The organism is Okeania sp. SIO2B3 (assembly GCF_010672525.1).
Classification (GTDB): Bacteria; Cyanobacteriota; Cyanobacteriia; order Cyanobacteriales; family Microcoleaceae; genus Okeania.
This window is the reverse complement of record NZ_JAAHGH010000029.1, coordinates 1-57671: the sequence shown is the minus strand read 5'-3', so window position 1 is coordinate 57671 and position 57671 is coordinate 1. Positions and strand designations below refer to the sequence as shown.

Genomic DNA, 57671 nt, shown 5'->3' with positions numbered 1-57671 from the left:
CGACAAATTAAATAAGTGGCGACAAGACTAATAATTGTTACTTCATAAAATATTAATTGTGCTTGGTCTGAGCCTGCTAAAATACCGAAAAATTTTTCTGTGTCTGTTTTTAAACCGTTTGTACCGTTGATTAATTTTTGTTGACCGTTGAAAAAGTTAAAAAATACCAGTAAAGCTGCTTGAGTAAGGATAGAAAAGTAGACTCCTTTAATTCGATTTTTAAATACTAGATAACCGAGAATTGCTGCCACAATAGCAGGGATAATTATAATTGCTAAAATTGTGAGAGGAAAAGAGTGAAAAGGCTGCCAAAATAGGGGAAGTTTTTCGACACCATAAAGAGTGAAAAATTCTGGTAATTCTCCTTCTGGCAATTGTAGTTTGAGGTACATTGCTAAAGCATAACCTCCTAATGCAAAAAATATGCCATGACCTAAACTTAATAAGCCAGTATAACCCCAGATTAAATCTATACCTAAAGCCACAATTGCTAGAGAGAGAAAACGCCCTAATAATTTTAGTCTAAATCCTGGTAAAGTTAATGGCATTATGATGGCAAAGATTAAAATTATTGTTGTTATTATGCCGATTTGAGTTAATAATTTCTGATGTTTATTTTGGATCATATTCATAATTAGGGAGTAGGGAGTAGGGAGTAGGGAATGGGAAATAGTAATATGGGTAGCAGAATTTATGAGATGAATATTTAATGCTAAAATTTAGAATGTGAAAGGTATTTAACAACCGGTTGTAATCCACGATTTTAGATGTTTTAGTTGAGTAGAATAGGGAATAAGCAAAAAAAATCACCCTGTTAGTTGTACCACATTAGTCTGGAACCTGCTGTATTATTTGTTCAATTTTTGGAGGAAAAATTATTCCTAAACAAGCACAACTCTTACAATGTTATATCCTAATTTTGTTGGGGAAAAAGATTTTATTTACCAATTAACTCGATCAGATTAGATAAGGGTATTCATTAATTGATAATTGATAATGGATAATTGATAATTACCTCGGGTTTTAACCGCTACGGAATTGAATATAAGGAAATATTATTTCTTCTCTTGGTCGATTGGATATGGTTAGGAAACCCATCCATCCCACCGAACGGGTGCGCTCCGCTTTTTCCTAGGTCATGCTGCGCAAACATGTCGGCGACAGCCGTTAACGTAGTTATGCGAAGCAAAACGACCGCTGTCTTGGTTGATTGGATATGGCGAGGAGACCTCGCCATCCCTCAACCGCTTTTTTCCCCTTAAAAGGGGAGGCTTTAAACCAAAATTATTTAATTATTAATTATTAATTATTAATAATTCGGTGAGAATACATTTATGTTAATTGAGGAAGATATTGAGATTCAAATTAAACCTAATGGTGAATGGAGCCAATGAATAAAAAAACCTGATTTTAAAACTATGACTTCTCAAGAGTTAAAAAGTTATGTTTTATCTCATCGAGATGATGATGAGGCTTTTTATGTTTATGTTTATCAAGTAAATGAAAGGAAAGATAGAGTAGTTTATCTGCCTTTAAAATCATTAGAATATTTGGATAAATTTCCTGAGTTTATTGAACAAATGCGTCAGTATTCCAGGAAGAATTTTTGGAAAAATACTTGATTTTTTTGTTTTGGTTTTGTAAGCATTCAACCATCAGCTATCAGCTATAGCAATCAGGAATCAGTTGTGAGAATTGAAGTATTCCTTAAAAGTAAAGAATATAGCAATTATTATATTCAGATGATACGTTTTTTTCTTCTTCTCTTTTGCCTGTTGCCTGTTGCCTGTTGCCTAAAAGTTTCCAATATTTCACAACTCAAATCATATTGCTATATTGCTTTTAGTTTTAGATAAAAGCTTGACTAATTGAGGCAGAATTTATACTTAACTATAAAATCTGGCTAAAACAGTCTATATTCATTAAAACCCCAACTTTTTATTCTTTCTCAATTTCAAAGGTTGCTTTTACCTTCCCCAAAATTAATAGCTGAATTGCGCAGTTCCGACCTAGGAAGCTAGCTAATAGCTGACGGCTAAATGCTTAAATTTTTGACTTTTGACTTTATAGTTCCATATTTTTAACTTTTGATTTTTAACTTTATAGCTCCATATTTTTGACTTTTTACTTTTGACTTTTGACTTTATAATTCTACTCCTCGACCTTTTTGCGGAAATAGACCTGCTGGTTTAACTTGTAAAAAGACAATAATTAAAGCAAATACTGTTACTTTTGCCATGCTGGTAGTTGCCAAGAAATTGAATAAGTCAGTCAAAAATTTTAGACTTTCTGTATTTCCCAAAATTAAAGCTATAGTTCCTGAACCAATCAAATAATTTGTAATGCCAATTCCCATAGCAGCAATAACAGTACCAAATAAATTACCTACCCCACCAACTACCACCACCATAAAAGCATCTACTATATAATTTTGCCCTGTATTCGGACCGACTGAACCTAATAATGTAATTGCACAACCAGCAATTCCAGCTAACCCCGAACCTAAAGAGAATGTAATAGCATCAACCAGGTCTGTTGAGATACCCAAACAAGCACTCATACTTCTATTTTGGGTAACAGCTTTAATTCTTAAACCCCAATTTGATTTATTCAAAAATAAGTAAATACCTAGCAAACTTATAGCAGTTAATATAATGATAAAAATCCGAGAATATGGTAATTGAAACTCACCAATAGGTAATCCACCTTGTAACCAAACAGGGGCAGTAACATCAACATTTCTAGAACTAAACCAAGGTTTCGTTAAGGTAGGACTTGTCAATAAAAATCCCGAGGTAGTGGCGATCGCTAAAGACAGAAAACAAATAATTGCTATTGCTAAATTTTTAATTTTTTCCCAATCAGAGCGACGTTTTTTGAGGAAGTAAACACTGCCAAAATAAAACAGACAAAAAACTGTTATTCCGATAATTAATACTCCATTTACACTGCGGACAAATTGACGCAAAATCAGACTAACTCCCCAAGTTGCTAATAGAGTTTCTAAAGGTCTGCCATAGAGAAAACGTATCACCCCTTTTTCTAAAATTAAACCAGCGATCGCTACAACTATAAAGGCAATAGGAATGGCGAAAAAAATATAAATATTAGAAATAGGTTCACCCATGCCATTACAAATATTTTGAACTACGAAAGTAGTATAAGCACCTAACATCATTAATTCACCATGAGCTAAGTTAATTACTCCCATTAATCCAAAAATAATAGCTAATCCTAGAGCGACAATTAATAAAACTGAACCAATACTTATACCGTTAAATATGGCGATTAATAATTCTTGCATTTTAATTAAGGTAAGGAAGAGGGAAGAGGGAAGAGGGAAGAAGGAAGAAGGAAGAAGGGAAATAATGACAAGAGATTAGTCAGTTATTAGATAAAATGGAGTCACCTCTAGGCAGAAATTTCCAGCTTTTCTTTTTTTTCGTTCTTTTTAATAATTACTCCAGAATTAGGAATAATAAATCAAGGGAAATAATGATAAGAGACAGGGGTGCATCTCATATTTACAAAAATACTTTTTTCCTATTCCCTGTTCCCTATTCCCTCAGAGCGATAAATTTTTGGCTTTCTTCAAAACTGAGATGCACCCAGAGACAGGTAAGTTTTCGGATGAGACACAACTACTTCTAGGCAAAAATTTCTAGTTTTTCTTTTTTTCCGTTCTTTTTGATAATTACTCCAGAATTAGGAAGAAAAATATTCGGGAAATAATGATAGAGACAGGTCAGTTATCAAATAAAACGGAGCCACCTCTAGGCAGAAATTCCAGCCTTTATTTTTTTCCGTTCTGATAATTACTCCAGAATTAGGAAACTGAAATGACCATCTGAAAAAGCGCTGTAATTAGTGAGCTATTTAAACCAACTAATTACAGCACACAAAATCAGAAATTTTATAGAAACATTAAACCTACATATTTATCTACCACTCGTACAAAATTCTACTCTAATTTATGACGTAAGCATTCCACTATTAGCTGTCAGCTATCAGCAACAAGACTCTCTCATATAGGACAGTGTTTAAATTAACAACTAACTTTATTAAAGACAAGGGAGCCAACTTTTTTAGTAAGACAATTAATAAAGCTTTTATCCTAAATTAAAAAGTAAGCATTCAGGTATCAGCATTCAGCATTTCCTACAGAATGCTGCGCAAACAGATGCATGAACATATTCAAGAAATTATTAAGGTTAGCTGAAGACATTTTTTTTATAAGTTTTAATTCTCCTTGGAGACTAATTCCTCTTTTGAGCTGATCATGAGCTAATAATTCATAGCTGATAACTGATAGCTGACGGCTGAATACTTACATTAAAAGTAATAGCTGATAACTGATAACTGATAACTGTTAACTGACTTTATATTTACCACCTTTATTAGGGTCACTCCAGTCACAAGCAAACCCCTTAGTTGCTGGAACAAATTGATTCCAAGGTATAGGTTTAATAGCTCCTTCAGTAGACCAAACTATATTAAATAAACCATCATCACGAACTTGACCTATTCTCACAGTCTTAGAAATATGATGATTAGCATTCATAGTAACTAAACCTTCTGGAGCATCAAAAGTTTGTCCGATAGCCGCCATTCTTACCGCTTCTAAATCATCAGCAGAACCAGCTTTTTCCACTGCTTGTTTCCAAAGATAAACCATAATATAAGCAGCTTCCATCGGGTCATTTGTTACTCGATCTGCACCATATTTTGCCTTAAAATCTGCCACCCATTTTTTATTAGCTTCTGTCTCAACAGTTTGGAAATAATTCCAAGCAGCATAATGACCTACAAGAAACTCTTTACCAATTTGTCTAACTTCCTCTTCAGCAATACTCACCGACATGACCGGATATTCTTCCGGAGTAATACCAGCACCTTTCAACTGTTTAAAAAAGGCAACATTACTATCGCCATTCAGACTATTAAAAATAACTCCACCATTAGGTAAAGCCTGTTTAATCTTAGTAATAATTGGAGTAACTTCTGTATTTCCTAAAGGTAAATAATCTTCACCAACAGTAGTACCACCCTTAGCCTTTAACTGCTCCTTAATAATCGTATTTGCAGTGCGAGGAAAAACATAATCAGAACCAACCAGGAAAAATTCCTTTCCCTTATTTTCTAACAACCAATCTACAGCAGGTTCAATTTGTTGATTAGGAGTAGCACCCGTATAAAAAATATTTTTCGAGCATTCTTGACCCTCATATTGCACCGGATACCAAAGCATATGATTCTTAGATTCAAAAACAGGCAAAACAGACTTCCGAGAAGCAGAAGTCCAACAACCAAAAACAGTAACTACCTGGTCTTGCTCAATAAGTTTATTTGCCTTCTCGGCAAAAGTAGGCCAGTCAGAAGCACCATCCTCTACAATTGCTTCTATTTGCTTACCTAATACACCACCAGCAGCATTTATTTCCTCAATAGCTAACTTTTCCGCTTCAACTACCGTAGTTTCGCTAATTGCCATTGTGCCACTGAGGGAATGGAGAATACCCACTTTAATTGTGTCAGTCTCAGATGTAGTGTTATTAGCACCACCACAAGCTTTGAGAAAAATACTCGTACCTAGAGCAGCCGAACTATAAATTAAAAATTTCCTGCGTTCTAATCCTTTACCCATGAAAAAAGCACTCTACTATGATTAATGTCAAACTTAACTTTACTACAATTAAACATCTGGAGAAAAAGATATAGAGTTTTTTTCAGAGTAGGCAACAAGTAATACCATTTCTCACGCAAGAATGCTATGTATCATTGGGTGGGGAAGTGTGGGAGGTGGGGGGGAGGGTTGAAAGTAGGAAAAATCTATACTAACCGACTAATAATTGTCAAAAAAAGACTTTAAATCTTGGTAAATATTTGACTGTTGAAGTAGAACTGAAGCATAGCATTACTTTCGGGAATTGGTATAACAGGGAAGATATTTTTAGGAAAAAGGTAGAAAAAATTTTAGTGACTTTGACTTATAATTCTATGCAGTGGTTTAAATAAAATTACTTATTTTGTGGAATAGATGCCAATTATGGAGATGTGGCGTTCTCTTAAGGATTTCATTGCGAGGTAAGGCGATCTCCATTTTCTAGGAGAGGATAGAAATTGTCTTTTTTTCTCTAGGTAAGATTATTATCATTTTTGCCTCCTAGTAATTATTGCTAGTATTTAGTTTATAAGCATTCAGTTTTTCCTGTAGAATGCTACACAAATAGCTTTTTAAAAAATCAAAAAATACTAAGGTTAGTTGATAACAATTTTATGAAAATTTTTATAACTTTTAGCTCTTTCCGGATATTAATTTCTCCTTCCAAGATAATGAGTTAATAACTCATATTTTTTTTGATAGTATTAATTTTACTTGCAGTTTGAGGACTTTTCGATTATGAACAAAAACAAATTGATAATTATCTGCTTATCAATAATTATATTAGTTTCAGTAGGGCTGAATTTCCTATTTTTTAACAGAAGTAGAAAATTTTATTTACAATTAAACTCCCTACAATTAAATCCACTTGCCATAAAATTTTATCCTGTTGATACTAATCCAAAAAAGACTAAAAATCCCAATCAAAAAAATGTAGTTTTTTTTTGAGATTCTCGTGCCCGTGGTTGGAATTCACCCAAAGATTTTGATAACTTTAATTTTATAAATAGGGGAATTTATGGGCAAACTACAGCGCAAGTTTTAGGAAGATTGAATCAACATATTAAACCTTTATCTGCGGATATTATAATAGTTCAAGTAGGTGTAAATGATTTATACAGAATTCCAATATTTCCTGAGAATAAAGAGACAATTATTTCTGAGTGTAAATCGAATATAAAAGAAATTGTCAGGCAATCTCGTCAGCTTGGTGCTGTTGTTATTCTGACAACTATTTTTCCTATTGCTGAAGTGCCACTTGAGAGAAAACTTTTTTGGTCGCCAGATATAGTAGTTACAGGAATTAAGGAAGTAAATGATTTTATTTATTCTTTGGAAAAAAAGGATGTGATAATTTTCGATACAAAAGAGATTTTGGCGAATGAACAAGGGAAAGTTAGGGAAGAATATAGTAGAGATTTCCTTCATCTTAATCGCGCAGGATATAAGGCGTTGAATGAAAAATTAATACCTATTTTAAAAAGGTTATAAATTTGGTTGAATTTGAATATAGCAATTTTCGTACTAATAAGGTGTAAAATTCATTTGTTTTAGGCAACATAAAATCAGAACAAAACAGTACCTTACCAATGGATAATTGATAATTCATCAATTATGTTTAAAGCCTCTCTTAATAATTAATAATTAATAATTGATAATTGCGGAAAGCTTTCCTTTCCTGCGGAATGCTACGCAAACGGAACATGAAAAACAAAGTTATGCGCCAGCAAAACAAAAATAATTATCCATTATCCATTATTCATTATCAATTAATGAACTTTTATGGTTAATAGCAAATGTAGTAGCTAGTATTATTTTGATATAGTAATTCTAAATGATTTGTGAGAATTTTTCTAATAGTTAAGATTGAGAAAAATCTTGAAAATTCTGACTCCTGACTCGTAACTACCACAAAAATATTACAATTGAAATAGGATGGCTATAGTTATCAGGAATTAATAGCCTACTATCTGAAAATAAATATTTTTATTTAGATAAAAATTATAGGTAAATACGGTAAAAATAAGACTAAAACTTATCTTTAAATGTATTAAGATACAGACTCATATACTTTTTTTATTACTTTATTACCGAATAATTAATAATTAATAATTAAATAAGTCGCGCCTTGAAGCCTCCCCTTTTAAGGGGAAAAAAAAGAAAATATTCCTTATATTCAATTCCGTAACGGTTTTAACCAGAGGTAATTATCAATTATCCATTATCCATTATCCATTATCAATTAATGAATTCTTCCTTATTCTTTACTAAAAAGACTAGGCATTATCCCTTTTAGTCTCATTATTTGGTCTGTAAGGTTCTTCTCGTAATATATGACTAACTAATAGTTTTAGATAGAATAAAGGAAGAAACCATTCAAGTCCTACAGGTGTTTCTAACAGATAAATCGACAATACAATGGCTATACTATACAGAGTCAGTGCAACAGGACGTTGAAGATATAGTGGTATTATCAGAATTACTGTAGAAGCCACAACCAGATAGCCACCCACCGTAAAGATCCAGATAAAATCGAAGTCCATGTACAAGCAAGCGATCGTAGTAATTTGGACAAAATGAAGCAAAATGAAAGACATATGTTCTGTGAAACCTTGACCAGCACGGTGATACCAACGCTTCCCACTTGATGTTGAGTTAGTGATTATCCCGCCCATGATATCAAACCCAATGACAAAACAAATCAAGTATTGTGTTACTGACCATCCAAATTCACCTAAATACCCATAATATGCAGCAACAAAACCTGCAAATATCGGTACAACTGACTGTAGAATCATCTCTAGACGAGTAGCTCCGGGGCCACAAAATTTGTCAAAACCACCTTTAATACCCAAGCGTGGTTCAGGAAAGTTCCAATCTATTTTCATAGTATTTCCAAGTTAAATATACTAAGTAATAATTTAAAAATAACACTTTAAATTCCCTTTTCAAGTTATTCCTTTTTCTTCAATTATCCCTTCTGCTTCTAGAGCGATCGCCTGAAATTTTTCCAACATTTTTTGATTAGCTGACTGCCATAAACTTAGTTGATTTACTTCTAATAATTTTTCTGCCATATCCCGTAATGCCCAAGGATTTTCTGACTTGACTTTCTCATAAAATCATCAACTATTTGTGGGTACAAAGTACTTCTCAATTCTCAATTATTCCTTCTAAATTCTGAATTATAAATTCTCAATTATTCCTTCTGGTTCTAGAGCGATCGCCTGAAATTTTTCCAACATTTTTTGATTAGCTGACTGGCATAAAATTCGTTGATTTACCTCTAATAATCTTTCTGCCATATCCTGTAATACCCAAGGATTTTTTGAATCAAAAGGTTGGGTAAAAATGACAAAATTTGACTTGACTTTCTCATAAAATTTTTCACTATTTCTGGGTACAAATTACTTCTAAATTCTGAATTATAAATTCTCAATTATTCCTTCTGGTTCTAGAGCGATCGCCTGAAATTTATCTAAGATTTTTTGATTAGCTGACTACCACAAAATTTGACTTGACAAAATCTGACTTGACTTTCTCATAAAATTTTTCACTATTTCTGGGTACAAATTACTTCTAAATTCTGAATTATAAATTCTCAATTATTCCTTCTACATTCAGAATTTATAATTCAGAATTTTAAATTATTCCTTCTAAATTCTGAATTATAAATTCTCAATTATTCCTTCTGGTTCTAGAGCGATCGCCTGAAATTTTTCCAACATTTTTTGATTAACTGACTGCCATAAACCTCGTTGATTTACCTCTAATAATCTTTCTGTCATATCCCGTAATCCCCAAGAATTTTTTGAATCAAAAGGTTGGGTAAAAATGACAAAATATGACTTGACTTTCTCATAAAATCATCAACTATTTGTGGGTACAAATTACTTCTCTATTCTCAATTCTGAATTCTCAATTCAGAATTCTAAATTCTCAATTATTCCTTCAGCTTCAAGAGCGATCGCCTTAAATTTTTCCAACATTTTTTGATTAACTGACTGCCATAAACCTCGTTGATTTACCTCTAATAATCTTTCTGCCATATCCCGTAATCCCCAAGAATTTTTTGAATCAAAAGGTTGGGTAAAAATGACAAAATATGACTTGACTTTCTCATAAAATCATCAACTATTTGTGGATACAAATTACTTCTCTATTCTCAATTCAGAATTCTCAATTCAGAATTCTAAATTCTCAATTATTCCTTCTGCTTCTAGAGCGATCACCCGTAACTTATCTAAGGTTTTTTTATTAGCTGAATCCCATAAACCTCGTTGATTTGCTTCTAATAATCTTTCTGCCATATCTCGCAATGCCCAAGGATTTTTTGCTTGTATAAATGATTGTACATTTTCATCAAAAAGATAAGTTTCTGCTACTCCTTGATACATCAAATCTTCTACACATTTTGCTGTAGCATCGTAGGCAAATAAATAATCTATTGTGGCTGCCATTTCAAAAGCTCCTTTATAACCATGACGCATTACTCCAGCTATCCATTTAGGATTAACTACTCTGGAACGATAAACCCTAGCAATTTGTTCTTTTAATTGTCGAATTTTAGGGTTTTCTGGCATGGAATTATCTCCAAAATAAGTATCAGGATTTTTGCCAGTTAAAGCACGAACTGCTACAGTCATTCCCCCTTGAAATTGATAATAATCATCAGAGTCTAATAAATCGTGTTCTCTATTGTCTTGATTATGCAAAACTATTTGCATTTGTTGGAGACGTTGGGAAAATGCTTCGGGAGAATTTATCGCCCTTGCTTCCTGGTTATAACTATTATTAATTCCTGTATAAGCATAGCTACTCCAATTAATATAAGCTCTGGCTAAATCTTGGTCATCTTGCCAATTTTGAGATTCGATTAAACCCTGTAAACCAGCACCATAAGCTCCTGGTTTAGAACCAAATATTCTATATTGAGAACGTGCTTTTGCCTGAATTTCAGTTAATCCTAATTCTTGCCAATATTTGACTTCTTTTTTGACTTGAGCAGCTAAAGGATTTTCTGTTGGAGACTCATCTAAATTAGCCACAGCAATAACAGCTTGGTCGAATAAATCGATAATATTAGGAAAAGCATCTCTAAAGAAACCAGAAATTCTTAAAGTTACATCTACACGAGGTCTTCCTAATATTGAAATTGGTAAAATTTCAAAGTCAATAACTCTTCGAGAAGGTCTATCCCAGACTGGTTTTACACCTAATAAAGCAAGTGCTTCAGCAATATCATCTCCACCAGTTCGCATCGTAGAAGTTCCCCATACTGATAACCCTAAAGTTTGAGGATATTCACCATTTTCTTGAGTGTATCTTTCAATTAAATTTTCTGCTGCTAATTGCCCTATTCTCCAAGCAGTTTCTGTAGGAATAGCGCGAATATCTACAGAGTAAAAATTCCGACCTGTGGGTAAAACGTCTGGTCTACCTCTTGTCGGAGCGCCAGAGGAACCACTAGGGATATATTTGCCATCTAATCCTATTAATAAGTTGATAATTTCTTGATTAGTTTTTTGCAGAGAAGGTAGAAGATTTTGGCGAATCCATTCTAATTCTTTGTTTGTCTGTGAGAAGGGAGAGTTAATCAGATTTTGGTTAATTAAATTTTCGACTAAATTAGCTACTTTTTGTTCGATTAACTCAACAGCATCACCCAGGGTGCGACAAGATTTTCCATCTATAAATAAGTTCTGATTAATAATTGTAGAAAAATCGTCGGTGAGAGGATCAAAGTCTAAGTTTAAATCTTCAGCTAAAGCACGAGTTAAACCCAAACGAGTAGTACTAGGATGACGAGCGATCGCTACAATCAAATCTCGTAATTGTTGACCTTGAGGACATTGTCCAAATATATGTAAACCATCGCGAATTTGTGCTTCTTTTAATTCGCAGAGATAACCATCTACATTAGTAATTAATTTGGCAAATCTAGCATTTTCATCATTTTCAAATTTCTCTCCTCTTTTTAAATGGGGCGAGGATGTCAATAAATCTTTTTCTGTACTGGAGAAGTCGAAAGTTACACCTTCTATTTCTGTGACAAATTGCCCCCTATTTTTCTCAGAAGACGATAGGAAATCTAAGTCTTTTTCGGAACTGGAGGAGTTGGGAAACAAACTTTCTATTTCTGTGACAAATTGCTCCCTATTTTTCTCAGAAGACGATAGGAAATCTAAGTCTTTTTCGGAACTGGAGGAGTTGGGAAACAAACTTTCTATTTCTATGACAAATTTCTCCCTATTTTTCTCAGAATACCAGAGAAAGTTTGAGTCTTTTTCGGAACTGGAGGAGTTGGGAAACAAACTTTCTATTTCTGTGACAAATTGCTCCCTATTTTTCTCAGAATACCAGAGAAAGTTTGAGTCTTTTTCGGAACTGGAGGAGTCGGAAGTGACATCTTCTATTTCTGTGACAAATTTCTCCCTATTTTTCTCAGAATACCAGAGAAAATTTGAGTCTTTTTCGGAACTGGAGGAGTTGGGAAACAAACTTTCTATTTCTATGACAAATTTCTCCTGATTTTGCTCAGAATACCAGAGGAAGTTTGAGTCTTTTTCGGAACTGGAGGAGTCGGAAGTGACATCTTCTATTTCTGTGACAAATTTCTCCCTATTTTTCTCAGAATACCAGAGAAAGTTTGAGTCTTTTTCGGAACTGGAGGAGTTGGGAAACAAACTTTCTATTTCTATGACAAATTTCTCCTGATTTTGCTCAGAATACCAGAGGAAGTTTGAGTCTTTTTCGGAACTGGAGGAGTTGGGAAACAAACTTTCTATTTCTATGACAAATTTCTCCTGATTTTGCTCAGAATACCAGAGGAAGTTTGAGTCTTTTTCAGAACTAGAGAAGTCGAAAGTGACACCTTCTGTTTCTGTAGAAAATTTCTCCTGATTTTGCTCAGAAGGCGAGAGGAAGTCTGAGTCTTTTTCAGAACTAGAGAAGTCGAAAGTGACACCTTCTGTTTCTGTAGAAAATTTCTGCTCATTTTGCTCAGAAGGCGAGAGGAAGTCTGAGTCTTTTTCGGAACTAGAGAAGTTGGAAGTTACATCTTCTATTTCTGTAGAAAATTTCTGCTCATTTTGCTCAGAAGGCGAGAGGAAGTCTGAGTCTTTTTCGGAACTAGAGAAGTTGGAAGTTACATCTTCTATTTCTGTAGAAAATTTCTGCTCATTTTGCTCAGAAGGCGAGAGGAAGTCTGAGTCTTTTTCGGAACTAGAGAAGTTGGAAGTTACATCTTCTATTTCTGAAAAATTAGTAGAATTAATCCGTACATCCGTGGCAAAATTTGTGCTTTCTGAGTCTTTTCCTAAAAATGATAAATCTTTATCTAAACCTTCTTTTTCTATGAGATTAATTATCCGCTCTCGAATTACAGATAACCGAGATGGGTCTAAATTTTGTGCTTCATAATATTCATCAATTAAAGTTTCTAACTGTTGTAAAGCTCCATAAATTTCAGCACGAGTCATAGGTGGAGTTAAATGATCGATAATGACAGCTTGCGACCTCCGTTTAGCTTGAGAACCTTCCCCTGGATCGTTAACAATAAATGGATAAAAATGTGGCAAAGCTCCAAGAGCTATTTCTGGAAAACATTCTTGAGATAAACCGACACTTTTACCGGGCAACCATTCTAAATTTCCATGTTTTCCCACATGAATAATTGCATCTATTTGAAATTTTTCTCTCAACCAATAATAGAAAGCTAAATAATTAGGTGTAGGTTCTAAATCTGGAGCATGATAATTTAAACTGGGGTCAATATCGTAACCCCGCGAAGGTTGAATACCTACAAAAATATTTCCTAACTGAATGCCTGGAATGGGAAAATTATCAGTTTCTTTATCTTTCTCAAGCTCTGAAAAATCACTAGAAACATATTGGGAAAAAGATGAAGAAATTATCGTAGAATCAATCCGTACATCTTTGGCAAAATTCGTGTCTGTAACTGTGGGAAAATTTCCATCATTATCTTTCTCAAATTCTGCAAAATTACTATAAACATCTTTAGGAAAAGATGAGGAATTTTTTGTATAATTAATCCCTACATCCGTGGCAAAATCTGTGTCTATATCTTTCTGAATTTCAGAAAGATTGCCAGAAATATCTTGGGAAAAAGATGGTGAAATTTTTGTGGAATTAATCCGTACATCCGAGGCAAAATCTGTGTCATTGCTTCTTCCCCATCTCTGAATAATTTTTTCTCGTACAACTTCTGGCAAACTAGCAAAATATGTTTCAAATTCTGCTAAGGATAAAGACTGGAAAATAGGACGTAATTCACGACTTTCTAAATCATTTGTTACTCCAGAAGTAAGACGTTTAATTAATTCATCACCTGTTTCAGGAAGATTTTCCAAATAATAACCAGCTTGTTGTAAAGCTTGAAGAATTTCTACACAACTAGCAGGGGTATCTAACCCTACTCCATTAGCAAGACGACCGTCACGATTAGGATAATTTGCTAATATTAATGCGATGCGACGTTGAGATGCTGGAGTTTGTCGTAACTTAATCCAATTAGCAGCCAATTCTGACACAAATTCAATCCTATCTTGAACCGGAAAATAACTTACTACATCTGTTTCTAGACCGGAATTCCAAGTTTGAACTGCCTTAAAAGAAATTGCCCGACTAATAATATTTCCATCTACTTCTGGTAGTGCAATATTCATTGCCACATCCCGTGGCGAAAGACCTTGATATTGACTTTCCCACTGCTCAAAATTTCCACCACTAAAAATTACTTGTAAAACTGGAATATCTAAATTTTTCCCATTTCTTAACAAGGGAGGAAAAGACAAATTTTCTAATTCTGAATCTTGATTATCTTTTTCTTTTGGGTTTAATACCCCGCCGTCTATACGGTGTTGACAATTGGTTGGGGTTTGAGTCCCCATCCACTTTTTCCTTCTTCCTTCTTCAGTCACAACAGAAACAGCAAAACTTGTTGTGTTTAACAATAATTGAATTGCTTCAGCATTTTCAGGTTGAAAATATTCCAATATTTCTCCCTGTACTTCTACATCTCTAGGAGAAGAAACAAAGACTGGTACGGGTTCTAAATTTTTTTCTATTAAAGCTTGGCAAAGACCATCTATAGGAGCAACATTTCCAGACAAATAATGAGCGCGATAGAATAATATTCCGACTTTTGCTTTTGTGGTTTGCTCTTCTTTTTGCCAAGGATAAATTCCGACTCGCGGCACTGGTATAGGTAAGGCAAAATCATAATCTTTTCCCAGACAAATATTAGCGATAAACTTGAGACCATTAACAAAATTATCTACCCCACCTTCTATTAAATATTGCCAGAATTGATTAACTAGAGAAATTGAAACATTAGAATGACTAATTAAATCTGGATCTGGACGGTCATCTCCAGGAATTACTATTAGTTTTGCCCCTTCTTTTTCTATCACTTCTAGCAAGACTTCCAAACCATAAGACCAATAGGAGCGCCCCCCTAAAAGTCGAACAATAATTACTTTTGCCTTGGATAAAATATCATCAGCATAAGTATCAATAGTTAACTGTTGTTGTAAGTGAAGTAAATTAGCAACTCGCAGTTGTGGAAAATCAAAAGGTAACTTATTAACTGCTGCTGCTAAAGTTTGAATATCCGTATCTGCTGCTGTTAAAAATATTATTGGTGCGGGAGTTTGTTCGATAAAAATTACCCCTTCTGCTTGAGGGTTCCAACCACCAGGAGTAGCTGCTATTCGGTGCATATATTTGTCTTGTTTAAAAAACCTAATAATTTTACCATAAACTTGATTTTTTATACCAAGGAAGAAAGAAGAAAAATTTAGTTATCTAGGAGAGAAGGAGTAAATATTGAAAAAAAGGGAAAAATAATAGAGATAGCTGTCTACAATGAATTAGAACATCTCTTTTTAAGCATGTGCGATCGAGATACACTTTTTATAGCTTAATAAGTAAGCATTCAGCCGTCAGCTATCAGCTATCAGTTATTCATTCATTGCCTTGAGAGCAGGAATTAGTATTAAAAATTTCAAGGATAATTATAAAGTTTTGAAAAAAACTGACCTTGACATTAGCAGTGTATATACATTATCTATGAAACAGCTAAAAGCTGACCGCTAATAGCTGAATACTTACTTCATATAGGAAAAAAACTATAAAGCATGGAACAATTAGGATGGCTTTTAATATTACAGAACTACCAGAAAAAATCCTTAAGTTAACTGTATTGAGCTATAGATTCATCTACCTTCCTTGTTCCTTACTTAAAAAAATATTAACTAAACTGTATTGTTTTATAGCATTTTTTTTTCAAAGCTGTATTATCTATTAATACTTAGACTAAATGATCCGCACTTTAACTCCCGGAATTTTTGTGGCTAACGCTGTAGATTAAATGTAATAGCAATTAAATGATTTTTTAAATTAGAGATGGAAATGATACAAGTAAATTTGACAAATTGGAGAATATTTTCGATAGTATTATCAATATTTGTGGGAGTTGTGAGTGCTATGAGCGGTTATCTATTTACTAAATCTCAAATATCTCAAACTCCATCTATAACTATGGAAGTTCAAAAAAGTAATTCTCTAATATATTTAACAGGTACAGTTATTGAAAAACCTTGGAGTAAAACCACTGAATCTTGGATAGCAGGAGATAGTAATTATTATGTCTTAGATGTGGGAGATTTAGAAATAGAAAAACGTTCTGCTGAAGAAAGTATAATTATGCGTGCTTCAGAGGCGATCGCTTTTGAAAGTTTTGCCGAATATGTCGGGAAAAAAGTTGAAGCAAAAGGAGAATATGTTGATAGTAAAACATATCAACCGAAGAGTGCTTATGAGTCTTATCCAATGGGAATGGATGGCAGACCTTTACCTAGAGGTGCAGGATTTAAAGTTTATGAAATTAGGGTATTAAATTAATAGATATTAGTTGTTTGTCGCAATGAAAAAATTTGCCACCTCTAGTTTCTTTCCTCACCCAAGTCAGAAAAATTTCCTACCTTTTCCCTTCTACTATTTACTGGAGAGGGAAAAATTTGTCACTTCTAGTCTCTTTCCTCCCCCTAGTCAGAAAAATTTCTAACTTTTCCCTTCTACTATTTACTGGAGAGGGAAAAATTTACCACTTCTAGTCTCTTCCCTCCCCCTAGTCAGAAAAATTTCTTACCTTTTCCCTCTACTATTTATCTGAGAGGAAAAAATTTGCTTGCTGGAGTTCTGTGTCTAGGATAAAGTTAGAGAAAATTTCTATCTTTTCGGCTCTAGTGTTTACCTGATAGGGAAAAATTTACCACTTCTAGTCTCTTTCCTCCCCCTAGTCAGAAAAATTTCTAACTTTTCCCTTCTACTATTTACTGGAGAGGGAAAAATTTACCACTTCTAGTCTCTTCCCTCCCCCTAGTCAGAAAAATTTCCTACCTTTCCCCTCTACTATTTATCTGAGAGGAAAAAATTTGTTTGCTTGAGTTCTGTGTCTAGGAGAAAGTTTGAAAGAGAAAAATTTATGACCTCCATGGTTTTCCTTATTTATTTGAACTAGAGATATGTGGTCTTGAAATCTTTCCCTGAAATATTTTTTCCAAAGCTTCATTTCTGATATTTTCTGACTCCTTTCCCCACTTCCATAAACTTTCATAGAAAAAGAATGATACTCCGGCAAAATTTCTCTTCCGCAGAGCTTCTACTTGTTCTTCAATTGTCGTTATAGGAGTTGAATTATTTTTCAAACCAGTCAAAATTCCAATGGCAAAAGGAATATGATTTTTAGCTAATTCGACTTCTGTTCGTTCTAATTCTTTAGTAAAACGTTTAATGTCTGGACGATAAACCTGTAAAACAATTTCATCAATCCATTTTTCTCTTTCCCAAGTAAACCAGTCTTGCAAATAAGCAGGTAAAGCAAAATGGAAAGGATTAGGAGATACAGAAATAATACAGTCTGGTTTTATCGCTTTTATTTCTTCAGAAACCCGCTCCATAAAGTTATTAATTTTATCTGCTCGCCAACGAACCCAAAAAGTTTCTTGATGATTTTCAGAAGGGGATAAACCAGGAAGTTCTTTTTCATATAATTTAACTGTAAAATCGTCATAACCAAATTCTGCTGGTAAGCCAAAATGATCGTCAAATTGAATCCCATCTATATCGTATTTAGTAACAATTTCTATAATTAAATCTAAGATAAATTGTTGTACTTCTGGATGAAAAGGATTAAGCCAAACTCGGGGATATTCACCTTCCATTTTAATAGTAGTTCCATCCAGTCGTTTAGTTAACCAATTAGGATGTAATTTTGCTAATTCTGAATCTGCTGGTGCCATGAAACCAAATTCAAACCAAGGAATAATTGTTAAACCTTTTTCATGTGCTTCAGTAATAATTTCTTGTAAAACGTCTCGCCCTTGTAAACCAGGAGTTGGGTCTAATGATTTACCAAATACTTGTTGTGCTACTTGACTAGGATATAGAGTATAACCGCCTTGCCAAACGGTGGGATATAGTGTGTTGAAGTTGAGTTTTGCTAAACGGTTTATTGCTGATTTTGTGGCTGTACTGGAAAATAAAACATCACTATCAATATTAGTTATCCAAACGCCACGAATTTCTGTTTTTTGTGTGGTTTTGCTAATTTGATTAGAGGCTAATATTAATGTAATTGTGGTAAAAATTGCAATTAGTATTAGGGCGATGGTTCGGTAAATTGATTTTGATTTAACCATGAGATTTTGAGAGATATTAAATTTGTTGATGTTTGAGCGTTGGCGAAGCCTAGCTTTAGCTACATCGCTTGCTGTTAATCGGATAGATTAAAAGTTTTAAACTATCATTATATAGATTGAGATAATGGTTATTCAAATCTGAATTTATAGTAGTTTAATTTATTGGTAATCGTTGTGATTATAGCATTGTTTAAAATCATCTTCTTTTTCAGGCGAACGCCCAGGCTAAAGCGCTTGATAATCATCGAAATCTAGCCATCAACTTCAAAAAACTTTTGAAGTAAATTTACCCATGACGATATCTTTTTTTTGGTATTATTTCTAGATTTTGTCCCCAGTTCAGCATTACACTTAAACGACTTTTTACCGTACTATCACTGTATTTATTTTTTAGAAGATGTCGCATAACTTGTATAGGTTTTTCACCTCTAACTGCTGCTTTCCATACTCGATTGTAAGGAGTTTTCTCTAACGTACCTTTAATTTTATTTTTAAGCTCTTCGATAGAGTCAAAATTTAATTTATTAGTTTGACTATTTACTAAAGATATAGCAGTTAAGTCATTTTTGGCTTGCTGCAATTTTTTACCTTCTTTATTTTGAGGTATTTGTTTATCCTCTAACAAATATTCAGCTAATTTTTCTATATATTCCCAATTGACTTTAGGTAGGAAAATTTCTCTTTGAGAGGTATTGTTTTTTCTATCAGTAAACATCTCCTCAATATTAGCTAAATGTTCTGCGATTTCCTCACTACTATATCTGGCTGTGGGTAAAATAAATCTCTTGCTTTTTTTGTCTTCTATCAAAATCATAAAATCTGTTAACCATGCTTTCAGATTTTTTGCATGAGAAGACCAAGTATCTTGTCCAGCTTCTCTAAAAATAAGTTTATCTTTTAAGTATTTTGGTAAATTTGAATATGAAAAATCACCTTCTTGTTTAACTTTATCTAACAACTCTTTAATAAGAGCATTATTTTTTAACTTATGTTGCACATACTGACCTAATTCACCACGCTGATAAATATCGATAATACTATGATAAATTACTAATTCATCACCATCTTGTTCCAGCAAACCTATATGTTTTAAATCGTATTTAAGATGATTAACGGTGTGATTATTACCTTGAGGTTTTTGTTTTAAGTAGAAGTCTTTAATTTGCTCATTTGAAAAACGTAATTCGCTATACTGAGCCTTATGACTTTGAATTAAATTATAGAAAAAATCAAGAACTCCTTTTGGGTGAAGACGGTATGTAAATGCTTCATAAATTTTTGGTAGCTTTCCGCCTAGATACTCTTTGAAGACATCATTATATGTATCGTATGTATCTCCAGACAATCTTAATATTTTACTTTTTGTTAATTTATAAAGAATATTTGGTAGTAATGGATCTTCGTCATATTCTTTATGAAGCTCAGAAGCAGTTGCAGGTAGTTTAGGTGCTATTCTGAAAAGAAAACCTTTTTCTAATTGATTCAATTCTTCTAGTTCTTCATCAAAAAGCTCTTTTAAACCTAGACCAGTATCAAATAAGTCTCCTTGGATTTGTTGATGTTTTTTATAATAGGAAATTAAATGAGTTATAGTTCGCTTAATTAACCAAGGAAAGCCACTAGAAAATTCATATATAAATGACTTCACCTCATTGTTAATTTTTTTGATTGATGTTTCATTAATTTTATTTATTAGTTCTTTTGCCTCTACTACAGAAAAGTCATGCAGCGGATAAATTTTAGAAAGTTGGTTGATTTTATCAAGAGATATTTTATTATCATGGTAAGTTAGTAAGTCATCTTTCCGTCCTATCACAATAAAAAGCTTTGGTTTGAAATCATTAAAAATAGAAATTAAACTTTCATAGCTATTAAATAATTCATCATTATTAAACATTGATTCAAACTGATCGACCATAAAAATCCCACGTTGATTTTTCTTGAGTCTATTTCTTAACTCTTGTAGTTGTTTTTCAATCCCTTTGTGGTCAGATGCTTGCCATTTTGATTTTGTAAATCTTTGAACCAAATAATAAAGGTCAAAAGTATTTTTTACATCTCTTGCATCATGTAACTCTGTCAAATATCCTTCCTTTTTAAAACACCTATTTAGATTTGCGAGCAAAGAACTTTTTCCTACACCAGAACGACTTTTGACTTGCAAAGTGTTTTGTGGTTCTTCCCCTAAACTAATATGCTTTTTTATCTTTTCAATTAATTCATGTCTACCAATAAAATATTCTGGAGCTGCAGGAGCTTTATAGTCAAACCAACCTTTACCTACTTCTAAACCCTGCTTTATTATCCGATTAATAGTAGAATGATGGAATGACTTCTCTCCTATAATTGGTTCTAAACCTTGTAATTCTTGAACTTTTTGTTTAACTAAGTCAAGATAATTTTTATCGTTAAGCCAACTACTATCATCTCGAAAAATAGCAAATGATGATGGAGTAGCAGATTCAGATGATCCTATTATATATACAAAAAATATACCATGATCTGTAGTGAGCAGATGATAAGATAAAGGATTTAAACTCCTAGACTGAATCTGCTTTTTCAAGGATTCTGGATTTGGTAATTTTAATTCTTGGCTAATTTTTTCAAGTAATTCTTCCCCAGAAAATACTTCGACATTTATTTCTTGTTTTACTAACTTTTCTTGATAAAAATTTTCAGCGTCTGGTGTCAGTGTTTCTGTAGAAATAAAAAGACCAAGACGACTTTTATTTTCTAGCCACAAAGGGATAAACTTTCCACAAAAAGCATTAAACTTTTCAGCTTCTATTCTTTTACTAAATGCTTTTGCTTCACCAATTACTTCATGTCTACTTACTCGATGAATTCCTTCTAAATCATATTCTAGTCCCTCTTTTTTTATTCTAGTTTTAATATCGTAACCAGTAGCTTCTAAATATTTAGCAAGAAGGTCTTCAAAGAGCTTGCCTTTGTAATAATTCGCATTCTTATCAGTTTGTGCTGAGTGAAAAAAAAGAAATCCCATTTTGATGCCTAAAAATTTTAGAGTGATATAGTAAATTAACTATTAAATGTCGAGTTCTTTCAAGATAAAAAAATGATTGAGCAAAAATGACTTACTTTCACATAGCCTTAGTTATGCTTCTGAACCATTGCCAAGATCATAAACTATAGCTAAACCCTATATATAAATATTCAGTTAATACAATTAAGATATCAAAATTAATTTCGTTTGTCAGGAGTGAAATAGGTAATACTTAAAAGTTATCTGCTATTTCCTCATAAATTTGACATAATCTAATTATCCCTATATTCACAGAGCTAAACTCCATGAGTAAAAATTCTAACTTTCCAATTCCTCAATTTTCTTATATTTGTGGCATTCTCACAATTATAACTCTATTAGTATGGCTTCTCAGAGGCTTCAAAATTCTGGCATTTTTACCAGGAGGAGTGATTTTATTTCTAATTTTCTTATCCATAACAACTGGTGTGATTAGCCTTTTACAACGACCACATTAATTCAGGCTTTTTTAGCCGTTTTTTATAATACTTTTTCCTCCTTCTATAACTTACCTAATAATTAAGTTTTAAAGCCTTTCCTTGGCTGCGCCACGAGCTGTCGCTCTACAAGGAGAAACAAGAAAAAAATTTCCTTTGAGTCAATCCTCTTCTTTCCAAGGAGAGGTAATTGTTAATTATTAATTATTAATTGTTGAACGTTCCTGTAGCAGATGTGGAGCATTATCAAACAGGATTGGGTCGCGCAACCCCGCCTTTTAAGACGAGATGTTTTTGGAGGGTTGCTCAAATCCCCGTTACAAAAACAACTTCTAACTTCTGACTTCTGAATTCTGACTTCTGACTTCATTATCCCGTGCCATTGCTTCCCCTACTGTTACATTTAATTGTGCCCCAATTAATACCACCAATGAACTAATATATAACCACAACAATAAAATAATAAAAGTACCAATAGTTCCATAAGTTCGGTTATAGTTGAAAAAACCAAAATGAAAAACGTATAAACGAAATAAATTAGAAGCTCCTGCCCACATTAATGCTGATATAATTGCACCAGGCATAATAGGTGTACTTTTCCGTCTACGACTCGGACCAAAACGATAAACAAAAGCAAAAGCTGTAGAAACTATTCCTAAAGTAATCGGCCATCTTAATTGACCCCAAGTTTCTAATAATTGTGACTTCAACACACAATTATCAACTGGTTCTTGAAATAAACAACTAGCAACCTGGTCTGGCGGACAATTTGGTAGAGTTTCTAATAAGCAACTTTGCCGAGCAATCATATCTACAATTAAGTCACTAACTAATACTAATCCAGAAGCAATAATTAATAGTATGAGAGTACCAATAGTTAGTCCTAAAGAAACTAACTTTGCTTTCCAAAAAGGTCGTTTTTTCTCAACAGGAACTTGATGAATTTCATCGAGAGCTGCCATCCCAGAACTCAGTACGCTAGAAAATATCCATATTGATCCAATAAAACTGAAAGAAAATATTTCTCTGTTGGGGGTTTTCAGAATTTCATCAACAGCACTGCTAATTAAAAATCTTACTTGATTAGGTACTATATCTGTTAGTAAACTACCCATTTGTAATAGAGGCGATCGCAAAGATTCAAATAATCCAATTGCTGAAATTATTGTTAATAATCCCGGAAATAAAGCGAGCATAGCATTATAGGCCATCTCGGCTGATAAGCCTGATAATCTGCTTTTGCCAGCACAAATACATACTTGTTTAATAGTATTAAAATTTAGATGGAGGATGAACTGAAAAAAGCGAATAATTCGCTTCAGTATATGCTTGACGATTGCTTTTAATATCGTCAAGATCATGCCATAACCACGTTTAGCAATTGGAGTTAATAAGTTTAAAAATCGTTGTCTATTGGAGTGGTTTAAAACCTCTCGCAATGTGACAGAATTAAAGTGACGTAAAAAATGGAGAAAGCTCATAGGGCTTTTAGGCCAAAAAGATTATCTGAGTTACTTGTAGTAGAGAATAATTTGTCAAATAACAAAAACTTAAAAACAACAATTAGAATTTTATAAATTTCGGAAAATGCACTCAAATAAATTACTTGATTTAGGGCGAAAATCAAAATTAAATAGTAATCTATTATAGAAAAAATTTTGCTAAAAGAAATAAACATAAAAGTCGTACAGAGACAAAATTTTTCCAATCCAAACATCAAAAATCTATAACATTTTTATATAGATATTTTTAGCAACTATTGACTTAATTGGTATCAGCTACTCCTTTAATGTAATGTAAAAGTAAAAAATATGTTCCTAGATTTATCTCTAGGAGTTTAAAATTAATATATTTTACTTAAGAATGATAATTTTAGCTTCTCCCGGGAGAAGTCCCATGCCGTTTGCGTTTGCGTAGCATCCCGTAGGGAAGCATGACCTAGGTAAAGGTAACGGGGAGGGTGGGATGAATCCCGGCCTTAAGTAAGTGGTTATATATTTCAATCCCTAAAGTAGGTGTAATTAAGGTCAGAACCCACAGACCAATACCTGATGGAGGTAAAATCAAACAAGTTTCACTAATCAACAAAGCTGATGGTTGGTGGATAAATTTAAGCTTAGGGGATAAGTCAATCCCTGAGTTGAAAACTGACAAGATTCAACCTACATGGGAAAACTCAATAGGTTTAGATGCTGTCCTAGATAAAGATATTTATCTAGCCACATCAGAAGGGAAAAAATTACCTTCTCTCAAACCTTTAAGAACAAATAAAAAACAACTAACTAAAGTATCCCAACGCAAGAACAAACGTAAACATGGTAGTAAAAACAGACTAAAACTAGCAAAACGCGAAAGTAAAGTTCATCAAAAAATAGCTAGAAGTCGTAAAGATTTTCAGTATAAAAAAGCTCACAAATTAACTCGGACAGGTAAAAAGATATTTTTCATAGAAAAGTTAAATCTAGCAGGATTAACTGGTATAAATAAAGCCAAACAAGATGAAAATGGAAAGTATTTACCTAATGGTCAATCGTCCAAGTCTGGATTAAATAAATCCTGGCTAGATGCTGCAACTTATCAATTTCTTGAAGTGCTGGGTCATGTAGCCGCAAAAGCAAACGTCAGTGTTGTTGAAGTTAAACCAAATTATACATCTCAATTGCTTTGTTATAGAGATTAAATAGTGTTTACAGATTGCAGTATCAGAGAATATTTTGATGAAGAATTACAGTTGAAAATTGATAGAGACATAAATGCTGCCATCAATTTGAAACGAGTCGGGCTGGACTTGTTCCCGACCATAAACCGCCGTCAAAACAGAGTGGTTATAGCTAAATCTAAAACCGCTTCTGTTTCCCAGGAAGTTCTGACCGTCTTTAAAAGGCATCAGAAGCCTACACAGAAAGCAGATGCGTCGGTGTAGGTAAGTCACATGAACACTCTATAATCTAAAGTATGATATGACTCAGGATATAACCCCATGGTTAAATGAAATTAAAGCTCTTCAAGAGAAAATAGTAAAACTTCAAACAGAATTAAATGTCGCCCAGGATAGTGCCTCTAAGTGGCGTCAACTCTACAATACTGAAGCTCAACAACGACGAACAGAAACTCAACTGGCTCAAGAAACTATTCAGACTTTAAAAGCCCAGGCTCAGAAATTACAAGGTTTTCCATCTGTTGAAGAGAGTATAGATGAAAGTGCAACAACTATTGAACAGCAAATCGAAAATTTACAAACTTTGGCTGAATTTAAGGCCCAAATAATTAAAGTAGTCCAAGAACGCGACCGTGCTTTTGCACAAGTCCAAAAATTAACTGAAGCCCTAGAACAAGAGCAAGTCAATCATACAAATACTCGTACCAGTTTAACAAATGCTTTGGCAGATGCAGTAGATATTCTGGCCAAAGCAAAAGCAAACAAACAACAAAAATCGGAAATTACTCCTGATATTCAGTCAAAAACAGAAGCCAATATTCAAGCTCAAAATCAAATCCCACTAGAGGAAAGCTTCTCCCCCAATGCTGCTAAGTTACCGCCCAACTAAATGTCGCGAGGGGTTTGCCGTTATCATCTCCGATTTAAGAGCTATCCATTACCCACATATTTATTAACATAAAACTTGACAAAACAGAGAAGTTATGAACTTACCATAAAATGGATATTTCGTAAGAGTAAATGTATTTAAAATGTATTTAATTAGAGGCTTTTTCGTAATTTTGCTTTCTTTGTCCCCCCTATCTCCCCATCTCCCCGTCAGAAAAGAGTTTCAAGACTTATGGGTAAAGCATAGGATTTAATGGTAGGGGAGGGCGCGACCTGCCAAAAAACTCATCTCTACATTCAAAAATTAATAATTAGGGCTTGCTGATTAAATATGAAAGCATTGACTGATATTAGTTTTAGCCTTTTTAGGTATTGAAAAAGTGCGAGGTTTTAGGTGGTAATGGTTCAAAAATTCAGGATTTTGGTTAAGAGTTGGGGAGAACAATCTTGGGACAAAACGCCCGCTCCTACCTCCTGCAAATTCCCATTTATCCTATCCCCCTCCTCGGAGGGGGAGGGGCGAGGGGTGGGTTGTCTCCTGTCTCCTACCTTCACCCATAAGACTAGTGAAGCGCAAACCCTAATTAATAATTACCTCTTCTTTTCAAGGATAAGATTGACGCGGTAGGAAAAATTTTTTCTTCTCCAGGACTTACGCATTTTTCCGACAAAAACGCTATATGTACCATAGTGCTATAGTTTTTACCTACTGTATGTAGTGCCTTTGCCTAAGTCCTATTCTCTTGGTCGATGATCGGCCAGCTCCGAGACCTCGCCATCCCATCCTAACGGAATGCTCCGCAAACGACCGCTTTTTTCTCCTTATATAAGGAGAGACTTCAAACCTTAATTATTCGGTAAAGTAACAAGAATGGCTGCTATAATTAATGTCCAAACAGTAGCGGTAATACACGCCTGATTGCAGAACCGAGACAACTCAAGATATGGGCTTCAACTGGTGAAGTCAAGCGTAATTTCCGATTTGTCGGTAAAATCACAGAAGGTAGCTAGGTGAGTACAGAACTGGACAGTACAAAACTGCGATGGGTCTCATCGTTGCTCCCTGTGGACGCGCGCGAGGATGCTCAACTTTGGAAGCAGGAAGCCCTTTTCCGTGAGGTAGGGAAGCCCTCGTTATAGCCCTAGCTTAAAGAGGGAGAAAGTCACTGAAAAGCCATTGCCCCGCTTACCCAGTAGTAAAGATTAGAGAGAAAATCTTAAAAGTGGAACCAAAAATATTTTCCTTTTTCCTACCTTTAAAACCCCATAACTTCAGCTACTGCCTCTATATTCGGCTCTATTCCCTGCCGAAACTGATTATTGCTATGTTTAATCGCCACATCTGGGTCTTTGAGACCATGACCAGTAAGTACACAAACTACTTTTGCTCCTCTGGGAACTTGGTCTTTGACTTTCAATAAACCCGCAACAGAAGCAGCACTCGCCGGCTCGCAAAAAATTCCTTCATTGGACGCCAATAAACGATAAGCCTCTAATATTTCTTCATCGGTAACCGCCGTAAAACTTCCTTGACTAGCTTGTTGAGCTGCTACAGCTTTTTCCCAGCTAGCAGGATTGCCAATTCTAATGGCGCTGGCCACTGTTTCCGGTTGGACTACAGGATGACCTTGAACAATGGGTGCTGCCCCTGCGGCCTGAAAACCCATCATTTGCGGAAGGCGATCGCATTTTCCGATTTGATGGTATTGACAAAATCCCATCCAATATGCTGTGATATTCCCGGCATTCCCCACAGGAATACATAACCAATCTGGGGCATCCCCCAAAGTGTCCACTACCTCAAAAGCTCCCGTTTTTTGGCCTTCTAGACGATAGGGATTAACTGAGTTAACTAAAGTGACAGGATATTTAGCGGCCACATCTCGGACAATTTCTAAGGCTTGGTCAAAATTTCCCTTGATGGCTAAGACTTCTGCGCCATACAACAAGGCTTGGGCTAATTTTCCTAGGGCTACATAACCATCTGGGATTATGACAAATGCTCGCATCCCACCTCTTCTAGCATAAGCAGCAGCGGCAGCTGAGGTATTGCCTGTGCTAGCACAGATTACTGCTTTTGCCCCTTCCTCTTTGGCTTTGGATATGGCTAAAGTCATGCCCCTATCTTTGAAACTACCTGTGGGATTAAGGCCATCATATTTGACAAAGACTTCTACTTGGCTGCCTATTTGATGGGCGATCGCTGGCACAGGTATGAGAGGAGTATTACCTTCATGCAATGTGATTACAGGAGTTTCTTCTGTCACTGGTAGATAGGATCTATATGCTTCAATCAAACCAGGCCAGCCTTGTAATTTTGACTGAGAAAAGGGCCGTGTTAAGGTCATTTTTAAGTTTTTAATTTTTTACTGTAAAGTTTGAGTTTTTTTTACCTTAGGCCAAAGCTATAAATAACTTTTTGGTCAATTTTTAGTAAGGTTGACACTCCACTGGATAAATCCGCGTGGATTCGTGATTAGGAGTTTTTTATCGGGATAAATCCGCGATTTTCACATTGCTCGTAACGGCCACATTGCCACTACCGTACCATAGTATGCATACAGCGGCAGCTCACAAGGCGATGCCAATCGCCACTACCCTCTCCGGTCATTCGACCATTGAGACTACTTTTAAAGTTGTTGGTTGATTCACTCGCTTTGAGGTATAACCTGCTGACTAACGGCTGGAAACATAGTGCTGGCTAGCACCGGGTTACCTTTTCTGTTAACCACCCTTTAACTGAAGCGTCCATTAGCTATCGGGCTTTCACCATGCTTCAAAGGTTATTGTGTCTTTATAGTTCATAAAAATATAGTCACATAAGACATATCTTTAAATTTTGCAGGCTTTACCCTGACGCTCGTGTTAGCCTAGCTCCTTCGTTTGCCCAGCATGACCTAGGAAAGGAGGCACTACAACACCATCCCAGTTGCTTTAAGTCGGGAGACCCGCCCTACGCACTGGCTTCTCTATCCCATGGCCAAAATAATTTGGGACTACTTTATTCTTTTCCTCTTTTTTGATGATCTCCCTGATTCAATTTCTGCTTGGTCATAATACAGAGGCTTGGACGTAGGTTCTTATGTATCTAGAGGTAGCGTGTCAGTCCAGGAATTTCACCCTATTGAACTCAGATCGTTGACTTTTGAGGCTATTTAATCTTTTATTATCACAGACATTGTTAGATTATGTCAATATTCGCCCTAATTTCTGGAGACAAAAGACTATATTTAACTACATAAGACTATATTTGTGTTGAATTTTTATCAAAATCATAAGGGTCGCGCAACCCCGCCGGGAAGTGGCGAAATATTTTTGGAGCGAAGTTCAAATCCCCTACTTCCCCTCCACGGTCGGGGCCAGCAGGTGGGTTAACTTCTGACTTCTGACTTCGTTAAGATACCTTAAGTTATAGCATATTTTGACTACGCTTTATTACCTGTCGCGTTGTTTCCATCGAGCCGTTCAAACTGGCACTTTTCCCACTTACCGAATTTTTACAATGAAAACTTAATCAAATCTATGGTTAAGAAAGATACTAAACCTTACTAATCTTATTGTATTATCCAAGTGTTTAGTGTTGGATATCGTACTCCAACTTTTAATGCCGGAAGTTAAATAGTTTAATTTGTTGTAATTTATCTTAATATTCCGGTTACAATAGAAAAATTAAGTGAAGTAAGTATAAATGGCTAGTAAGTTACTGATGTCTAACAGCATATCCACTTTGTCCAGTGCATCTGTTTCTGTAGATACTTCTAAAAGGGTAAATGTTTCAGGGGTATCAAGCAATCAAAACTACACTCAAGAAAAAATGAAATCTTTGTATCAAACAGATCAACAAGTTAAGTTGCTCCATCTTGAGGCAGAAGTAGAAACTTTATTGTTGGAATTGCGGACTATAAAAGAACGAAACTTAGAAAATTAGTCTCAGAGGTTGAAAAATAATTCAATCAATAAAAATCGTGAATAAATAAATGATTGCTAAACTTAACGAATAAAAAATCAAATAGTAGCAGTAACCAAATCAATTAATTTACTTTGATAATGACAAGACTGTGATATAACAAAAAAGGTTTTGCTACATTGCTTTTGTGTACAAAATTGACTAAGATTCACTAAGTGCTAGTATGTCTTAAAAATTGTTGTCAACTACTTTTTGTAGTCAAAACTGCCAGCAAAATATTTGCGCTGGCGTTTTTTTTCGGAATCATAAATCTACTACATAACCACAAAAAAAATACGGAGAACTCAAATAATTTATGACAGTATCAATTGCAGAATCTACTAATGGAAATTCTGAGATTAGAAATGAGCAACTACAACTAAAAGATATTGTAAAATCCCTGCCTCGTGAAGTTTTTCTCAAAGATAAATGGAAAACATGGACAATGGTAGCGGTCAATATTTTTATGGTCGTATTAGGTTACTGGGGACTAACAATTACACCTTGGTTTTTATTGCCCCTACTTTGGGTTTTCACTGGCACAGCATTGACTGGGTTTTTTGTTATTGGCCATGACTGCGGTCATCGTTCTTTTGCTAACCGTCGGTGGGTCAATGACCTAGTCGGTCACTTAGCCTTTTTACCCTTAATTTATCCGTTTCATGGCTGGCGAATAGGCCATAATTATCACCACAAACATACGAATAAAATGGGTGAAGATAATGCTTGGCAACCTTGGTATCCAGAAGATTATGGAAATGCAGGTAGCTTCATGCAGTCAGTGTATCAGTTTATGCGTGGCAAATTTTGGTGGTTAGGATCTGTTGCTCACTGGGCAGTTGTGAATTTTGATTGGAGAAAATTTGAGGGTAAGGATAGTGAAGATGTCAAATTTTCTACATTAGTAGTTTTTGGGTTTAGCGCGATCGCCTTTCCTGTGCTTATCGCTACAGTTGGTCTGTGGGGTCTGGTCAAGTTTTGGTTAATGCCTTGGTTGGTTTACCATTTCTGGATGAGTACATTTACTATTGTTCACCATACAGTACCAGAAATTCCTTTTACTCCTATAGAAGAGTGGGATGAAGCGGAGGCTCAATTATTTGGTACAGTACATTGTGATTATCCCCGGTGGGTAGAGTTTCTTTGCCATGATATTAATGTGCATATTCCCCATCATATATCAACAGGAATTCCTTCATATAATCTGAGGCAAGCACATAAATTTTTGAAGGATAAATGGGGAGATAAACTTTATGAAACTAAGTTTTCTTGGTCTTTAATGAAAGATATAACAGAGAAGTGTCATCTCTATGATAAGACTAAGTTTTACCTAACTTTTAAAGAGTATGATGCTCAGAAAGTTTCCCAGTAATTTTAGTTAGAAAAAATCACAAAGGAAGGCTGATAATTAAATGGTGATCGGCTATACTTTTTTCATTGATAAACTTTGATATTTATAGAATCCGGTATTTTGACCGGATTTTTTTGTCGGTTGTATTTGATTTTGTAAAATGAAGAGTGAAGCAAGATTATATCCGGTTGAATAGTTATAAATGACGAGAGAGGAGTCAGGAGTTAGGAGGGAAGAAGAAGGAATAAGAAGAAAGAGGAAGGAAGAAAAGAAGAAAATTTTTTCATTACTAATTATCCGGACATGATATAAGATTTGGAGACCAAATCCCTACTTTTATCCCTCCAATAAATGTCTTGAGATATGGTAGATAAATCTGAATAAGTTAACCAGAAATTACAGCATATTTCAGGTATATGAGGTAGAAATATTAATGATAAAGTCTTTGTAGTGCAGGCATCTTGTCCGCCACAAATTTACCTCACTGATATGAAATATGCTGTATCAATAAATTGTCATTTTTTATTTGAGAAATACCGATGCTTTAATCTAAAGTTTACCTGAGACCAGAGGCAATGAATGTTAGGTACAGATAATAGATAATTTTGATGATAATTGCTCTGTGTTTGTCAAAACTTCTCGGTCTAATTGAGCTAGAAAATATCTCATATCATTTCCGGTAGCATCGGTATTGTAAGCGCGAAGGTAAGGAAGAAGGAAGAGGGAAGAAGGAAGAAGGCTTAAAAGTTTGAAAAAACCTAAATTTCCTGTAGATATTCACCCTTGAGTTTACACAAATGATCAAGGGCGGACATGATATAGTTTATTACTTTTTGCTTCTTACTTTTCCTTGTCTAAATACTTTTTTAAAATTGCTATTACTACTAAAAAAAATAACTCCTACCAAAAGATTATTAATCAAAAACACCGTAAAAATACTGAGAAAAAAATTAATATAATCAGACAAAATTGTCAAGATAGACATCAATTAACCTATTTGATAAAATCCAATTAGGAATCAAGGGAAAAATTTAAAATTAAGGAAGAATAACCTTGAGTTTTAATCCAGATTTATGTCGCAATGAAAGTGAAGTAGAAAGCAAACTAATTGTTAGTTATCTATTGCCAAAATTGGGATACGGTATCGAACATTGGCATCAAGAAGTAACCTTGGGTAGTATCCGTTTAGATTTTTTATCATTTGCTGCCCAGGAACTACCTTTTCGTTTGGATGGTGATTCTCCTTTAGCGTTAGTAATGGAGGCAAAACATCCAAGACAAAATTTAGACCGCCATCTACGAAAACTCAAGCGTTATTTAACAAGTATGAATGTGAAATATGGTTTATTAACTAACGCTAAAGAAATCAGGATTTATCAAAGAGAAGAAAATGAGATTGAGTTGATTTTTAAGTGTTGGGGGAGTCAGGTTGATGAAAAAATAGAAGAAATAAAAGCATTAATAGGTCGAGATTATTTAGGGCAAAATCGGAATTCCCAGACAACCAAAATTATGAACGAAGAGGTTAATGAAAATACTGTGGAGTCAACTTCTGAAACAAGAAAATCTGGAAAAGAAGAAAATGAAAATCAGGCGATCGCTCCTCAATCTGAAACAAGAAAAATTGTTAGTAATACGCCGAAAAATCAGAGGATTTTAGTCAACCCTGAAATAGATTCAAATCAAATAAATCAAAGTAGGAGAAATCCCATGAAAGTAATTGCTGTCTATCATAATAAAGGCGGAGTAGGAAAGACAACAACTGTCGTTAATTTAGCTGCTGCCTTAAGTAAAAGAGGTTATAGAGTTTTGGTTATAGACTTAGATAGTCAGGCAAATACAACATTTGCTACAGGTCTAATTAAATTTAATGATGAGCAATTTGATGATATAAAAGACTCCTATATTTATCATGTGTTGAGATACGATGAACATTCTAGTATTCCAGAAGTAGCTAGAGTTTCTAGGTTTAATGATCCTGAAGTTCATGTGATTCCTTCTCACATAAGTTTAATGCAAGCAGAAACTGAATTTAATAACCTTAGAAGTAGTTTAACTTCACTAATAAAGAAACTGAAACCAGTAGAAGGAAAATATGATGTTGTTCTGATCGATACACCACCATCTTTCAATTTATATGCGTTTATTCCTCTAGTTAGTGCTAACTATTTGATTATTCCTTCAGACTTAAAACCATTTGCAAATCAAGGTTTATCAAATGTGAAAAATTATCTTCACGAAGAGATTAATCGTTTTAGGCAAGTGATGAATAAACCAGATATAGAAATATTAGGTGTCTTACCTTGTAAAATTAATCCTAATTCTAGATTTGTACAATATACATTACCAAAACAAATCCAAACAGTTTCCCAGCGTTACGAGCTTAATGTTATGGAAACAGTTATATTTCAAAGAGAAGAACTTGCTAAATGTATTGATAAAACTCGCCAAGTAGGAGAATTGGAAATACCCGAACCTAGCTCTATATTTGACTATGCACCAGATTCTTCTTCTTGCCAAGAATTTGAGTCATTAGCAAACGAAGTATTAAATAAAATCGGACTAAAATAATGTTATTATCTCCAGAATTTGTACTTGTCAAAGAAATTACTTCCAATGTGCCTCGTTCCGAATTTTTAGAGTCAGATTTAGAACAAGCTGCTCAATTAATTTTAAAAGCTGAAGGTACAATTAAACCTCTAGTTTTGCGTACTATTGGTTGGGAATCTTACGAAGTAGTTGATGGACATTTTGAGTATTATGCAGCAGTCAGAGCAAAAGAAATAAATCCTCGTGATGGTGAAAGAATAGGAGCATTTATCATTGAAGGTGATAAGACAGAAGTGTTAGAAGAACAGGTGGAAATGTTCAGGAAAAAAAGTAGTATTTCTCCTGTACCTGAAAAATCTACAGTTATACAAGAAGGTACAATAAATTTAAGTGAGTTAGATAAGTTACTAGACAAAAAATTGCAACCAATAATAACAAAATTAGGTCAAAAAACTATAGCATCTCCTACTTATTCTCAGCCTCTAGAAAATAAGAACATAGAGGAAAAACTGGAGAAAATCGAAAGTAAAATTGACCAGTTAGTCCCCAAAACAAAGAGTGCAGAAATTGAGGAAATTCTGAACAACCAATTAGAAGTTATACGTCAAAAAATCAGTAATCTTTCCAAGCAAGAAGCTTTATCTTTGTTGACAAAAACTCAAATAGCTCTAAATAGACAACTTGAAGCTATAAAAAATGAATCTAATCAGCTACAAAAAGTTAATTTATTAACAGTAGAAACAAAAGAAGATATTCAGCAAGCTTTTGCAAGAGTTAAAAGTACAACTACAATGATAAATGCTACATGGGAAGCAATTAAACACTGGAAACAGTCTGGAGAAAACTTAACTTGGGAAAATCTTAAAAAACAAACTAAAAAGGGAATTGGTTTTGGGAAAACAACCTACGAAAAACTCAGAAAAATAGCATATATACCAGAATAGACAGTAGCGATCGCATATCCTTCCCTCCAAAAATACCAAGTATCCGTAGGTTAGGTTGAGGTAACGTTAGCGCCAGCTTATCCGTAGGATAAACCCAACTCGTACCAAGATGATATGTTGGATCTATCCTACCTACAAGTTATGTTTATCCTAACGAATAAGCTCCGCTAACACTTCCTTCTACCCAACCTACTATCTCTCGAAATAATTGAGTCTAAAATCCCGCTTTTAAGGTGAAATGTTTTTGGAGGGTTGCTCAAGCATCCCCATTATAAAAACAATTTCATTATTAATTATTAATTATTAATTATTAATTGTTGAATCACCCCCATCAAAAAAACTCTGACACTTTTCCCTCTGAGGACAAATATCACATAAATACTCTTTCTCCGTCCGTGGAGGTGGGTTAGGTTGAGACTCGTCCCACCTTAACCACTCTCGCATCTCCTGTAACTTAGCAGGAACTAAATTCTCCACCACATTCTCTAACTTTTCCCACGAATAATAATACTCTCCCAACTCAGGCAAAACCCAATAAACAACCGCATCAACAGGTACTTTTTTCTTTTGCTTCAGCAAAAAACTATAGAGAGCAATTGCCATTAACTGAGAGGATACTTCTGCAGTTTCATAAGTCTGATAATTAACCACACATAAACGACGAGATTCAAAATCAAAAATTAAATTATTAACTTTTCCCGTTAACTTTTGATTGTCACCATCTGGTATTTTAAAAGTATAATCTAGTAGTATTTCCCTTGTAATTAATGTGCGACGAACTACAACATTTTCCTGACAGTAACGTCGATTTTTAACAATAATTTTAGATATATTTAAAATTAGTTTAGTTAATAGCTGCCAAATTTGATAAAACGCTGTTGCTAGACTAGAATCTTTTGTAATTATTGTGTCTAAATAAGGAAAGAAAATCGACTCATAAAATAATTGTTGTATTTGATGAGCGATCGCCTCTACCATCAACTCCTCAAACTGTCCCTCAAACAAAGCTTGAATCTTAGCTTCCTGTCTAATCATATTCATCAACTGATTAGCTAAGTCAAGAAAAGCACTATCAATTTCCTGGATATAATCTTTTGACAAAAGCAGATGCTCGCCCCCAAAACGTTGTTTCAGATAAAATAAACGTGGGCACTCAAAAGCAACTTTAACATTGGTAACACTAAATGGGGGAGACTGTAGTTGAGGTTTATTAATTATTGGCATTGACAAATTTTCCAGGTTTTTAAGTAGTTAATATCGCTAAAAATTTTTCAAAAATTATCAGTTTTATCTACTAAATATTGATTTTGATTTATCGCTCCTAACTTGCAAGCATTTCCTGCTGAATGCTGCAAAAAAGCCGTCAGCTATTAGCTAGCTTCCTGGATCAGAACTGCGGACTTCAGCTATTAATTTTGGGGAAGGTCATTTCAGTTATCAGTACCTCTGCAATAAGGAGGCTTGACCTTGGCGAATATTCTCTTTTTTTTATCCCCTTAGGGAGAATTTAGACCACAATTTTTTGGTAAAAGTAACCTTTGAAATTGAGAAAGAATAAAAAGTTACTGCCAAAGTTCCCGGACTAAACCTGAGAAACTAAACCTTAGAAGTAATTAGGGTTTGCTGATTAAATCTAAAAGCATTGACAGATAAAGACAAGTGCCTTTTTGGGGCATTTAAAAAGTACCTGCTTTTCAGCTCTTCACGCTTAAAAAGGAGCGTATTTTATGCACATAGTTGGGCAGAATAATCTTGGTAAAATTCTTACTCCTACCTCCTCTACATTCCCATTTCTCCTGTCTCCTGTCTCCTACAAAGAACAAAAAGACTTTCCATACGCAAACCCTAATTATTCATTACTAATTGGTGAATGGGAGCGCATTCCAAAGGAATAGCTGACTGCGAGCTAGCTGTTTTCGCAGCATTCTGCAGGAAATGCTTACCCTAACTTTTATTATATATTCATTAGTAACTAGGAATAAAACAAACTAATTGTCGTTCTAATTTTGATGTAGGAGTAATATTTTTTATTTTCTGTTCTCCTTCAAGTTCCTCAATAATTTTATAAATTTTTGACTGCTCTATGTTAATAAATTTATTTAGTGTATTTTCAATGATGTTTTTACGCTCCATAAAACATTGTGTTTTAATTAAATTTACCACAAAATCCTTCACCTCATCTAAATCTGAATCACTTTGCTGTTCTTGATTATCTACTGGATCGACTACAGATAAATCTTGTAATAAGCTACAGTTGTTTAAAATTTGTGAATCACAAATTATTTCTTCTAACTCTTTGAGACTAATAATCTTACCTTCTATCATTAATTCATTAGCGAGAGCAGCATTCATTAAACTATGATATGTAGCCAAAAAATGTACAGATTCCAGGTTTGGTTGAATATGAAGATTTTTCAATCTACCTTTAAAAATTTTTCTATATATTTTATTGCTCATATTTTTGGCATTTCCCACCTCAGCAGCTCTCACTAAATATAAGCTTTGACATAACCTTTTATCCGCCACTTTCTGACAAGCACTCATTGTATTATAAAAACTATTCATATTTGGGTCTTCTGTCCAAATCACACCAATTATTTCCTCATTATTTTGTTGTTTATAACTCAAAGAATGACTAGCATATTTCCCACTTAATAATTTAGTTTTCACACCTTTAAATCTTACAGCATTTAATACTTCTTGTAGCATTCTAATCAATTCTGGTGCTGCTAGATCGGTAATTTTATTGATTTTTTTCTGAGCTTTTTGATATTTATCTTGCCAAATTAATTTAAAAGTTTCTAATTTTGTTTCTGATGTTGAAGTTTGGACATTTCCTGGCTCATCTAATAATTTGTTTTTATATTGATCGTATTCCTTACGTCCCAATTCTAAGATATTGCGAGGTAGAGTTTTACCTCTAGGAAACTTTTCTGCTAATATTTCTGTTGACAAAGGAAATATAGGTGATTTAGGCTGGGGTTTAGCCAAAGAATGCAAAGGACTCAAACGAGCTGCTAATAAACATTCTCCTTGTGCTAAAGTAATCGGCTTTAAATGAAAATATCCAGCATTTACTCTAGCTTTATCTGCAGGTTGAATCAATTCAGAATTTTGTTTCCAGGTACTCGTAATAATACTAATAATTATCAGGAAATTTTGTGGATAATGAGTATGAATACTAGAATTAATATTAAATAAAGCTTGTAAATCCAAAGAACCATTTAATAACCGAGGAATATTATCAAGATTATCAAAACATAAAACAATAGGTTGAGATGCAGCCGAAATAATACCCAAATTAGTCATAATTTTCTGAGCAGAATCTTCAGAGTCTATACTACCTTTAATCCCTAAATATTTTAAATCATCTTCGTCTAAATCATCCCCCCGTAACCACTCACAGGCAATCGATATGTAATTTGGATTTAATAGATAATAAAGAGCGCTGAAAAAATCATTAGGATTATAAATTCCAGAAGCATAAATACCTTTGAGACTTCTAATAAATACTCTTCTTTCACCAATAATTTTTTTTAGTAAACTACCATTCTGGAAAGCCAATAGACCCTTTAACCATAGTAACAACTGAGAATCTGTTTGACCCTCCGGAGTTTTCATCAGAGAATCTACTGTTTGACGCAAAATATGACGCCAAATGTAATCACTATCAGGCCAGGGATCAATATAGACAAAAAAGGCTTTTGTGTTGAATAATTTTTTGATTCTCCCCAAAAGATAACTTTTACCAGAACCAGAATCACCAGTCAGTATCAATGTTCGGGGACGATGTTCCTGGGCAACCTGTTCTAGCACTGTTTCTATATCAGAAATAATATTTTGATGGATAGAATCAACATTTAGGGTCGGATTTTGTTGCTCCTGCCAAAAATTAATAGTATAAAGACTGACTGGGTCAAAAGGATTAACTTCTCTTTGAATAATCCGATCTATAGATGCCATAGTATAAACTGGTAATATTTTTTGGTAGGGTTAGAGAATTACGATAGCAGATATAGGAAAATTGGTGTTGCTCAAGCGCGTGTATGATATTAATCTTAATTATTTAGGAGTCAACCCACCCGCGCACCCAACCCACGCCGTCCCTCCCAGGAGGGGGACTCAAGAGTCAGGAGGGAAGAAAAAAGAAGAAAGAGTAGCACAAGGAGAAAGTTTTTTGTTCGCGCTCTTATCCGCAATTCGTAGCTCCCCCGGAGGGGACACAGGACATCATACCTCAAATCACCAACGCCGAAAAATTTAGTAGGGAATGATAAAAAATAAACTGCCACCAATATCTTGAGGTATACCTGCTTCAAATTCTTCTGGAGTGTAGGAGCTGACTTCTTGTAAGGAACTTAATTCTATTTGGTCACTTTTTTCTAGACGGTAAAGTGCTAGATTTAGTTCTTCTCTAGATAAAGGAGGTTGTAATTTGTGTCGCAGATGAAAAATGGGTAGATAGTTATTTGTACCTAGATTTTGGTCTAAATCTCGAATCACAGCTAAAACCTGAGAGTCAGTAGGTTTGTCAAGCATTTGGGAAAACTGCTGTTTTTCTTGCTTAGGGAAGTAAAGGGAACAGTTGGTACGCATTAAATCAAGATAGTCGCTCAACATTTTTAAGGATATCTCTTTTGCAGTGCTGCGAGAAGAATATTCTTGGCACAAAAATTGCTTTCCTTTTTCTGTCAACCAGACATCCTTGATTTTTTGATCGATAACTTTAATCAAACCTTGCTCTAGTAAGTCTTTGATAACAGCATTCCTATAGCTAGTATCAAGACCAGTCTCCGCTGGAGAAATAGCACCCTTAGCAGTAGCTTTGAGCACTTTCAATTCTTCAGTGGTGAGTGAGTTAACAGCTTTTTTATGATTGAGGAGTGATTTTCCTTGAGGTGCTATATTAATTTTTGTAACTTCTCTAGTAAATTTTACCAACCCTAGACCGCCAAGTCTGGAACAAATTTCATTTTTCTCAGAGACCTTCATTTCAGACTCTAGTTGAATTTTAGCAAAAGATACTTGATAATTTTGATAGCTCAGTAATTTTAAAAGAAATTTTAAATCTTTAACATTCATGCGATCGTCTGTTCCTCACTTGCAAAAATCAGCCAATTAATATTATTATTAATCAGATAGGTACCCCCTTGACTATTTTGCGCAAAAAAGTTAAAAAATAACTTCAGACACTTGAATGGAGTTACGCGATCGCTCCCTGACATGGCCAGAAAATATACTGCCATCAGTTAATTCAGTTCAGAGAAATTTAAGCCGATCGCCATTCCTACAGTCCTAAGTGGGTAATACCTAGTCAAATTGTAGTAGTAAAGTGATAACTACAATAAAAGGTAGTAAGTGTTTACTGAGTTCATAGCAAAAAATCAATTGCTACTAAGATCATAATTATTTGTCTTCCATAGTAAATGAAAGTATGCTAAAGTAACTTTGTGAAAGTAAAATCTGGGTAAGAAAAAAAATACACTAAGGCATAGTAAAAACCAACAAGTTAAAAAAGTAATGTTGGAGATCGTACTTACTTATAGCTGTATGAATTTCTAGCCTAAGAATTAATTATAATTTCCCAGATTATGCAATAATCATAAATCCTGTTTAGCAGCACTAAGCAGTTTGCGAACTCCCACCACCTAATCCTATTTTATCAAACTGTGATGAAATTATGATTTTTCCAATAGCTGTAATAGCTAAAAATCTTGAATTTATCATCAAAAGTGATAAAGAGGAGTCACAAAGAAAATGTCACCGGGAGAATGCTATCTAGGCAGTATTAGCCTAAAACCTTTATTTGATTTTAGGAACCAAGGAAAGTTGTAAGCAAATGGTTTCATCAACGAAGCGAAAAAATCGACAAGAAGATTTACCAGTACAACCAGTAAGTTTGGAATTGACTCCCATATCCAAAATTACTGTACCAGACTCTCAGATGAGAGATATTCCTGCTGAAAGACATGAAGCCCTAGTTAAGAGTCTTTCTGAACAAGGCAGTAACTTAATCCCATTAATTGTCAGATTGACAGATAATGACGATTCCGAGCAGCAGTACGAAATTGTTCGTGGTGCTGATTGGTATCAAGTGGCAAAAGAAGCTGAAATCAAGGAACTATGGGCCTGGATTTATGAAATGACAGATGAACAAGCAAAGATAGCTGTGGCAGAGATAGAGCAATTAACTCAACCACCTGTTATAGAAACACCAAGCTTTGAGCATCTAATGCAAAAACTTGAGGTATCATTCGATAAAAAAGTAGATTCTCTCACCAAAAAAATCGATCAGTCTATCAAGAAAAATGAGGAGGTACTGAAAAAACAAGTAAAATCTTTGCAGGATCAAGCTACGGATGTTGTTCAAATTGAACAGCTCAAAAATTTGATTACAAATCTAGAAAATTCAGTTAACGATAAGGTAGAAAAATTGGCAAGAAAAATTACAAGTTCAACAACAAAAAAAACAACATCTAATTCTTTATCAGGAGTGAATGTGGACTTATTATCAAAACAACTTGACGATCTCGATAAACAAATAGAGAAAAAACTGGAAGGGATTGTCAAAACAATTAATCAGTTCTCCCAGTCAGTTCAAGATATTGAAGATGACTTAAAAACTCAAGTATCAGCTGTTCGGCGTCAATTACAGACAATACCAGAAGTCGATTCTACTGAAGAAGTTGCAGCTAAAACTGAGACACCACGTAAGACAACAACCAAGAGTAAATCAAGTTCTACAGGATCGTCGAGGTCTAAGGCGAGTACAACAAAAACTACTGCTAGAAAGACTAAAGCTCAAGCAGCTCCTGTAGAGCCGGAAGAACCCCTTGATGATTATGATACCAAATCACTCAGACAATTGAAGAAAATTGCCCAAGAGCGGAAACTTCGTGGCTATGCGCGTATGAAACGTCCTGAAATTCTCAAAGCTCTTCGAGAAGCTGACGCTGCTGCTAGTTAGAATGAGTGTAATCTGAGTATCAGTAGTGTAACATAGCGCAGGCAGTTAGCCTGCGTCAAAAATTAAGTCAAAGGTTGCTCATCACAATAGGTACTGCCTCCTAATATAATTGTTCAATTTACGGAGAGCTTAAATCATTGTTTTGAAAACCTGTTAAAGGAACGAAGAGTAACTTTTGACTATATTGCTATGACTATTTTTGATTTGAATGACAACAATATAATATGGCAATAGTTAATACATTGATATTTATTATCGTAGTGTTTCTTTGGCTTTAGCAATTAAATCAAATTTGTTTGATTGGACATCAAAAAATTCTCGAATAGTCATAACTACTAAGAGCTGATTTATCAAGTAAATATTAAGAGGCTGAATTTCTTGCTATACTTAGGTTTGACAAGTTATCAGCCTGTAGTGCCCAAATTCCTGAAAGCTAGGTGATGTAAGACTTTTAACTAAGTTTATCAATCAGCTCTAAATCTTTGTGATTCTCTCTCCTCCTGACTTCCCCTCCCCTCCTGGGTTGGGAGGGGTTAGGGGTGGGTTTACCTAAACGCATCAGAAGGCCAGCACTATCATCGCGAGATGAGCGTGCCTGGATGAATGATGCGTGTATAATTATGATTTCCGTTTGTCACCGCGAAGCAAACGATGTCATAATCATACACAAATATTAATAGTTTATCCAGTAGACATTTGACGTGCTGATGGCTATTATTGTCAATTTTTAGTAAATGTTGAGAGAAAAGAAACTCATAATTTTGAAGGCAATGTAGTAGGAATTGATTTAGGTTTAAACGCTTTCTATACTGATAGTAATGGTAGTGCTGTAGAAAATCCTAAGTATTTGAGAAAGTCGGAAAAACGACTAAAAAAGCTACAAGGTCGAGTATTAAGTCGCCACGATCAAGGTAAGAAACCTCAGTCAAATAACTACCACAAAGCAAGAATTCAATTAGCGTGGGCAAATCTCAAAATCAGTAGACAATAGTATTGCACCATGCAGTAAAGACTGCACAGGCGTTAATCCGATCTAACGACTTGGTAGTTTATGTAGACGCGGAGCGGCGCGCCGAAGGCAGATTTAAAGATTGCTAATCTAGTTAAAAATCATCATTTAGCCAAATCAATATCTGATGCAAGTTGGTCTCAGTTTACCGAATGGCTGGAATATTATGCTAAGTTGCATGGAATTGCTTGCATAGCAGTACCTCCACATTTCACAAGCCAAAATTGTTCAAATTGTGGTCAAGCTGTTAAGAAGTCATTATCAGTTAGAACCCACAAATGTCCGCATTGTGGCTATATTGCTGATAGAGACCACAATGCAGCAAGGAACATTTTGGCTAAAGGTTTAGAGATGTTAGGAGCAATAGTAAACAATACCGAGGGGCACGCCTCTTACAGAGGAGCTGCGCTAACGGAACCTGGGGGAAACCTGTTTGCGTAGCATTCCGAAGGAAAAGCTACGGGAGAGTCCGACCTCTGGATTAGCGATAGCAATATGGCTAATTTAAGTTGTCTGTGTGAGCGTAGAATCATCAATGATGAGAATCCCGCACCATAATCTCTGATTTGATGCCGGGAGTATGTCAATCCTCCTAAATACTTAACCAGTCTATAACTGTTTAACCGGATTTGATATTATGTCCTAACTGGACTTGGGACAAAAAAATTGGCCTGTATTATTAACAAGCCAATATCAAGTAATCATTATTTTGTAAGAAGATTTACCAAGTGGCGATCGCTAAAAAATTATACCTAGTTATTTCTAACTTAAGTAGTTGCTTTTCTAACTCGGTCTGCATAGTCTTGAGGGCGAATTTTCCTAAAACTTTGCAAAGCAAATTGTCGTAAATTTAGGGGTAGGTAAGATAATACTAAAGCAAATTTAGTCTTGAATGAAGTTCCTAGTATTTGGCTTGATTCTTGTAATAATTTTCTCCCTTTAACACTTTCACCCTTTTCAATTAATCTAATTCCTAGATTCTGTTTCGTATCTGCTAACTTAAATAAACGTGATTTTTCCAATTTCTGATCGTCAAATTTATAACTATTAATACAGAAAGTTTTAGCAGATAAAAAGTGAATATCTTGTTTTAAACTGGTTTGCCGGTTATGAAAACGATATTCCATAAGATATTCTGGAATAAAATATCCAACTTTTCCGATTACTGCTAATCTGACCAGCAAATCAAAGTCTTCACATCCATCTGCTTCAGGCCGCATATAATCAATTTCTTGTAGGCAAGAGCGACGAAACAAAGTTGAACCCACCTGCAAACTTTGGTATTGAAATGTTTCTTTAAGCAAGTTAGGGATAATTCCTTGCTTCAAATTATCCTTTCCCCACTTAGCTGCATTCTCTTTCGTGGCAACTTCCTCCCGTTCACTTTTTTCATTAATAACCCAATGACTTGTACAGACAAAATCTACATTTTGCATCTCATCTAATACTGCCACAGTTTTCTCTAAAAATTCTGGAGTCAGGGCATCATCATCATCAAATTTGATGAAATAATCTCCTTTAGCAGCATCAAAACCAGAACGCATATTTTTACTACGTCCAATATTTTGAGGATGCTGAATATAGTGAATTCTAGAGTCATTCCACTGACTAACTACTTCAGCAGTATTATCTTTTGAGCCATCATCAGTTATGATTAATTCAAAATCATCATAAGTTTGATTCAAAACACTATTTACTGCATAAGGCAGCAAATTCGCTCGGTTATAAGTGGGAATGCAAACGCTAACTTTTGTCATGATAAATTACATAATTTATGAAATAATTTTACATAGATAATTAACCAGACATTGAATGACAAATAATGGTTGATTTTCTGTTGATTATTACTTAATTTAAAGATTCTGTACCGGGAATATGACCAAATATTCGCTCTGAATATTTCAATATTTCCTGATTAAAAAACTGCTTGTATTGAGGATTATCAGCCACTTTTTGACATCGGTTTAAGACATCCATTGATGTTGCTTTGTTGTTAAATTGTTTTCCTTCAAAGGAGCTACCTTCACCAAAACTCGTTACCCGGTCTATTCCTGCATCAGAAAATTCTATTTGCAGTTTCTCAGCAATGTTTCGCCGATATTCAACATCAGCAAACCATTGATTATAATTGACACAAACTTTGTTGTGCTTGAGATAATTTGTTTCTCCTAAATATTCTTTTGCATAATCAATCCATAAATCAATCATGGTTTTCTTCGGAGAATTTACTGATAAAAAATGTGTCGCCTTAGAAGATACTTTTAGTCTACTTGCAAACAGATTAAAAGGGTCTCTAATAATAAGTAAATCGTACCTCATAGCACTTTTTCCTAAGTATAGATCGTGATTACGCTCGAATTTATCACTTGCTATCTGCTCCAGGGGAAAATCTTCATAGCTGTAAATCAAACAATCTCTTTTAATAAAATTTCCCTTAGCTTGTTGGCGGTTATTTTCTATTGCCCATTTATGTTCTGGAAAATTATCTTGAAGATTTTCATACTTATAACGGTAGGGGTTTTGATTAGCTAATACATTATTAATAAATCCTACATTACCATTCTGTTGACTTTTAACCCAGTTAATAATGGCATGATTCCCAGTGCGCTTCATACCTGCCACTCGAATTTCCTTTCGATTAACTATTTCTGAAAGTTTGTGTTGCTGGGTAATAATTCTGATAAAATCTTCAAGATTATGTGCGAGAAAACGTTTACCTTTCTTCCAGGCTAAATGAGGTTTTTTTAATGCTTTAACTATCAGTGATTTTTGCACCATAATATCTATAATCCTAAGAGTTATAAGAACAACGTTATTACTTAATTAATTAAAGATTCTGTACCGGGAATATGACCAAATATTCGCTCTGAATATTCAAATATTTCCTGATTAAAAAACTTCTTGTATTGAGGGTCATCAGATACTTTTTGCCATCGGTTTAAGACATCCATTGATGTTGCTTTTTTATTAAATTCTTTTCCTTCAAATGAACTGCCACCACCAAAACTTGTTACCCGGTCTATTCCTGCATCAGAAAATTCTATTTGCAGTTTCTCAGCAATATTTCGCCGATATTCAACATCAGCAAACCATTGATTATAATTTACACAAATTTTGTTGTGCTTGAGATAATTTGTTTCTCCTAAATATTCTTTTGCATAATCAATCCATAAATCAACCATTGTTTTATTGGAATACCTTGCTAATAAATAGTTTCTTCGAGAAACAGATAAATAGTTTTCTTGATGATTGGGGTCTTCTAAAAACTTTTTATGCTTCTGTAGTCTACTTGCCAAAAGGTTAAAAGGATCTCTAATAATAATTACATCATACCTAATAGCACTTTTTCCAAAATATAAGTCATGTTTGACATTAAATATCAAATCATTTGTTACCTGCTGCACAACATAATCTTCATAACTGTAAATCAAGCAGTCTTTTTTTACAAAATTTCCCTGAGCTTGTTGACGATAACCCTCTATTTCCTTTTTATATTGCGGAAATCTTTCTCGGAGATTTTCATACTTATAGCGATAGGGATTTGTTTTCGGGATATCATTTATAAATTGACATTTACCAGTTTGCTGACTTTTAATCCAGTTAATAATTGCATGATTCCCGCAGCGCCTCATACCTAATACCCGAATTTCCTTTTGATTAACTATTTCTGAGAGTTTGTGTTGCTGGGTAATAATCCTGATAAAATCTTCAACATTATGTACTAAAAAACCCTTACTTTTCTTCCAGGCTAAATGAGGTTTTTTTAATGCTTTAAATATCTGTGATTTTTCCAGCATAAAATCTATTTGTAAAATTAAAATATTCAGAGCCTAACTAAAATTAATAGTATAATACTGTCATTAAAGATAATAAATTACCTGTATATCAAGAAAAATCTAGAGGAACTTACTAACTGTATGCAAATTCTAATGCTTTCCTCCACCTTTCCCTATCCTCCTAGTCGAGGTGGCACTCAAGTTAGAACTTTTAATCTACTCAAATATTTGAGTCAAAAACATTCTGTTACTTTGGTAACACAACGGTCTCCAGATGTCAATGATTCAGAAATAGACTCATTGCGGTCTTATGTGAAAGAATTGGCCGTATTTCCGCGCCCCCAAGAACCTAATCAGGGAACATTAGTAAAACTAAGACGTTTTAGTAATTTTCTGATAGAAGGTACTCCACCAAGTGTTCTTTCGATATATTCGTCAGCAATGCAAAATTGGGTAGATGAGTTTGTAGCAGCAGGTAAATGTGAGGCCATTACTTGCGAACATTGTGTGAATGAAATTTATATTCGTCCGGAATGGCAACAACAACTAAAAACTCTAGTTAATGTCCATAGTTCGGTCTATGGTACCTGTAGGCAGCAGTTAGAAACTGGTACAGCAGAAAAACCATTGCGAGATAGACTGAATCTTCCCTTACTGCTTCGTTATGAAAAACGCTACTGTTCAAAATTTTCCTGTATAGTCGCAACAACTGAGGAAGATGGAAAACAACTACAAGAGTTTAACCCCAATAGTCAAATATCAGTCATTCCTAATGGGGTAGATTTTACTCAGTTTCCTTATCGAAGTAACGACCCAGGGGGACATCAATTGATTTTTGTGGGAGCTATGGATAATTTTCCTAATATTGATGCGGTTCGCTTTCTGACTTTGGAAATATTACCCAAGGTACAAGAGCGTTATCCAGATACAACTTTAGCTCTGGTAGGGGCGAGACCAGTACCAGAAGTGCAGGAACTTTCAACTCGCCCAGGAGTAAAAGTTACAGGTCGCGTACCTTCCATGGCAGAATATTTACATCAAGCGACCGTTTGTGTGATTCCAATGCGTACTGGTTTTGGAATTAAAAATAAAACTTTAGAAGCAATGGCAGCAGGTACGCCTGTTGTGGCCAGTGACCGTGGTTTAGAAGGTCTAGCAGTTGATGGTGCAAATACACCACTCAGAGCATTAAGAGCAAACCAAATAGCAGAGTATGTAGAGGCCATTAGTCGCTTATTTGAGAATGGGCAGTTGAGACAAACCTTGTCAGAAAATGGGCGATCGCTCATAGAAACGGAGTATACTTGGGAAGTTCAAGGTCAGCGCTATGAAAGAGTATTACTAGGATATTGACACTCTCCTGGATAAATCCAGGTAATTCTTAAGGGTCACGTCAAATTTAACCCTTAATTAATAGCATAGCCAAAGATATTTGGAATCAATAGAGTTGTCGCTAAATAGAGGGAAAAAATCGCTCCAACCTAGACAGAGTAAACATTCCAAGGTATTTTAGTCTGCAATGCCTACAATCCTTATAGAACAAGGTTTTTGGGGATTTTTTAAGTTATAAAGCGACAAGTCTAATATAAACCTTACAATTACCAAGATATTCTACTAACTTGACATCCTCCCCGACCTAAAGGCGCGGGTATTCCTACTGAGCCGTAGCTCCTCGGCGGGTTGACGTTTTGCTTCGCATAGCTGTCGCTAACACTGGGTGCTGCTTCCTTGGCGGTAGTCTAACGCTTCCCTCCACGTCCGTTTAGAGTTTCCGCAATTCGTAGCTCCTCCGGAGGAGGCGTGCCCCCCGGCAACTACTAATACTCTAGCATATATTCAATTCACTTGCATGCTCAAATAAAAAGTCGCCCTTGTAGGGCGAAGCTTTAAACTCAATTTTTCGGTAAAAAATAATCCTTGATTTTTTTAGCAGTAGCTTTCAAATTATATTCCCACCCCTGTTTCTTTGTAACACATCTATTTTTTATTGGTAGCCAGCATCGATGTTGTTTACCGGGTAATCTGTTTAGTTCGTTTTTGATAATTTCATAATTGCTATGTCTGCCATGAATAATTTTTGCAGAGTCCTTCAAAGTGAAAAAGAAGGGAGTTCTTGCATTCCAAGCATGAGATAGAACGTAGATTTTACAATTAGACTCTAGCCAAGCTTCCATGAAAGAAGTTTGATCGTTTTCCTTTCCTACAGTTTGATTGATAATTTTTGATTCATATATCTCTAACCATCTTTGAAAAAAGAACTCATTATTTGAGTTTTTTTTAAATAGAATAACTCCCGTATTATATGCTTCACACGCAGTTAATACTTTGTTAGTTTTAGGGGATTTTGCTTTATTAGGATCTGTAGGATCTGGAGCTACAGCCATATCAAAAAAATCTAGAGTTTCAAATATTTCTTGACAATCATCACAGAAATATGTATCTGTATCAATAAACAAGGTTTTTTCGTAGGGAGAGCAATGATAAATATGCCTTACTTTATACAACAAACCCTCCTTAAAATGTTTAACATCTACAGGATGAATAATGACTTCATCAAACAGTGAATTGTTAATATTTTTATCAGTCACTAAAGTAAGATGAGCCCTTTCATTTAGTTTTTTCAGACTTGTAGCAGAGACAATAGCTTCTTTGATATACTTGTCTCCAGTAGCAATATAAAGATAACCTATTTCGTGATTATTCATAGTTATAAATTAATAAATTGTTGATTAATAGCCATCGTATCTTTGTTCATACATAATATTTTTCAATTATAGCAGTTTCCTAAGTTATTAGATACACGGTAAGCATTTCCTGCGGACTGCGGAGCTAACAGCTAGCTTGCTGTCAGCTAGAGCGCAACAAGACTCTCTCATATAGGACAGTGTTTAAATTAACAACTGACTTTAAGGGTAAGGGAGCTAACTTTTGTAGTAAGACAATTAATAAAGCTTTTATCCTAAACTAAAAGCAATAGCTGAAGTTCGCAGTTCCTCCGGAGGAGGCTAGCTGATGGCTGACGGCTGAATGCTTACGATACAGGAATAATTTGATGATTAAGTTATGAAATCATATTCAACAGATATCCCAGAAAAAATAGTTGCTGCACATTTGAACCAGAAAATGTAAATTCGTTGGGTATTCTATAGCTACCCAAAGTAAGGAAATCATTAGTCTATAGCCTTGAGCATGATTTACCGAATAATTAAGGTTTAATATCATGTTCGGTTGAATACTTATAAATAACTTAGCGAGGAGTCAGGAGTCGTAGGGGCGATTCGCGAATCGCCCGTACAGGAGTCAGGAGGGAAGAAAGGAGAAAAATCAAGATAATTTAAGTATTTCAAGATAATTTAAGTATTTGTTCGGTACTGTCAGTTCTGAAATTTTATTTATAACTGATTATCCGAACATTATATAAAACCTCCCCTTGAAAGGAGAAACAAGAAAAAAAAATTCCCTTTTTCGTCAATCCTCTTCTTTTCAAAAAGAGGTAATTATTAATTCTTGAAAAATATTGCTCAATATTCACAATACTAAGCTGACAAACACTTTCATTAATTGATAATTGATAATTGATAATTACAAGAAGGTTAAAACCGTTACGGAATTGAATATAAGGAAATATTATTTCTTTTTTCCCTTTAAAAGGGGAAGCTTTAAACCAGAATTATTTAATTATTAATTATTCGGTAATTATTTTAAATTTTTTCCTAATTTTTTTGTCAAAGAATCTAGTAATGTTTTTCTCTGACGAAATTCATAGGATACTCTTTCATAAAAAGTAGTAGTAGTTCTCTTGTTGCTATGAGGATACTCTACTTGAGTAGCAGGAACTTGCAAAAAATCACAAATTTCTTTAGTATCAAAACCTTTTTCCATATCTAAAATTAGTAAATCTTTTGGACGAGATTCAAAATACTTCAAGACATCTGTATGAAAATCAGCAAATTTATGTTCTAATATTTTTTTTCTAAACGTCTTAGTTCCTAAGAAAATATGATGATATATATGTACTTTGATAGACCAGTTCCATTTAACCTTTCCGTGTTCCAATAACCATTGCATACTGTCAAGCCATGAATCAAGAGACCTTGTAGTTAATATAAACTTACTATTAGGAAACTTTCTATCTAAATATTTATATATTAGGGGAATAGGACTATCACCAAAACCCACATATTTATTCAGAGATAGATTATTGAGGTTAAGTTCTAGTTGAAATGCCAAATGCTTGGTTTTTCATCCAATCATGTTGAAAATTAGAAGTGTATAATTTCATTTGTATTTTGAAAGATTTAAAATGGAAAATGCTTGGTGTTCCATCCAATCATATTCAAAAATTTACAGAGTGAAGTTGTTCCTGTTCGAGGCAAACCAATGCAAAAAATTTTTTCTTGTGCCATGATTATCTTCTATGACTTTAATGATCATGAGAGTTTTTAACTTAATTAAAGAGTGAATATACACTATGATCAAGGTATTACTCAAAGTTACTTGGTAAGCATTCAGCCGTCAGCTATCAGCCATCAGCTATTGCTTTTAGTTTGAGATAAAAGCTTTACTTTACTAATTGAGTCAGAATTTATAGTTCCTATAAAAGCTGGCTAAACAGTCTATATTCATTAAAACCCCCTTCTTTTGCTGAGAGCTGACAGCTAATAGCTGAATGCTTACGTTACTTGAATTAAAAAATAGGTAGTCTTGCATAATAATGGTCAAGTACAAATTGTGGCATTATAATGATATTAAGTCCATATTTTTCGACCTATTTTATACACTAAACCAACTTTTTTTACCATAAAATGTGATTTCTGGCTATCATTTAAACAATTAAAATAAAAATGTAGGACTTACGCATATACGCTATATATAGCGTTCAAAACTATTGGACAATAGTACTTGATCTCTATAAATAGTGCCTTTGCGTAAGTCCTGAAATGATTATTATTATCAAAAACGAAAAATCTTGATTTTATACGAAGCTTTAATTATTGAAATCCTTATCCTACAAGAGTTTCAAAGTGCTTGTCACTCAGTAAGGTAAAATAATCAAACATAGGCAATATGCGTGACTACAGGTTTGAACCCGTAGAGTCGCTTTCCTCCAACCGTTGATAGCGTAGCTTCTACCTAGGAAGCAACTGGCTAGTTTCCCACTTACCAAAAGTTTTTTATGAAAAAGAAAATTCACGACTCCAAAGCCAGTTACAATCAAGCTAAGTTTCCTAAAGTTGCTAAAACAGCTCAGAAATCTGATTATCCTAGAACTAAGAAAACTCCACAAATTAGCCGGATAACTTCTGTATCTAAATCTAGGCATCAGAGGAAATTATCTAAATCTCAAAAGTTTTCTTTAACATCCTTACCTTGGAAAAAATGGATGCTTGAATGGGTAGGGATAAGTTTATTATTTGGTGGCTCTGGTTTGATGGCAATGGGGGCATGGATTAGTGTAAAGTTAATTTCTGACCCTAATGCTATAGTCTGGTTTAATCAATTATTGCCACAGTGGACTCAATTTTATATATCCGGGAATAAATCTTTGCAAACTCTTGAGCAGATTAAAGGTAGTATCAAGGAGGAAGGGTTTAGCAGCGGAGAAACTTTTTCTCTTCCTAGTACAGCAGGAGATTCTAGTTTAGATGTATTAGTGCCAGTAATGAAGCAGATTGATTCTAGAGCTTCTTTACCCTGTGAAACTCCTTGTCGGAAATTAGTAGAGTTGCGAGTCTATCAATCAATTTTGTCTGTTAACCAACGAGAAGGGAGTAAACCATATTTTCGATTAGTTAATACTTTACCACTCCAAGGTCCTGCTGAATCTTTTGTCATTTCATCTACTATTGAGTCTGTCTCTGCTCCCCAAGGTTCAAATAAACCTTTACCTTTAACAACGGTACGTCGTTTTCAAGGCAAAGTTCCCACTGCTGGAATTTGGTTTAGTGTCAGTGGTCAAAGATTACAAAACAATAAAACTATTCCTTATGGGCAAATTGTAAATTACAACCCCAAAAAAAATTACTTGAGTTCAATGTTGGAATGGAAAAGTGCTGCTGGTCAAGCTCCTATCTGGCAGGAAATGACTGGAGGAGGAGATCCAGAGTTAGTGGTTGAGCAAACTGTGGGATTAGATCCTGATTTTGATATTTATTGGATTCAGCCACGAAAGTTTATACTTAATCCCATTGAGTTAGAGAAAATTTCTCTAGAGGAAGCTCCTATTGGAGATAGTTATTATCGAGATACTCTCAGATTAGCTCGTAATGGTTTATGGTCTGGTGCTTTTGCTTTAATTCAACCTTTACGACAGAATTTAATGGATGAATCTCAATGGCCCCAAAAAGCACAAGCTCAATTTGATTTAATCAAATTTCATGCCAAGATTACAGAAGCTCAGGCGATCGCTTCTTGGGCAAGTCCAAGTCAAAAAGTTTTGGCTGGTTTAATTGATGGTCGTTGGCAAGAAAGTCTCAGTGTGTTTGAAAATAATTTGAGCAGCACTTATGAGATTGGTAAATTACTGCAAAATGATACTGGTCGTCTCCGTAGTCGAGTTGATGCAGCTTTAAGGGTAAATCAAGCTGAAACTAATGCGATGGCTTGGGGTGCTTTAATTGTGGCGAGTCAAAAGGGACGAAGAAGGGCAACGTCGTGGTTAAATAGGCAACCTCAGACTAGCAAGGAGGCAAAGGAAAAGATTGGGAAGTTATTGGATCAACTAGATGCTGCTTTTGCTAAGAAGGAGACTATACAACAGCAGAGAATTCAGCGAGGAGGGTTGTTATGAAGTCAGAAGTCAGTAGGGGCGAATGGCATTCGCCCGTACAGGAGTCACTCCTCAGGAGTCAGGAGAAGAGAAAAAGATAAATTTTTGCTAGTAGTGCATTGTAATTATTTTGGTTATGGAGCATGAGAGTGGGAGCATCTTGCTCCCTGAATAGGTGTTGAGTATTCCCATCTATATTGAAGTCTGAAGTCTGAAGTTAAATTTACAGCACGGAATAAATTTGTAAATTTGAGAGGAGCGAGAATGTCCTAATATTAATGGCGACTGCTGTAATATTTCTATCAGGACTTAAGCAAAGACACTATATATAGTAGATAAAAACTATAGCACTATGGTACATATAGTGTTTTTGTTGGAAAAATGCATAAGTTCTGTCTATAATATTTCTATCAGGACTTAAGCAAAGGCACTATATATAGTAGATAAAAACTATAGCACTATGGTACATATAGTGTTTTTGTTGGAAAAATACGTAAGTTCTGTCTATAATATTTCTAATCTCAAGTCCCCTCGGGTTCGGTATAAAAAAATTTTCCATCCTCGCGCCATTGCTACATCTTTCTTTATCTACCCACCTCTCCAAACTCCCCACCCTCTTTATCTAATTACACTAATGCTACCGGATTTGATATAACATTACTATGGAGGGCGACCAAATTTTTTAGTTGGGTTTCCTTTGCCAACCCAACCTACTATTTATATTATTCGTGGGTTGAACCGTCTGGCATTGTTGCACCTGTAAGGTTTGTATTTTTCAATAATGCCCCATCTAGTTTAGCATCAGTTAAATTTGCACCAGATAAGTCTACAGATTGCAAGACTGCTCCATCTAGTTTAGCGTTAGTTAAATTTGCACCAGATAAGTCTGCAGATTCTAGTCTTTCTACTCGTAAATCTGCAGAATTTAATTTAGCTCCTCTCAAATTTGTAGCTCTCACTGATGCTCCAGACAGTTTAGCATCAGTTAAGTCAGCACCAGATAAGTCTACAGAGTATAATTTTGCTGCTCGTAAATCGGTAAAATTTAAGTTAGCTCCTTTGAGTTGTGTGCCAGAAAGACTCGCACCGCGAATATCGGCTTGTGTTAAGTTTGTTGTTATTAGTTGAGTACCGTCCAAGCTAGCATCTTTTAAGTTAGCTCTACTTAAATCTGTGTACCTTAAATCGGCGTTATATAGTTTTGTTCCATTTAGATTTACTTCCCTTAAATCTGCCCCATTAAGATTTACTCTACTTAAATCAGCACCAGCTAAATTTATCCTTCGTAAGGATACATTAGGAGCAATAAAATAAGCACCTAATTTAGTACAATTAAGGTTTTCAGGAAAAACAGTTGCTTCACTATAAAGCGCTTGATTCATTTTAGTCATTTGCAGGTTTGCTCCTGCAAAATTTGCGTTTAATAAATTAGTTCTACTTAAATCAGCTTGACTTAAGTCTGCATTAGTAAAATTCGCACTCCTCAAATCTAATCCACTTAAATTTGCTTTGATGATATTTGCACTACTGAAGTTTGTATTACTGAACAGTATAGAATTGCTAAAATCAACTCCCCTCAAGTTAGCTCCAGTAAAATTTGCAGCTTTTAAATTAGTTTCATTGAGATTCACATTTTTCAACTTCACTCTTTCTAGCTTAGTAGCATGAAGGTTCGCTTTATTCAAATTGCTATTAATAAATTTAGCTTGACTTAAATTAGCTGACTCTAACTTTGTTTCACAAAGGTTAGTATCTCGAAATTTTGCTCCAGTTAAATTAGCTTGGTTAAAAATTGCACCACTCAAATTTGCACCATTAAAATTAGCATTACTCAAATTTAATTTTGAATCATTAAAAGACTTACCACTCAAATCAACACCAGACAAATTAATCCCACTAAAATCTCGTTCTCCTTCACTATATCTACGCAAAAATTCCTCAGCACTAACCACAGGTTCTTGACTTTCTTCTTCCTCTTCTTCCTCCTCCTCATCTTCATCTACCATCATCAAAATATCCTGAAATTCCATTTCATTCTCATCAACAACTCTAGGCAAATATTCCATTTCTTCTTCCTCTTTCTCATCTTCATCTACCACCATCGAAAAATCCCTAAACTCCATTTCACTTTCATCAATAACTCCAGGCAAATATTCCACCTCATCCAAACTTTTCACACTTGCTGCAAATCTACGATTAATTTCTGCTTCATCCAAACTTTCACCATCATCAAAACGATAAATTAATCCCTGAAGAATTTCTGAATCACTCGTCATAATTCCCACTTCTCGTTCCATACTTTGATTGCCAGAAGCTAAAAAATTATGACTCCCCACAAAAGCAAACCTCTCATCACACACCAAATAATTTTCGTGAGTTCCTAACAACTTCAACCGAAATAGACCAGGATAACTTTCTTCCAATTCTTGTAAATCTACGAAAGCATTATATTTCCAACCTTTGCCAATATTCAAGCGATCGCCTAAATATCCCCAACCAATATCTATCTGACAATTGCGGTTTAAACAATCCTTAAATTTATTCAGTAAATTTTCATCAATACTATTACAGTTCAACCAAGGGCAAACAATAATTAATCGTTCTTTAACTGTTTCTAATGCTTCGATTAATACACCACGACTATCGGTACGGTCAAATACTAATTTATTTTGATATTCTCCAGTTTTTTGACAATTATCTGGAGATTGATATTGAGTTTCTGTAGTTGATGTTATGAGATTATTGAAAGCTAATAATTCATCTAAACGTAGAGTTAAAGCAACAAAATTTTCCTGTAAATTTTCGATATCTTGTGCTTCTGGTCGATGATGAAAATTTTCTATTTGCTCATCTAAAGTATATTTCAACTTAACAACATATTTTTTGAGAGTAATTTGTTGTTTTTCCAATTGTAAAACCTTGGCTGCTAGAGCAGATAAATTTGATTCTAAGTCAGACATAATTACAGCAGTTTTCTAGTGGATGAGGTACAAAGTTTTATTGTTCTAGGCAACAGGCAACAGGCAACAGGGAATATAGGAATAAATAGTCTTATAACTGTACCTCACTATTCTCAAAAGTACTGTAACTTGTAGAGACATTGGCACATTCATTGTAAAACATTATAATGACAATTTAGTTTGATAATTATAGCAATTTGCCCTGGCTTATGTACAAATTACAAGAACTTTCCAATAACTAAAAGTCCTACATTATCGGTTTTTTATTCCCTCTGTTGCCTCTCTTGGTCAGCATTCCGCAAGCGAGCTGGCGTCGTCGCGGGGTCTGACCGCTGTTGCCTGTTGCCTGTTGCCTGCCCACAGCGCTATACTGTTCTCAAGCAGAAGATTAGAAATTATGTTACTTGAATTCACAAAAAAAACTCTAGCATTTTATTTGGAAGATATTGAAACTCCTATCGGTAAAGCTATTAACTTTATTCTGCTATTTTTGATTTTATTTTCTTCAGCTATCTTTGTTGCCGAGACTTATCCAATTCCAGAGAATATTTTTATCATACTAGAACTAATCAATGATGCTATTTTAGTGTTTTTTGCCATTGAATATTTACTGAGATTTTGGTGTGCAGAACAAAAAATAAAGTTTGTTTTTAGTTTTTTTTCTATTATTGATTTACTAGCAATTTTACCTATTTTTCCAGGGATTTTAGAACTGAGTTTTATTAGAATTATCAGATGGTTCCGAATTCTAAAATTAATTCGATTTCTCAAATTAAAAATTTATATTTTTCAGATTAGTACAGAAGATGGAGTGATTTTTGCCAGAATATTATTTACTTTATTTACAATTATTTTTATCTTTTCTGGCTTGATTTATCAAGTAGAGCACCGCGTAAATCCTGAATCATTTAATAATTTTTTAGATGCTGTATATTTTTCGGTTGTTACAATGACAACTGTTGGATTTGGCGATCTAATTCCTACTTCAGAAAGTGGTCGTTTATTAACTGTGTTAATGATATTAACAGGTATTAGTTTAATTCCTTCTCAACTTGGGGATTTAATTAAACAACTGATAAAAACAACTAAAAATATAGAAAAATCATGCAGTGGTTGTGGTTTTTCTATCCACGATATAGATGCCAAATTCTGTAAAATATGTGGTACAGAGTTAGGCATTTATCAAATCAATAATGTCAATGAAAGAAAATAATAGAGTCGATACATTGAAGAAGGTAGAAGGCATCCCCCCTATTCCCTAGGGTCAATTTATTGTCACGCTTAGAAAAATTGATAGGGAGATGGGAAAATTCGTATTTCAAAATGGTATTATACCATTTTCAAAAAATACTGTTACAGTGCTTTATTCTGTTGGTAGGAGTCTTGAGATTAATACTGTAGCGACCTTTTTTGAATTTGGTATTAAACCCGCTACAGAAAAGATAATATTACAAATTTTAGTAGATAAAAACTATAGCACTATGGCATATATAGTGTTTTTGTCGAAAAAATCTCTAATACCATTTTGAAAAAAGAATGTTACGAATAATAGGTGTGACTAAAAGATATGTGCAGAAGATGTCCCTTTGAGAAGAAAGAGAATTTATGACTTAAAAATGGTATAGAAGCCATTCCCATACGACTCCTGAGGACTGACTTCCCCTCCTGGGAGGGGCGGGGGTGGGTTGGGGAGGGGCGGGGGTGGGCTGACTCCTAAGAAATACCCTAGTTTGCTACAAAAAGGTAGATATCAATAGGATATTCTTAAAAATAGCTACCCCAGTTCATTTTAGATAGTTATTTATATCGTTTTCCCATTTTTTTCAATATTTATCCCTTCTTCCTTCTTCCCTCTTCCTTCTTTCGTAGGGACGCCCTTATGCAACGTCCCTACCATTTGTAACAAACATTTATCACGCTTGGTATAAGTCTTGTCCCTAAAATAATATTAGGGAACAGCTCATCTGTAGGAAAAACATTTTCCA

37 protein-coding genes and 2 pseudogenes (1 of these 39 running past the window's edge) are annotated in these 57671 nt (G+C 34.5%); 16 read left to right on the top strand and 23 right to left on the bottom strand.

The window, feature by feature from the left end:
- Nucleotides 1-626 carry the 5' portion of an urea ABC transporter permease subunit UrtC gene (gene urtC, locus F6K15_RS19775; RefSeq protein ID WP_293063502.1) on the bottom strand. Its footprint begins 514 nt before the window's first position, so 626 of the gene's 1140 nt are visible here — the first part of the coding sequence; its start codon is at nucleotides 624-626; the stop codon falls past the left edge of the window.
- 768 nt (nucleotides 627-1394) lie between these two features.
- Between urtC and F6K15_RS19770 the strand changes: the two genes are divergently transcribed.
- Entirely contained in the window at nucleotides 1395-1622 is a 228-nt protein-coding gene (locus F6K15_RS19770; RefSeq protein ID WP_375341075.1) for a hypothetical protein, read from the top strand.
- 521 nt (nucleotides 1623-2143) lie between these two features.
- Here F6K15_RS19770 and F6K15_RS19765 read toward each other — a convergent pair.
- Both F6K15_RS19765 and urtA read right to left on the bottom strand, forming a co-directional pair.
- On the bottom strand, nucleotides 2144-3304 hold the full coding sequence (locus tag F6K15_RS19765; RefSeq protein ID WP_293063478.1) for a branched-chain amino acid ABC transporter permease: 1161 nt from the start codon (nucleotides 3302-3304) through the stop codon (nucleotides 2144-2146).
- Between the two features lie 1065 nt (nucleotides 3305-4369).
- Nucleotides 4370-5644 (bottom strand): urea ABC transporter substrate-binding protein, encoded by a 1275-nt coding sequence (gene urtA / locus F6K15_RS19760; RefSeq protein WP_293063476.1) that lies wholly within the window; start codon nucleotides 5642-5644, stop codon nucleotides 4370-4372.
- A 1014-nt stretch (nucleotides 5645-6658) separates the two neighbouring features.
- On the opposite strand from urtA, the pseudogene F6K15_RS19755 reads away from it, so the two are divergent.
- Nucleotides 6659-7153, top strand: a pseudogene (locus tag F6K15_RS19755) (SGNH/GDSL hydrolase family protein); the annotation flags it as partial.
- Between the two features lie 785 nt (nucleotides 7154-7938).
- On the opposite strand, the gene F6K15_RS19750 reads toward F6K15_RS19755, so the two are convergent.
- The 5 genes from F6K15_RS19750 to cobN all read right to left on the bottom strand — a co-directional run bounded on the left by F6K15_RS19750 (nucleotide 7939) and on the right by cobN (nucleotide 15405).
- Nucleotides 7939-8550 (bottom strand): hypothetical protein, encoded by a 612-nt coding sequence (locus F6K15_RS19750; RefSeq protein ID WP_293063474.1) that lies wholly within the window; start codon nucleotides 8548-8550, stop codon nucleotides 7939-7941.
- Nucleotides 8551-8610: 60 nt separating this feature from the next.
- Complete coding sequence (locus F6K15_RS19745; protein ID WP_363268320.1) at nucleotides 8611-8739, bottom strand: hypothetical protein; 129 nt, start codon at nucleotides 8737-8739, stop codon at nucleotides 8611-8613.
- A gap of 591 nt (nucleotides 8740-9330) precedes the next feature.
- The gene (locus F6K15_RS19740) at nucleotides 9331-9498 is read right to left on the bottom strand and encodes a cobaltochelatase subunit CobN (RefSeq protein WP_293063499.1); all 168 of its coding nucleotides are present in this window, start codon (nucleotides 9496-9498) and stop codon (nucleotides 9331-9333) included.
- An 87-nt stretch (nucleotides 9499-9585) separates the two neighbouring features.
- On the bottom strand, nucleotides 9586-9759 hold the full coding sequence (locus tag F6K15_RS19735; protein WP_293063498.1) for a cobaltochelatase subunit CobN: 174 nt from the start codon (nucleotides 9757-9759) through the stop codon (nucleotides 9586-9588).
- Between the two features lie 87 nt (nucleotides 9760-9846).
- Complete coding sequence (gene cobN, locus F6K15_RS19730; protein WP_293063472.1) at nucleotides 9847-15405, bottom strand: cobaltochelatase subunit CobN; 5559 nt, start codon at nucleotides 15403-15405, stop codon at nucleotides 9847-9849.
- Nucleotides 15406-16096: 691 nt separating this feature from the next.
- On the opposite strand from cobN, the gene F6K15_RS19725 reads away from it, so the two are divergent.
- Nucleotides 16097-16588: a hypothetical protein gene (locus tag F6K15_RS19725; RefSeq protein ID WP_293063470.1), complete on the top strand. Its 492-nt coding sequence runs from the start codon at nucleotides 16097-16099 to the stop codon at nucleotides 16586-16588.
- Between the two features lie 602 nt (nucleotides 16589-17190).
- Here F6K15_RS19725 and F6K15_RS19720 read toward each other — a convergent pair.
- Together F6K15_RS19720 and F6K15_RS19715 are read right to left on the bottom strand one after the other, a co-directional pair.
- Complete coding sequence (locus F6K15_RS19720) at nucleotides 17191-18387, bottom strand: glycoside hydrolase family 10 protein (RefSeq protein ID WP_293063468.1); 1197 nt, start codon at nucleotides 18385-18387, stop codon at nucleotides 17191-17193.
- 286 nt (nucleotides 18388-18673) lie between these two features.
- Entirely contained in the window at nucleotides 18674-21391 is a 2718-nt protein-coding gene (locus F6K15_RS19715; RefSeq protein ID WP_293063466.1) for a restriction endonuclease, read from the bottom strand.
- Nucleotides 21392-21696: 305 nt separating this feature from the next.
- Between F6K15_RS19715 and F6K15_RS19710 the strand changes: the two genes are divergently transcribed.
- Complete coding sequence (locus F6K15_RS19710) at nucleotides 21697-21888, top strand: hypothetical protein (RefSeq protein WP_293063465.1); 192 nt, start codon at nucleotides 21697-21699, stop codon at nucleotides 21886-21888.
- Between the two features lie 311 nt (nucleotides 21889-22199).
- Here the strand turns inward: F6K15_RS19710 and F6K15_RS19705 are convergent, their stop codons facing one another.
- Complete coding sequence (locus tag F6K15_RS19705) at nucleotides 22200-23348, bottom strand: YihY/virulence factor BrkB family protein (RefSeq protein ID WP_293063463.1); 1149 nt, start codon at nucleotides 23346-23348, stop codon at nucleotides 22200-22202.
- A 659-nt stretch (nucleotides 23349-24007) separates the two neighbouring features.
- Between F6K15_RS19705 and F6K15_RS19700 the strand changes: the two genes are divergently transcribed.
- Nucleotides 24008-24547: a transposase gene (locus tag F6K15_RS19700; RefSeq protein WP_293063461.1), complete on the top strand. Its 540-nt coding sequence runs from the start codon at nucleotides 24008-24010 to the stop codon at nucleotides 24545-24547.
- Between the two features lie 280 nt (nucleotides 24548-24827).
- Complete coding sequence (locus F6K15_RS19695) at nucleotides 24828-25415, top strand: hypothetical protein (RefSeq protein ID WP_293063459.1); 588 nt, start codon at nucleotides 24828-24830, stop codon at nucleotides 25413-25415.
- A gap of 1255 nt (nucleotides 25416-26670) precedes the next feature.
- Here the strand turns inward: F6K15_RS19695 and thrC are convergent.
- Nucleotides 26671-27762: a threonine synthase gene (gene thrC, locus F6K15_RS19690; RefSeq protein WP_293063457.1), complete on the bottom strand. Its 1092-nt coding sequence runs from the start codon at nucleotides 27760-27762 to the stop codon at nucleotides 26671-26673.
- A 1340-nt stretch (nucleotides 27763-29102) separates the two neighbouring features.
- On the opposite strand from thrC, the gene F6K15_RS19685 reads away from it, so the two are divergent.
- The 4 genes from F6K15_RS19685 to F6K15_RS19670 all read left to right on the top strand — a co-directional run bounded on the left by F6K15_RS19685 (nucleotide 29103) and on the right by F6K15_RS19670 (nucleotide 34205).
- The gene (locus F6K15_RS19685; RefSeq protein WP_293063455.1) at nucleotides 29103-29342 is read left to right on the top strand and encodes a hypothetical protein; all 240 of its coding nucleotides are present in this window, start codon (nucleotides 29103-29105) and stop codon (nucleotides 29340-29342) included.
- A 334-nt stretch (nucleotides 29343-29676) separates the two neighbouring features.
- Nucleotides 29677-30732: a fatty acid desaturase gene (locus tag F6K15_RS19680; RefSeq protein WP_293063453.1), complete on the top strand. Its 1056-nt coding sequence runs from the start codon at nucleotides 29677-29679 to the stop codon at nucleotides 30730-30732.
- A 1032-nt stretch (nucleotides 30733-31764) separates the two neighbouring features.
- Nucleotides 31765-33282, top strand: coding sequence for an AAA family ATPase (locus tag F6K15_RS19675; protein WP_293063452.1), 1518 nt, complete (start codon nucleotides 31765-31767; stop codon nucleotides 33280-33282).
- Nucleotides 33282-34205 (top strand): hypothetical protein, encoded by a 924-nt coding sequence (locus F6K15_RS19670; RefSeq protein ID WP_293063450.1) that lies wholly within the window; start codon nucleotides 33282-33284, stop codon nucleotides 34203-34205. Before F6K15_RS19675 ends, F6K15_RS19670 begins: the two co-directional genes overlap by 1 nt.
- Nucleotides 34206-34508: 303 nt before the next feature.
- Here the strand turns inward: F6K15_RS19670 and F6K15_RS19665 are convergent, their stop codons facing one another.
- From F6K15_RS19665 to F6K15_RS19650, 4 genes are all read right to left on the bottom strand, one after another.
- Complete coding sequence (locus F6K15_RS19665) at nucleotides 34509-35429, bottom strand: PD-(D/E)XK nuclease family protein (RefSeq protein ID WP_293063449.1); 921 nt, start codon at nucleotides 35427-35429, stop codon at nucleotides 34509-34511.
- Nucleotides 35430-36170: 741 nt separating this feature from the next.
- Nucleotides 36171-38168 carry an ATP-binding protein gene (locus F6K15_RS19660; protein ID WP_293063447.1) on the bottom strand — a complete coding sequence of 666 codons (1998 nt, stop codon included), beginning with the start codon at nucleotides 38166-38168 and terminating at the stop codon, nucleotides 36171-36173.
- Nucleotides 38169-38465: 297 nt separating this feature from the next.
- The gene (locus F6K15_RS19655) at nucleotides 38466-39287 is read right to left on the bottom strand and encodes a hypothetical protein (RefSeq protein WP_293063446.1); all 822 of its coding nucleotides are present in this window, start codon (nucleotides 39285-39287) and stop codon (nucleotides 38466-38468) included.
- The gene (locus F6K15_RS19650) at nucleotides 39284-39451 is read right to left on the bottom strand and encodes a hypothetical protein (protein WP_293063444.1); all 168 of its coding nucleotides are present in this window, start codon (nucleotides 39449-39451) and stop codon (nucleotides 39284-39286) included. The genes F6K15_RS19655 and F6K15_RS19650 overlap by 4 nt, the downstream gene beginning before the upstream one ends.
- Before the next feature lie 593 nt (nucleotides 39452-40044).
- Here F6K15_RS19650 and F6K15_RS19645 point away from each other — a divergent pair.
- From F6K15_RS19645 to F6K15_RS19635, 3 genes and pseudogenes are all read left to right on the top strand, one after another.
- Entirely contained in the window at nucleotides 40045-41172 is a 1128-nt protein-coding gene (locus F6K15_RS19645; protein ID WP_293063442.1) for a ParB N-terminal domain-containing protein, read from the top strand.
- 733 nt (nucleotides 41173-41905) lie between these two features.
- Nucleotides 41906-42163 (top strand): annotated as a pseudogene (locus tag F6K15_RS19640) (transposase); the annotation flags it as partial.
- Between the two features lie 99 nt (nucleotides 42164-42262).
- On the top strand, nucleotides 42263-42622 hold the full coding sequence (locus tag F6K15_RS19635) for an RNA-guided endonuclease TnpB family protein (protein ID WP_293063496.1): 360 nt from the start codon (nucleotides 42263-42265) through the stop codon (nucleotides 42620-42622).
- A 326-nt stretch (nucleotides 42623-42948) separates the two neighbouring features.
- Here F6K15_RS19635 and F6K15_RS19630 read toward each other — a convergent pair whose 3' ends face one another.
- The 3 genes from F6K15_RS19630 to F6K15_RS19620 form a co-directional block, all read right to left on the bottom strand.
- Nucleotides 42949-43938, bottom strand: a complete 990-nt coding sequence (locus F6K15_RS19630) for a glycosyltransferase family 2 protein (protein ID WP_293063440.1) — start codon at nucleotides 43936-43938, stop codon at nucleotides 42949-42951.
- A 91-nt stretch (nucleotides 43939-44029) separates the two neighbouring features.
- Complete coding sequence (locus tag F6K15_RS19625; RefSeq protein ID WP_293063438.1) at nucleotides 44030-44959, bottom strand: hypothetical protein; 930 nt, start codon at nucleotides 44957-44959, stop codon at nucleotides 44030-44032.
- A 41-nt stretch (nucleotides 44960-45000) separates the two neighbouring features.
- The gene (locus F6K15_RS19620) at nucleotides 45001-45978 is read right to left on the bottom strand and encodes a hypothetical protein (RefSeq protein ID WP_293063436.1); all 978 of its coding nucleotides are present in this window, start codon (nucleotides 45976-45978) and stop codon (nucleotides 45001-45003) included.
- Nucleotides 45979-46098: 120 nt separating this feature from the next.
- Here F6K15_RS19620 and F6K15_RS19615 point away from each other — a divergent pair, with 120 nt between their 5' ends.
- A complete protein-coding gene (locus F6K15_RS19615; protein ID WP_293063435.1) occupies nucleotides 46099-47310 on the top strand; it encodes a glycosyltransferase family 4 protein in 1212 nt (403 codons plus the stop codon).
- Nucleotides 47311-47849: 539 nt separating this feature from the next.
- Here the strand turns inward: F6K15_RS19615 and F6K15_RS19610 are convergent.
- From F6K15_RS19610 to F6K15_RS38490, 3 genes are all read right to left on the bottom strand, one after another.
- The gene (locus F6K15_RS19610; RefSeq protein WP_293063433.1) at nucleotides 47850-48662 is read right to left on the bottom strand and encodes a putative nucleotide-diphospho-sugar transferase; all 813 of its coding nucleotides are present in this window, start codon (nucleotides 48660-48662) and stop codon (nucleotides 47850-47852) included.
- A 991-nt stretch (nucleotides 48663-49653) separates the two neighbouring features.
- Complete coding sequence (locus F6K15_RS19605; RefSeq protein WP_293063431.1) at nucleotides 49654-50187, bottom strand: sulfotransferase; 534 nt, start codon at nucleotides 50185-50187, stop codon at nucleotides 49654-49656.
- Between the two features lie 68 nt (nucleotides 50188-50255).
- Entirely contained in the window at nucleotides 50256-50363 is a 108-nt protein-coding gene (locus tag F6K15_RS38490) for a sulfotransferase (RefSeq protein WP_363268312.1), read from the bottom strand.
- Nucleotides 50364-51133: 770 nt separating this feature from the next.
- On the opposite strand from F6K15_RS38490, the gene F6K15_RS19600 reads away from it, so the two are divergent.
- A complete protein-coding gene (locus F6K15_RS19600; RefSeq protein WP_293063430.1) occupies nucleotides 51134-52747 on the top strand; it encodes a hypothetical protein in 1614 nt (537 codons plus the stop codon).
- Nucleotides 52748-53448: 701 nt separating this feature from the next.
- On the opposite strand, the gene F6K15_RS19595 is transcribed toward F6K15_RS19600, so the two are convergent.
- Entirely contained in the window at nucleotides 53449-55686 is a 2238-nt protein-coding gene (locus F6K15_RS19595; protein ID WP_293063428.1) for a pentapeptide repeat-containing protein, read from the bottom strand.
- Nucleotides 55687-56083: 397 nt separating this feature from the next.
- Here F6K15_RS19595 and F6K15_RS19590 point away from each other — a divergent pair, with 397 nt between their 5' ends.
- Nucleotides 56084-56899 carry an ion transporter gene (locus F6K15_RS19590; protein WP_293063427.1) on the top strand — a complete coding sequence of 272 codons (816 nt, stop codon included), beginning with the start codon at nucleotides 56084-56086 and terminating at the stop codon, nucleotides 56897-56899.
- Nucleotides 56900-57671: the final 772 nt, after the last annotated feature.

What these genes read in the sequence shown, in the direction of transcription:
- F6K15_RS19720 (WP_293063468.1), bottom strand. Translation starts at nt 18,387, where the DNA reads ATGGTTAAATCAAAATCAATTTACCGAACCATCGCCCTAATACTAATT.
- F6K15_RS19665 (WP_293063449.1), bottom strand. Translation starts at nt 35,429, where the DNA reads ATGCCAATAATTAATAAACCTCAACTACAGTCTCCCCCATTTAGTGTT.
- F6K15_RS19705 (WP_293063463.1), bottom strand. Translation starts at nt 23,348, where the DNA reads ATGAGCTTTCTCCATTTTTTACGTCACTTTAATTCTGTCACATTGCGA.
- F6K15_RS19615 (WP_293063435.1), top strand. Translation starts at nt 46,099, where the DNA reads ATGCAAATTCTAATGCTTTCCTCCACCTTTCCCTATCCTCCTAGTCGA.
- F6K15_RS19695 (WP_293063459.1), top strand. Translation starts at nt 24,828, where the DNA reads ATGACTCAGGATATAACCCCATGGTTAAATGAAATTAAAGCTCTTCAA.
- F6K15_RS19625 (WP_293063438.1), bottom strand. Translation starts at nt 44,959, where the DNA reads ATGGTGCAAAAATCACTGATAGTTAAAGCATTAAAAAAACCTCATTTA.
- cobN (WP_293063472.1), bottom strand. Translation starts at nt 15,405, where the DNA reads ATGCACCGAATAGCAGCTACTCCTGGTGGTTGGAACCCTCAAGCAGAA.
- F6K15_RS19630 (WP_293063440.1), bottom strand. Translation starts at nt 43,938, where the DNA reads ATGACAAAAGTTAGCGTTTGCATTCCCACTTATAACCGAGCGAATTTG.
- thrC (WP_293063457.1), bottom strand. Translation starts at nt 27,762, where the DNA reads ATGACCTTAACACGGCCCTTTTCTCAGTCAAAATTACAAGGCTGGCCT.
- F6K15_RS19680 (WP_293063453.1), top strand. Translation starts at nt 29,677, where the DNA reads ATGACAGTATCAATTGCAGAATCTACTAATGGAAATTCTGAGATTAGA.
- F6K15_RS19685 (WP_293063455.1), top strand. Translation starts at nt 29,103, where the DNA reads ATGGCTAGTAAGTTACTGATGTCTAACAGCATATCCACTTTGTCCAGT.
- F6K15_RS19645 (WP_293063442.1), top strand. Translation starts at nt 40,045, where the DNA reads ATGGTTTCATCAACGAAGCGAAAAAATCGACAAGAAGATTTACCAGTA.
- F6K15_RS19765 (WP_293063478.1), bottom strand. Translation starts at nt 3,304, where the DNA reads ATGCAAGAATTATTAATCGCCATATTTAACGGTATAAGTATTGGTTCA.
- F6K15_RS19590 (WP_293063427.1), top strand. Translation starts at nt 56,084, where the DNA reads ATGTTACTTGAATTCACAAAAAAAACTCTAGCATTTTATTTGGAAGAT.
- F6K15_RS19600 (WP_293063430.1), top strand. Translation starts at nt 51,134, where the DNA reads ATGAAAAAGAAAATTCACGACTCCAAAGCCAGTTACAATCAAGCTAAG.
- F6K15_RS19660 (WP_293063447.1), bottom strand. Translation starts at nt 38,168, where the DNA reads ATGGCATCTATAGATCGGATTATTCAAAGAGAAGTTAATCCTTTTGAC.
- F6K15_RS19725 (WP_293063470.1), top strand. Translation starts at nt 16,097, where the DNA reads ATGATACAAGTAAATTTGACAAATTGGAGAATATTTTCGATAGTATTA.
- F6K15_RS19650 (WP_293063444.1), bottom strand. Translation starts at nt 39,451, where the DNA reads ATGGCAGTATATTTTCTGGCCATGTCAGGGAGCGATCGCGTAACTCCA.
- urtA (WP_293063476.1), bottom strand. Translation starts at nt 5,644, where the DNA reads ATGGGTAAAGGATTAGAACGCAGGAAATTTTTAATTTATAGTTCGGCT.
- F6K15_RS19620 (WP_293063436.1), bottom strand. Translation starts at nt 45,978, where the DNA reads ATGCTGGAAAAATCACAGATATTTAAAGCATTAAAAAAACCTCATTTA.
- F6K15_RS19715 (WP_293063466.1), bottom strand. Translation starts at nt 21,391, where the DNA reads ATGGGATTTCTTTTTTTTCACTCAGCACAAACTGATAAGAATGCGAAT.
- F6K15_RS19710 (WP_293063465.1), top strand. Translation starts at nt 21,697, where the DNA reads ATGAGTAAAAATTCTAACTTTCCAATTCCTCAATTTTCTTATATTTGT.
- F6K15_RS19670 (WP_293063450.1), top strand. Translation starts at nt 33,282, where the DNA reads ATGTTATTATCTCCAGAATTTGTACTTGTCAAAGAAATTACTTCCAAT.
- F6K15_RS19610 (WP_293063433.1), bottom strand. Translation starts at nt 48,662, where the DNA reads ATGAATAATCACGAAATAGGTTATCTTTATATTGCTACTGGAGACAAG.
- F6K15_RS19750 (WP_293063474.1), bottom strand. Translation starts at nt 8,550, where the DNA reads ATGAAAATAGATTGGAACTTTCCTGAACCACGCTTGGGTATTAAAGGT.
- F6K15_RS19655 (WP_293063446.1), bottom strand. Translation starts at nt 39,287, where the DNA reads ATGAATGTTAAAGATTTAAAATTTCTTTTAAAATTACTGAGCTATCAA.
- F6K15_RS19595 (WP_293063428.1), bottom strand. Translation starts at nt 55,686, where the DNA reads ATGTCTGACTTAGAATCAAATTTATCTGCTCTAGCAGCCAAGGTTTTA.
- F6K15_RS19745 (WP_363268320.1), bottom strand. Translation starts at nt 8,739, where the DNA reads ATGGCAGAAAAATTATTAGAAGTAAATCAACTAAGTTTATGGCAGTCA.
- F6K15_RS38490 (WP_363268312.1), bottom strand. Translation starts at nt 50,363, where the DNA reads ATGGCACAAGAAAAAATTTTTTGCATTGGTTTGCCTCGAACAGGAACA.